General features: G+C 67.6%; 49 protein-coding genes, 2 tRNA genes and 6 pseudogenes (1 of these 57 only partly in view). 31 read left to right on the top strand and 26 right to left on the bottom strand.

Annotated features, from left to right (window positions below):
* From CLG85_RS05675 to CLG85_RS05640, 8 genes are all read right to left on the bottom strand, one after another.
* Positions 1–1,840: the 5' portion of a feruloyl-CoA synthase gene (locus CLG85_RS05675; protein ID WP_095884352.1), read on the bottom strand. Its footprint begins 35 nt before the window's first position; the window shows 1,840 of its 1,875 coding nt (coding positions 1–1,840); it begins with the start codon at positions 1,838–1,840; the stop codon falls past the left edge of the window.
* A 20-nt stretch (positions 1,841–1,860) separates the two neighbouring features.
* Positions 1,861–2,634, bottom strand: coding sequence for a crotonase/enoyl-CoA hydratase family protein (locus CLG85_RS05670; protein ID WP_095884351.1), 774 nt, complete (start codon positions 2,632–2,634; stop codon positions 1,861–1,863).
* A 32-nt stretch (positions 2,635–2,666) separates the two neighbouring features.
* Entirely contained in the window at positions 2,667–3,431 is a 765-nt protein-coding gene (locus tag CLG85_RS05665; RefSeq protein ID WP_260348551.1) for an SDR family NAD(P)-dependent oxidoreductase, read from the bottom strand.
* Positions 3,432–3,442: 11 nt separating this feature from the next.
* Complete coding sequence (locus tag CLG85_RS05660) at positions 3,443–4,723, bottom strand: TRAP transporter large permease (protein ID WP_260348550.1); 1,281 nt, start codon at positions 4,721–4,723, stop codon at positions 3,443–3,445.
* A complete protein-coding gene (locus CLG85_RS05655; RefSeq protein WP_095884183.1) occupies positions 4,723–5,259 on the bottom strand; it encodes a TRAP transporter small permease in 537 nt (178 codons plus the stop codon). Before CLG85_RS05655 ends, CLG85_RS05660 begins: the two co-directional genes overlap by 1 nt.
* Positions 5,260–5,334: 75 nt before the next feature.
* Positions 5,335–6,438 carry a C4-dicarboxylate TRAP transporter substrate-binding protein gene (locus CLG85_RS05650; RefSeq protein ID WP_224847412.1) on the bottom strand — a complete coding sequence of 368 codons (1,104 nt, stop codon included), beginning with the start codon at positions 6,436–6,438 and terminating at the stop codon, positions 5,335–5,337.
* Positions 6,439–6,496: 58 nt separating this feature from the next.
* Positions 6,497–6,970 carry a MarR family winged helix-turn-helix transcriptional regulator gene (locus CLG85_RS05645; protein ID WP_095883861.1) on the bottom strand — a complete coding sequence of 158 codons (474 nt, stop codon included), beginning with the start codon at positions 6,968–6,970 and terminating at the stop codon, positions 6,497–6,499.
* A 123-nt stretch (positions 6,971–7,093) separates the two neighbouring features.
* Complete coding sequence (locus CLG85_RS05640; protein ID WP_095883860.1) at positions 7,094–8,953, bottom strand: FAD-dependent monooxygenase; 1,860 nt, start codon at positions 8,951–8,953, stop codon at positions 7,094–7,096.
* A gap of 102 nt (positions 8,954–9,055) precedes the next feature.
* On the opposite strand from CLG85_RS05640, the gene CLG85_RS05635 reads away from it, so the two are divergent.
* Together CLG85_RS05635 and CLG85_RS05630 are read left to right on the top strand one after the other, a co-directional pair.
* A complete protein-coding gene (locus tag CLG85_RS05635) occupies positions 9,056–9,487 on the top strand; it encodes a MarR family winged helix-turn-helix transcriptional regulator (RefSeq protein ID WP_235865489.1) in 432 nt (143 codons plus the stop codon).
* Positions 9,488–9,621: 134 nt separating this feature from the next.
* Positions 9,622–10,494 (top strand): annotated as a pseudogene (locus tag CLG85_RS05630) (MBL fold metallo-hydrolase).
* A 45-nt stretch (positions 10,495–10,539) separates the two neighbouring features.
* Here CLG85_RS05630 and CLG85_RS05625 read toward each other — a convergent pair.
* The gene (locus CLG85_RS05625; RefSeq protein WP_095883859.1) at positions 10,540–11,031 is read right to left on the bottom strand and encodes a flavin reductase family protein; all 492 of its coding nucleotides are present in this window, start codon (positions 11,029–11,031) and stop codon (positions 10,540–10,542) included.
* 388 nt (positions 11,032–11,419) lie between these two features.
* On the opposite strand from CLG85_RS05625, the gene CLG85_RS05620 reads away from it, so the two are divergent.
* Entirely contained in the window at positions 11,420–12,025 is a 606-nt protein-coding gene (locus CLG85_RS05620) for a malonic semialdehyde reductase (RefSeq protein ID WP_095883858.1), read from the top strand.
* Between the two features lie 214 nt (positions 12,026–12,239).
* Positions 12,240–14,636 (top strand): phenylalanine--tRNA ligase subunit beta, encoded by a 2,397-nt coding sequence (pheT, locus tag CLG85_RS05615; protein WP_095883857.1) that lies wholly within the window; start codon positions 12,240–12,242, stop codon positions 14,634–14,636.
* A gap of 183 nt (positions 14,637–14,819) precedes the next feature.
* Here pheT and CLG85_RS05610 read toward each other — a convergent pair whose 3' ends face one another.
* The 3 genes from CLG85_RS05610 to CLG85_RS05600 form a co-directional block, all read right to left on the bottom strand.
* Positions 14,820–15,074, bottom strand: a complete 255-nt coding sequence (locus tag CLG85_RS05610) for an EF-hand domain-containing protein (protein ID WP_217989823.1) — start codon at positions 15,072–15,074, stop codon at positions 14,820–14,822.
* 62 nt (positions 15,075–15,136) lie between these two features.
* Positions 15,137–15,478, bottom strand: coding sequence for a carboxymuconolactone decarboxylase family protein (locus tag CLG85_RS05605; protein WP_095884481.1), 342 nt, complete (start codon positions 15,476–15,478; stop codon positions 15,137–15,139).
* Positions 15,479–15,636: 158 nt separating this feature from the next.
* Positions 15,637–17,325, bottom strand: coding sequence for an acyl-CoA dehydrogenase family protein (locus CLG85_RS05600; protein WP_260348548.1), 1,689 nt, complete (start codon positions 17,323–17,325; stop codon positions 15,637–15,639).
* A gap of 147 nt (positions 17,326–17,472) precedes the next feature.
* Between CLG85_RS05600 and CLG85_RS05595 the strand changes: the two genes are divergently transcribed.
* Positions 17,473–18,243, top strand: coding sequence for a sulfite exporter TauE/SafE family protein (locus CLG85_RS05595; protein ID WP_095883983.1), 771 nt, complete (start codon positions 17,473–17,475; stop codon positions 18,241–18,243).
* An 87-nt stretch (positions 18,244–18,330) separates the two neighbouring features.
* On the opposite strand, the gene CLG85_RS05590 is transcribed toward CLG85_RS05595, so the two are convergent.
* Positions 18,331–18,768, bottom strand: a complete 438-nt coding sequence (locus CLG85_RS05590; RefSeq protein WP_095883984.1) for a PPC domain-containing DNA-binding protein — start codon at positions 18,766–18,768, stop codon at positions 18,331–18,333.
* A gap of 168 nt (positions 18,769–18,936) precedes the next feature.
* Here CLG85_RS05590 and CLG85_RS05585 point away from each other — a divergent pair, with 168 nt between their 5' ends.
* The 9 genes and pseudogenes from CLG85_RS05585 to CLG85_RS05545 all read left to right on the top strand — a co-directional run bounded on the left by CLG85_RS05585 (position 18,937) and on the right by CLG85_RS05545 (position 24,854).
* Positions 18,937–19,128: a hypothetical protein gene (locus CLG85_RS05585; RefSeq protein ID WP_095883985.1), complete on the top strand. Its 192-nt coding sequence runs from the start codon at positions 18,937–18,939 to the stop codon at positions 19,126–19,128.
* 125 nt (positions 19,129–19,253) lie between these two features.
* Positions 19,254–19,329 (top strand) — tRNA-Trp (locus CLG85_RS05580).
* A gap of 256 nt (positions 19,330–19,585) precedes the next feature.
* Complete coding sequence (locus tag CLG85_RS05575; RefSeq protein ID WP_095883986.1) at positions 19,586–20,380, top strand: hypothetical protein; 795 nt, start codon at positions 19,586–19,588, stop codon at positions 20,378–20,380.
* 205 nt (positions 20,381–20,585) lie between these two features.
* Positions 20,586–21,422: a UDP-2,3-diacylglucosamine diphosphatase gene (locus CLG85_RS05570; protein WP_095883987.1), complete on the top strand. Its 837-nt coding sequence runs from the start codon at positions 20,586–20,588 to the stop codon at positions 21,420–21,422.
* Positions 21,422–22,568 (top strand): annotated as a pseudogene (locus CLG85_RS27665) (ceramide glucosyltransferase). Before CLG85_RS05570 ends, CLG85_RS27665 begins: the two are co-directional and overlap by 1 nt.
* A gap of 73 nt (positions 22,569–22,641) precedes the next feature.
* Positions 22,642–23,013 (top strand): annotated as a pseudogene (locus tag CLG85_RS05560) (DedA family protein); the annotation flags it as partial.
* A 165-nt stretch (positions 23,014–23,178) separates the two neighbouring features.
* Positions 23,179–23,880: a glycosyltransferase family 2 protein gene (locus CLG85_RS05555; protein ID WP_095883990.1), complete on the top strand. Its 702-nt coding sequence runs from the start codon at positions 23,179–23,181 to the stop codon at positions 23,878–23,880.
* A 61-nt stretch (positions 23,881–23,941) separates the two neighbouring features.
* On the top strand, positions 23,942–24,547 hold the full coding sequence (locus CLG85_RS05550) for a CDP-alcohol phosphatidyltransferase family protein (protein WP_260348546.1): 606 nt from the start codon (positions 23,942–23,944) through the stop codon (positions 24,545–24,547).
* A 103-nt stretch (positions 24,548–24,650) separates the two neighbouring features.
* Positions 24,651–24,854, top strand: coding sequence for a YgaP family membrane protein (locus CLG85_RS05545; protein ID WP_260348545.1), 204 nt, complete (start codon positions 24,651–24,653; stop codon positions 24,852–24,854).
* 105 nt (positions 24,855–24,959) lie between these two features.
* Here CLG85_RS05545 and CLG85_RS05540 read toward each other — a convergent pair whose 3' ends face one another.
* On the bottom strand, positions 24,960–25,166 hold the full coding sequence (locus tag CLG85_RS05540; protein ID WP_066104551.1) for a cold-shock protein: 207 nt from the start codon (positions 25,164–25,166) through the stop codon (positions 24,960–24,962).
* Between the two features lie 345 nt (positions 25,167–25,511).
* Between CLG85_RS05540 and CLG85_RS05535 the strand changes: the two genes are divergently transcribed.
* Complete coding sequence (locus CLG85_RS05535) at positions 25,512–25,988, top strand: DUF2938 domain-containing protein (protein WP_095883646.1); 477 nt, start codon at positions 25,512–25,514, stop codon at positions 25,986–25,988.
* Between the two features lie 266 nt (positions 25,989–26,254).
* Here CLG85_RS05535 and ettA read toward each other — a convergent pair whose 3' ends face one another.
* Positions 26,255–27,910 carry an energy-dependent translational throttle protein EttA gene (gene ettA, locus CLG85_RS05530; protein ID WP_095883647.1) on the bottom strand — a complete coding sequence of 552 codons (1,656 nt, stop codon included), beginning with the start codon at positions 27,908–27,910 and terminating at the stop codon, positions 26,255–26,257.
* 183 nt (positions 27,911–28,093) lie between these two features.
* On the opposite strand from ettA, the gene CLG85_RS05525 reads away from it, so the two are divergent.
* On the top strand, positions 28,094–28,702 hold the full coding sequence (locus CLG85_RS05525) for a nicotinate-nucleotide adenylyltransferase (protein ID WP_224847377.1): 609 nt from the start codon (positions 28,094–28,096) through the stop codon (positions 28,700–28,702).
* Positions 28,703–28,787: 85 nt separating this feature from the next.
* Positions 28,788–30,305: a D-alanyl-D-alanine carboxypeptidase/D-alanyl-D-alanine endopeptidase gene (dacB, locus tag CLG85_RS05520; protein ID WP_260348543.1), complete on the top strand. Its 1,518-nt coding sequence runs from the start codon at positions 28,788–28,790 to the stop codon at positions 30,303–30,305.
* A gap of 98 nt (positions 30,306–30,403) precedes the next feature.
* Here the strand turns inward: dacB and CLG85_RS05515 are convergent, their stop codons facing one another.
* Positions 30,404–30,829, bottom strand: coding sequence for a tellurite resistance TerB family protein (locus CLG85_RS05515; protein ID WP_092423805.1), 426 nt, complete (start codon positions 30,827–30,829; stop codon positions 30,404–30,406).
* 121 nt (positions 30,830–30,950) lie between these two features.
* Between CLG85_RS05515 and CLG85_RS05510 the strand changes: the two genes are divergently transcribed.
* Together CLG85_RS05510 and CLG85_RS05505 are read left to right on the top strand one after the other, a co-directional pair.
* Complete coding sequence (locus tag CLG85_RS05510) at positions 30,951–32,528, top strand: lysine--tRNA ligase (RefSeq protein WP_095882541.1); 1,578 nt, start codon at positions 30,951–30,953, stop codon at positions 32,526–32,528.
* Positions 32,529–32,717: 189 nt separating this feature from the next.
* Positions 32,718–35,006 carry a glycosyl hydrolase family 28-related protein gene (locus CLG85_RS05505; RefSeq protein ID WP_095882540.1) on the top strand — a complete coding sequence of 763 codons (2,289 nt, stop codon included), beginning with the start codon at positions 32,718–32,720 and terminating at the stop codon, positions 35,004–35,006.
* Between the two features lie 57 nt (positions 35,007–35,063).
* On the opposite strand, the gene CLG85_RS05500 is transcribed toward CLG85_RS05505, so the two are convergent.
* Positions 35,064–35,732, bottom strand: coding sequence for a hypothetical protein (locus CLG85_RS05500; protein WP_235865403.1), 669 nt, complete (start codon positions 35,730–35,732; stop codon positions 35,064–35,066).
* 186 nt (positions 35,733–35,918) lie between these two features.
* Between CLG85_RS05500 and parA the strand changes: the two are divergent.
* Positions 35,919–36,561, top strand: a pseudogene (gene parA, locus CLG85_RS05495) (ParA family partition ATPase).
* Positions 36,562–36,581: 20 nt separating this feature from the next.
* A complete protein-coding gene (locus tag CLG85_RS05490) occupies positions 36,582–37,433 on the top strand; it encodes a DUF6206 family protein (RefSeq protein WP_311734959.1) in 852 nt (283 codons plus the stop codon).
* Positions 37,434–37,793: 360 nt separating this feature from the next.
* Here CLG85_RS05490 and fsa read toward each other — a convergent pair whose 3' ends face one another.
* Complete coding sequence (gene fsa, locus CLG85_RS05485; protein WP_095883108.1) at positions 37,794–38,447, bottom strand: fructose-6-phosphate aldolase; 654 nt, start codon at positions 38,445–38,447, stop codon at positions 37,794–37,796.
* A gap of 104 nt (positions 38,448–38,551) precedes the next feature.
* On the opposite strand from fsa, the gene CLG85_RS05480 reads away from it, so the two are divergent.
* Entirely contained in the window at positions 38,552–40,741 is a 2,190-nt protein-coding gene (locus CLG85_RS05480) for a primosomal protein N' (RefSeq protein ID WP_260348542.1), read from the top strand.
* Between the two features lie 30 nt (positions 40,742–40,771).
* On the opposite strand, the gene CLG85_RS05475 is transcribed toward CLG85_RS05480, so the two are convergent.
* Complete coding sequence (locus tag CLG85_RS05475) at positions 40,772–41,230, bottom strand: Lrp/AsnC family transcriptional regulator (RefSeq protein ID WP_176476640.1); 459 nt, start codon at positions 41,228–41,230, stop codon at positions 40,772–40,774.
* A gap of 87 nt (positions 41,231–41,317) precedes the next feature.
* Between CLG85_RS05475 and CLG85_RS05470 the strand changes: the two genes are divergently transcribed.
* The 3 genes and pseudogenes from CLG85_RS05470 (at position 41,318) to CLG85_RS05460 (ending at position 45,536) form a co-directional block, all read left to right on the top strand.
* Complete coding sequence (locus CLG85_RS05470) at positions 41,318–42,445, top strand: type III PLP-dependent enzyme (protein ID WP_095882980.1); 1,128 nt, start codon at positions 41,318–41,320, stop codon at positions 42,443–42,445.
* 81 nt (positions 42,446–42,526) lie between these two features.
* A pseudogene (locus tag CLG85_RS05465) lies at positions 42,527–44,819 on the top strand (xanthine dehydrogenase family protein molybdopterin-binding subunit).
* A 264-nt stretch (positions 44,820–45,083) separates the two neighbouring features.
* A complete protein-coding gene (locus CLG85_RS05460) occupies positions 45,084–45,536 on the top strand; it encodes a CoA-binding protein (protein WP_095882978.1) in 453 nt (150 codons plus the stop codon).
* Positions 45,537–45,711: 175 nt separating this feature from the next.
* Here the strand turns inward: CLG85_RS05460 and CLG85_RS05455 are convergent, their stop codons facing one another.
* The 3 genes from CLG85_RS05455 to CLG85_RS05445 form a co-directional block, all read right to left on the bottom strand.
* Positions 45,712–46,026 carry a phosphoribosyl-ATP diphosphatase gene (locus CLG85_RS05455; protein ID WP_095882982.1) on the bottom strand — a complete coding sequence of 105 codons (315 nt, stop codon included), beginning with the start codon at positions 46,024–46,026 and terminating at the stop codon, positions 45,712–45,714.
* Between the two features lie 20 nt (positions 46,027–46,046).
* Positions 46,047–46,805 (bottom strand): imidazole glycerol phosphate synthase subunit HisF, encoded by a 759-nt coding sequence (gene hisF, locus CLG85_RS05450; protein WP_092423828.1) that lies wholly within the window; start codon positions 46,803–46,805, stop codon positions 46,047–46,049.
* A gap of 122 nt (positions 46,806–46,927) precedes the next feature.
* Positions 46,928–48,487: a bifunctional metallophosphatase/5'-nucleotidase gene (locus CLG85_RS05445; protein WP_095882977.1), complete on the bottom strand. Its 1,560-nt coding sequence runs from the start codon at positions 48,485–48,487 to the stop codon at positions 46,928–46,930.
* Positions 48,488–48,836: 349 nt separating this feature from the next.
* Here CLG85_RS05445 and CLG85_RS05440 point away from each other — a divergent pair, with 349 nt between their 5' ends.
* Genes CLG85_RS05440 through CLG85_RS05425 form a run of 4 tightly spaced genes read left to right on the top strand, consistent with a single transcriptional unit; the run spans position 48,837 to position 51,686 of the window.
* The gene (locus CLG85_RS05440; protein ID WP_095882976.1) at positions 48,837–49,178 is read left to right on the top strand and encodes a DUF952 domain-containing protein; all 342 of its coding nucleotides are present in this window, start codon (positions 48,837–48,839) and stop codon (positions 49,176–49,178) included.
* A complete protein-coding gene (locus tag CLG85_RS05435) occupies positions 49,178–50,236 on the top strand; it encodes a quinone-dependent dihydroorotate dehydrogenase (protein WP_095882981.1) in 1,059 nt (352 codons plus the stop codon). The genes CLG85_RS05440 and CLG85_RS05435 overlap by 1 nt, the downstream gene beginning before the upstream one ends.
* Positions 50,233–50,571: an arsenate reductase (glutaredoxin) gene (arsC, locus tag CLG85_RS05430; RefSeq protein WP_260348540.1), complete on the top strand. Its 339-nt coding sequence runs from the start codon at positions 50,233–50,235 to the stop codon at positions 50,569–50,571. Before CLG85_RS05435 ends, arsC begins: the two co-directional genes overlap by 4 nt.
* Positions 50,572–50,582: 11 nt before the next feature.
* Complete coding sequence (locus CLG85_RS05425) at positions 50,583–51,686, top strand: THUMP domain-containing class I SAM-dependent RNA methyltransferase (RefSeq protein WP_260348539.1); 1,104 nt, start codon at positions 50,583–50,585, stop codon at positions 51,684–51,686.
* Positions 51,687–51,762: 76 nt separating this feature from the next.
* Here CLG85_RS05425 and hisA read toward each other — a convergent pair whose 3' ends face one another.
* The 3 genes from hisA to hisB form a co-directional block, all read right to left on the bottom strand.
* Positions 51,763–52,485, bottom strand: a complete 723-nt coding sequence (gene hisA / locus CLG85_RS05420; protein WP_095882783.1) for a 1-(5-phosphoribosyl)-5-[(5-phosphoribosylamino)methylideneamino]imidazole-4-carboxamide isomerase — start codon at positions 52,483–52,485, stop codon at positions 51,763–51,765.
* A gap of 104 nt (positions 52,486–52,589) precedes the next feature.
* On the bottom strand, positions 52,590–53,225 hold the full coding sequence (hisH, locus tag CLG85_RS05415) for an imidazole glycerol phosphate synthase subunit HisH (protein ID WP_095882782.1): 636 nt from the start codon (positions 53,223–53,225) through the stop codon (positions 52,590–52,592).
* 96 nt (positions 53,226–53,321) lie between these two features.
* Positions 53,322–53,909, bottom strand: a complete 588-nt coding sequence (hisB, locus tag CLG85_RS05410) for an imidazoleglycerol-phosphate dehydratase HisB (RefSeq protein ID WP_095882781.1) — start codon at positions 53,907–53,909, stop codon at positions 53,322–53,324.
* 144 nt (positions 53,910–54,053) lie between these two features.
* Between hisB and CLG85_RS05405 the strand changes: the two genes are divergently transcribed.
* Positions 54,054–54,293, top strand: a complete 240-nt coding sequence (locus tag CLG85_RS05405; RefSeq protein ID WP_095882780.1) for an Lrp/AsnC ligand binding domain-containing protein — start codon at positions 54,054–54,056, stop codon at positions 54,291–54,293.
* A gap of 140 nt (positions 54,294–54,433) precedes the next feature.
* Here the strand turns inward: CLG85_RS05405 and CLG85_RS05400 are convergent.
* Positions 54,434–54,508 (bottom strand) — tRNA-Gly (locus CLG85_RS05400).
* Positions 54,509–54,703: 195 nt separating this feature from the next.
* On the opposite strand from CLG85_RS05400, the pseudogene CLG85_RS05395 reads away from it, so the two are divergent.
* Positions 54,704–55,002: pseudogene (locus tag CLG85_RS05395) on the top strand (DUF4405 domain-containing protein); the annotation flags it as partial.

Genomic DNA, 55,002 nt, shown 5'->3' with positions numbered 1-55,002 from the left:
AGAGCCGCTCGAGCAGGTCGGCGCGGCGGGTCAGGATCTTCTTGATGTTGAGCGAGCCCTTGTCGGTGACCTCGTGGTGCTCCAGCGAGGGCGGCTCGGCAAGCACCATCGCGCGGGTGATGCGCTTGGCCGAGCCCGTGACATGCGCGTTCATCTCGCGCAGGCGCAGCTCGATCTTGGTCATCAGCTCGGTGTCGGTGATGGCGCCCTGGGTGATCTCGCCCACCTTGGCGGCACCGGGGACGGGGAAGACGAAAAGCCCCACCTCGCCGCGGTCATGGCCGCAGATCACCACGTCCTGCGCGAGCCCGGCCAGCTCCTTCAGCGCGGCCATGCGCAGGTTGCCCGCCTGTACCCAGGTACCGGTGTCGAGCTTGAAGTCCTCCGAGACGCGCCCGTCGAAGACGAGGCCCCGGTTGGCATCTTCGGGATCCACGAAGCGCACCGCGTCGCCGGTGATGAAGAAGCCTTCCTCGTCGAAGGCCTCGGCGGTCTTCGCGGGGTCGTTGAAATAGCCCTGCATCACGTTGGGGCCCTTCACCCGGATCTCGCAGCGCATGTCCTCGTCGGGGATCAGCTTCACCTCGACGCCGGGAAGCGGCACGCCGATCACCCCCGAGCGACCGATGGGCTCGTGCACCATCAGGCAGGCAGGAGCGGTCTCGGTGAGGCCCCAGCTCGAGATCATCATCGGAAGGCCGCCGCGGGCGTGGATGCAGAATTGCTCGAGCGCTTCCCAGACATCCTGCGGCAGCGAGGCACCGGCATAGAACAGCAGCTGTTGGTCCTTGAAGAGGTGCTCCTGCAGGGCCGGATCATCCTTGATCGCATCGGCCAGCATGTTCCAGCCCACCGGCACGTTGAAGGCCAGCGTGCCGGGGCGGTCGGTGCGGTTCTTGAGCGTGGTGGCAAAGCCCTTGCCTGTGGGCTTGCCGCTGTCGATGGTCAGCGTGCCGCCATGCGCGAGCATCATGTTCACGTTGTGCGAGCCGCCGAAGACGTGGTTCCACGGCAGCCAGTCGGTGATGCGCGGCGCATGGTCCATGAGGAAGGGCAGGGCGACCTGCATCTGTACCTGGTTGACGCACATCATCCGATGGGTGGTCAGCACGCCCTTGGGGTCCGAGCTGGAGCCGGAGGTGAAGAGGATCTTCGCCAAGGTGTCCGGGCCGACGGTCGCGTGCACGGCGTCGAGCTCGGGGCTTTCCTCGGTGGCAAGAAGCTCGGCCATGGCGGTGACCGGACGCCCGGCCTCGCCGCGCGCGGCCACGACCTCGACGTCCGCGAGCTGCGGCAGGGCGAGGGCGGAGGCGTAGCGCGTGGCGTCATCGACGAAGGCGAGCTTGGGGGTCACCTTGTCGAGCACGTAGATCAGCCGGCCATGCGCCTCGGGAATCAGCGCGTATTGCTCGGCCAGTGGCACCACCGGCACGCCGATGTATTGAGCGGCCAGCGAAACCAGCAGGTGATCGAGCCCGTTGCCCGAGAGCATGGCGATGGTGTCGCCCTGTCCCAGCCCGCGCGCCAGCAGCGCTGAAGCGACGGCGCGCACCTGCTGCAGGAGCTCGAGATAGGTCACGTTGCGCCAGCCGGGGCCCTCGGTGGGGCGTTCGGAGACGGCGACGCGGTAGGGGGCTTCCTTCGCCCAGCGGTGCAGCCATGCGCCGGTGTTGGCGACGGCCTCGGGCAGCTCGTAGCTCGAGCGCAGCAGGATGGTGCCGTCCTCACGGTCTTCGCGCTCGACCTTGTGCGGCACAAAGCGGGTCAGCGTGTGGCGGCGGGCCCAGTCGGCGCGGGCCTCGTGGCCTGTCGGAGCGCGTTCGATGATGGTCATGTCCATGTGTCCTCCCTCCAGGCGCTTCAGCGGAACACGGGCGCGCGCTTCTCGAGGAAGGCGTTCAGCCCCTCTTCGGCGTCCGGGGTTGTCTGCACCAGCGCGGCACAGAGGCTCTCTGTAAACAGGCCATCGCTGCGCGACATGTCGTTGATCCGGCTCAGCGCCTGCACCATGAAATAGTTCGACATGGGCGCGTTCCCGGCGATCTGCTCCGCCAGCTTGCGGGCCAGCGGCAGCGCCTCGCCCGCCTCGACGCTGTAATGGGTCAGCCCCAGCCGCAGCCCGTCCTCGGCACCGTACTTGCGCCCGGTCAGCATCATCTCGACCATGCGATCCGCCCCGAGGATTCGGCCAACCCGCACCGAGGCGCCGCCTCCGACGAAGATGCCGCGTCGCCCCTCGGGCAGTTGAAAGATCACCGAGGGCTCGGCGATGCGCACATGGGTCGATGCCGCCAGTTCCAGCCCGCCGCCGATCACCGCGCCCTCCATGGCCGAGATCGTCACCTTGCCGCCGAACTGGATCATCTCCATCACCCGGTGCCAGTTGCGCGAATGGTAGACGCCGTCCTCGGCGCTGCGCGAGACATGCTCCGACAGGTCGAGCCCCGAGCAGAAGTGCCCGCCGGCACCGGTCAGGATCACCACGCGAACGTCCTTCGGCAGCGTCACGTAGGCATTCTCCAGCGCCGCGATCAGCCCGTCACTCATGGCATTGCGCTTGTCGGTGCGGATCATGGTGAGGGTGGCGATCTGGCCGTCCACCTCGGTGGTGAGATACTTGGCGTGGTCGGACATGGCAGTCTCCTTGGGGACGTCTTGGAGTAGGGTCATTTGGGGGCGAGACGGACGGCGCTGTCGAGGCGGATCACCTCGCCGTTCAGCAGCGGGTTCTCGATGATCTGCTGCACCAGAAGCGCGAACTCGTCGGGCTTGCCCATGCGCGAGGGGAAGGGCAGGCCGGCCTCCAGCGCGGCGCGTGCCTCGGGCGGCAGGCCGGCGCTCATGGCGGTCTCGAAAAGGCCGGGCGCGATGGTCATCACGCGGATGCCGAAGCGGGCCAGCTCGCGCGCTGCGGGCAGGGTGAGAGAGGCGATCCCGCCCTTGGAGGCGGCATAGGCGGCTTGGCCGATCTGCCCGTCCTGATAGGCGACAGACGCGGTGTTGAGGATGATCCCCCGCGCGCCGTCCGGATCCACTGGCTCCAGCGCCGACATGGCGCGCGCGGCGTGGCTGAGCACGATGTAGCTGCCGAGCGTGTTGATTTTCAGCGTGCGCTCGAAGGCCTCGATGGACAGCGATCCGTCGCGCGGCAGGATGCGGGTGGCGGTGCCGATCCCGGCGCAGTTGACCGCGATGCGCGGCGTGCCGAGCTTCTCGCTGACTTCGGTGAAGGCGGCTTCCACGGCGGCGGCGTCCGAGACGTCGACCGCCACGGCCAGCCCACCGATTTCGCCCGCGACGCGCTGGGCGGCCTCGGGGGAGAGGTCCAGCACCGCAACCTTTGCCCCCGCTGCCGCCAGCCGCCGCGCGGTGGCCTCGCCGAGGCCGCTTCCGGCGCCGGTGACGAGGGCGATGGTTCCGTTGATATTCATGGTCGAAATCCTCAGAAGAAGCCGCGCACGGCGAGCATGCCGCCGACCAGCACCAGGTCGGCAAGGATGAAGGGCACGATCCCCGCGAAGACCTGCTCCAGCCGCACGTAGTCTCGGGCGACGGAGTGGATGACGAAGACGTTGAGCCCCACCGGCGGCGTGATCATGCCGATCTCCAGCAGCTTGGCGACCAGCAGGCCGAACCACAGCTTGTCGACGCCATGCTGGGCGAGGATCGGCAGGAACAGCGGCAGGGTCAGCAGCAGCGCCCCGATCGGCTCGAGGAACATCCCGAGGATCAGGTAGATCACCACGATCACCAGCAGCAGCGCGAAGGTGCCGAGGCCGAGCCCCTCGACGAACGTCCCCATCTGCATCGACAGGCCCGACATGGCGACGAGCCGGGTGAAGAGGTTGGCGCCGATGGCGATGATGAAGAGCGCGCCCGAGGAGAGCAGCGTGTCGACGATGCTTTCCTTGAAGTCGGCCCAGCTCAGCGAGCGGCGGGCGACGCCGAGGAGCAGCGCGACGAAGCTGCCGAAGGCCCCCGCCTCGGTGGCGGTGAAGAAGCCGGTGAAGAGCCCGCCGAACACCGCGCCGATGAGCAGCAGCACCGGCCAGATCTCGGCGGTCTTCTTCCAGCGGTCGCCCATGGTGTAGGGCTCGGCGCGGGGCAGGCTGGCCGGGTTGCGAAGCCAGACGATCAGCACGGCGCAAATGTAGAAGGCCAGCGAGGCAAGGCCGACGAAGAGCCCGCCGAGGAACAGGTCGTTGATCGAGGTCTCGGCCTGGATGCCGAAGAGGATCAGGATGATCGACGGCGGGATCAGCGCGCCGATGGTGCCGCCTGCGGCGACAGCGCCGGTGGCGATGCGCAGATCGTACTTCTGCCGCGCCATCTCGGGCACCGCGATGCGGCCGATGGCGGCCGAGCAGGCGACCGACGAGCCCGAGACCGCGGCGAAGCCCGAGGCGCCTGCCAGCGAGGCGATCGCCAGCCCGCCGGGCAACCAGCCCCACCAGACCCGCGCCGCCTCGAAGAGGCCGCGGGTGAGGCCCGAATGATAGGCGATGTAGCCCATCAGCAGGAACATCGGGATCGAGCTGAGGGTCCAGCTCGCCGAGGTGGTGTAGGGGATGGTCGAGATCATCGAGAGCGCCGGGCGGATGCCCGCAACCGCCCAGATGCCGACGAAGGAGACGAGGATCAGGCTTGCGGCGATGGGCACGCGCAGGCCGATCAGGATGAGCAGGGCGGCAAGGGCGAGAATGCCGATGGTGACGGGATCCATCAGATGTCCTCCAGATCTTCGAGGGCGCCGACGGGGTCGTGGTCATGCTCGCCGAAGCGGCCGGTCATCACTTCGAAGATGCGGATCGCCATGATCAGCAGGGCCAGCCCGAAGGAGATCGGCAGGATCCAGTAGCTCGGCCAGGTGACGAAGCGCAGCGTGCCGGCCTCGATGTAGGCGCCGCGGGCCATCTGCCGCATCGCCTCGAGCCCGGAGCCATAGGTGAGCACAGCCAGCACCGCGGCGAAGATGCCGAAGCCCAGCAGTTGCACCAGTTTCAGCGGCGTGCCGGTGAGGGTCTGGGTGAAGACGGTCGCCTCGATGTGGCGGCGCTTCAGTTCGGTCAGGGCCAGCGGCAGCACGCTCACGGCGACCATGTAGTATTTGCCGACGAGATCGGCGGTGGCGGGGAAGCCCGCGCCGAGAAAGGCGCGCATGAAGACGTCCACCACGACCTGCAGCATCATCGCCAGCAGCACGAGGCCGCCCAATACCATACTGATCCGCGCCACGGCGGTCTCAATCGGAGCAAGCATCCGATCCTCCGGGGGATGAGGGGAAAGTCGGGAATGGCGCGCGCCGTCGGGAGGCTCGGCGCGCGCCGGTCAGGCTCAGCTGCCGTAGGAGGTCAGGTCGATCTTCGACCAGATTTCCTCGGTCCGCAGTGCGCCCAGCTCTTCGGGAGTCATGCCGGGGGTGACCAGCTCTTCCCACTTGTCGATCAGCGCCTTGTAGCGGTCGATCTTGGCCTGTGCATCGCTCACGCCCCGGCCCTCGAGGATCGAGGCGGCATTGGCGAGACGGTCGGCGTTGAACGTGTCGCGGGCGTCGATCAGGTCCTGGTCGGGCTCGATGAACTCGACCATGTCACCGGCGCGTACCTCTTCGATCTGGCGGTCGAAGGCGGCCATGCCGGTGGCGATGCCGTATTGCGCCGCGGTGGCCAGCGCCATGCGGTCCTCGGCATCCATGCGATCCCAGAGCATCGCGCTCGCGGTGGTGATCGCGGCACCGTTGAACACGCCCTGCTCGATCTCGGTCACGTAGTCGACCACGTCGCCGAGGCGGTTGGCAATGATCTCGTGCGGCGAGGAGAAGGTGGCGTCGATCACGCCCTGGCTCAGGCTCTCGAAGAGTTCGGACGAGGGCATCTGCGCCGGTGCGCCGCCGACACTTTCGATGAAGGCCGCGTAGAAGGGCGAGCCCGAGCGGACCTTGAGGCCCTTCATGTCGCCCAGCGTCTTCACCGGCTTGGTCGACAGCAGGTCATAGAGCGGCGTGGTGTCCGAGCCGAGGTAGATCTGCCCGTTGCGTGTGAACTCGGCCTGGCAGGGCGCGCAGGTGGCGATGTATTCGGTCACCGCCGAGCTGACCACGGCGGCGCTGGAGCCCAGCATCGACAGTTCCGAGACCAGCACGCTCTCGGGGTACTCGGCGACGAAATAAGGCATCAGCAGCGCGCCGAACTCGGTCACCCCGTCGCGCAGCCCGGTCGACATCTCGTTGGGCGCGACCAGCCCCGAGGGGGTGTCCTGGCCGGTCCAGCGCCCGTCGGTCAGCTCCTCGAGCTTCTTGAAGAGCGTCGGGTAGACGTCCTTGGCGACGGCATGGTTGGGGCCGAAGCCGCTGGTGGCGCGAATGGTGTCGGCCGAGGCGCTGACCGCCAGCGCCGAAATCGAGCAAGCGAGCAGACCCGCCGCAAGACGCATTTTCATGGTTATCCTCCCTGTGAAAGTTCGCGGCCGGCCTCCTCTAGCCGCCCGCGTCATTCGCTCAGCGCGTATTGTCCTCGAGCCGCTGCAGAACGGCCATGAGATGCGCGCGGTCCTTGTCGTCGAGCCGGCCGATGATCTGGTCTTCGGCCGTTCTCACCTTTTCTGCGGCGCGGTCGCGCAGGCGGCGTCCGCGCAGCGTGGCCGTCAGCGCGTAGCGCCGGCGGTCGGTGGGAACCTTCTTGCGGGTCACGAGGCCGCGCTGTTCCAGCTCGTCGATGATCACGACGAGGTTCGAGCGCTCCATCTGCAAGGCGTCCGCAAGCTCCGACTGCACGATCCCTGCGTTGTCGGTGATGATCGACAGGCACGAAAAGCTGACCACCCGCAGGTCATCCTCGGCCAGCGCACGCTGGGCCTCGGGCTGAATCTGCATGTAGGCGCGTTTGAGCCGGTATCCGATCAGGTCGCCAAGCACCGTGTCCTCCACAGTCGGCCCGCCACGGTCTTCGGAAAGGTCGTCAGTCTGCGGCATGGGGTTCCTCCTGACTAGAACGGTATGGAGGATAATAGTTATAGTCAATAACTATTATTTTGGCGCACGCCTTGGGGCTTTACCGGCCGCCGCGGGGACGGCGGCCCGAGGGCTTCCATGAGGTTACGCGGGGAGCAGGAAGCCGTTGAAGAATTTGGAAATTTCGTTCACCGCATCGAGCGGAAGAACCTGCGCGACATATTGGTCCGGTCGTAGGATAAGCAGCGCGCCGCGGGTCCGGTCGATGCCGCGAAGGTTGAAAATATCCGGTCCGTTCGGCGCCGGGCAGAAGACCTTTTCGTAGTCGGTCAGCCTGTGCTTGCCCTTCTTCGGCAGCAGCGCGGCGGGCAGTGTCTCGAGTCGCATCTCGCGGTGCGGCGTCTGGAACACTGCGCGCAGGTCGATGAGGCTGTCCGGAACCGCGCCTCTCGGAGTGAATCCCGCGATCACCGGGGCCAATGCGTCGCAGAGCTGCGCGATGGCGCCGCCGGGCTGCCCGCTGTCGCCCGCGGGGGCGAAGGCCAGCACCCGCCAGCACCCGTCCGCCTTGAAGGCATGGCCGAGCTGCATTGGCTTGGCGTCCGCCAGCCGCACCACCGGCGCAGAATGAAAGCGCTTGCCGACCACTTGCCCTGCTGCCAGTGCCTGATGCTCGGTGCCGCCGGTGATCAGCGAGGCATCGTATTGCGTTTCGACCCCGGCGGTGTAGCGTCCGTGCTGCTTGAAATAGCGCTGGAACTGCGCGGCCTCGGCGGCATCCTTCGGCTTGGCGCTGAACAGCCGCGCCATGTCGCGGTCGAAGTCGATCAGCTCCTTGGCCTTGGCGCGGCGTTCCTCGGAGTATGTGTCGAGCAGGGCAGGGGCGGCACGCCCGCGCAGCACGGCGGCGAGTTTCCAGCCGAGGTTGAAGGTGTCGGCCATGCTGACGTTCATGCCCTGACCGGCCTTGGGGCTGTGGGTGTGGCAGGCATCGCCGGCGATGAAGATGCGCGGGCTGCGGCTGCCACGCGCGCCTTCGGGCACGTCGTCGAAGGCATCGCAGACCCGCTGGCCGATCTCGTAGGCGGACCACCAGGCGACCTCCTTCACGTCGAGCGCATAGGGCGCGAGGATCGCCTGCGCCTTGGCGATCAGCATCTCGGCGCTGACTTCGCGGTCGGCGGCGCGCTCATCGCCGTGCAGCTCGTCCAACTCGATATACATGCGGACCATGAAGCCGCCCTCGCGGGGGATGATCAGCACGCTGCCCTGATCGGCGGACTGGATCGCCGCCTTGAGGCGGATGTCGGGGAAATCGGTGACCGGGAGCACGTCCATCACGCCCCAGAGCTGCCGCGCCGACTCGCCCTTCAGCGCGTGGCCCATGGAGGCGCGCACCGTGCTGCGCGCGCCATCGCAGCCGACAACGTAGCGGGCGCGGAGGGTCTCGGTGCCCGTCCCGTCGAGGCAGTTGAACGTTGCCCGCATCGGGTAGTCGGCATCGCCGCTCTCGGTCAGCTCCACCAGTTCGCGGTTGTAATCCGGGGTCAGGCGACGCGGCGAATTGCGCATGATCTCGAGGTAGAAGTCATGCACCCGCGCCTGGTTGAGGATCACGTGCGGCATCTCGGACAGGTCGTCCTCGACGTCCTGTATGCGGTCGGCGCGATGCAGGGCGCCGTCGCTGCCGGGGCGCCAGAAGGCGACCTCGTTGACCCAGTAGCCCTCTTTCGTGACCCTCTCGGCGAAGCCGAAGGCCTCGAACATCTCGACCGAGCGGCAGGCGATGCCATCGGCCTGTCCGACCTCTAGCGGGCCCGGCTTGCGCTCGGTGATGCGCACTGAGATCTCGGGGAAAGCCGAAAGCTGCGCGGCCAGCGTCAGGCCCGCAGGGCCGCAGCCGACGATCAGCACGTCGACGTCCTGCGCCTTCTGATCCGCCCCGGGCAGGGCGGCGGCAATGGCGGGATCCCCGCTGCGAAATCCGTTCAGGTGAAACTGCATGGCCTGGTCCTCCCAAGGTAGTAAGTGTACGTATTATATTCCTCTGGTGCGGCGTGGAGTCAATATGGTAAGTATACGTATCATATTTTGGAGCCTAACCCCATGACGTCACGCGACGATCTGGGCCAGATGCCCGGCCACCTGATCCGCAAATTGAACCAGCGCTCGACCGCGGTCTTCACAGAGCGGATGAAATCGGCGCCGGTGGAGCTGACCTCGGTGCAATACGCCGCGCTCGACGTGCTGGCGCGCGAGCCGGGGATCGACCAGGCCCGGCTGGCGTCGCTCATCGCCTATGATCGGGCGACGATCGGCGAGGTGGTGAAGCGGCTCGAGAAGAAGGGGCTGGTGGCGCGGCAGGTGAACGAGGAGGACCGGCGCGCCCGCACCCTGCGCCTGACTGGCGAGGGCGAGGTCGCCCTCGCGCGGGTTGCCCCGATTGTCGCGGCGCTGCAGGCAGAGATCCTCGCCAATCTCACCCAAGCGGAGCAGGCGCAGTTCCTCGCGCTCGCGCGCAAGGCTGTGGGGGCCTGACGGGGGGGGCTGACGGGGGCCGCGCGAGAAAATTCCGGCCTGGGGGGTGACTTCACGACCCGGCAACATACATTCGTCATGATGAATATGATTTGGCCGCGCGCCCACGTCCGCCTGAGTGCAAGGAGACAAAGATGACCTTGAGCCCCGTCGTGAAGACCTTCTGGGATGAACCCACCGGTAGCTGGCAATACGTCTTCCATGATCCGCAGACGATGAAGGGCGCCATCGTCGATCCGGTGCATGACTTCGACCCGCTCGCCGGCGCCACGCGCACGAAAAAACGCCGATGCGATCCTCTCCTACGTGCAGGAGGCCGGGATCGAGATCACCCATATCCTCGACACCCACCCCCACGCCGACCACTTCTCGGCCGCGCCCTACATCAAGTCGAAGATCGGCGGCACCACCGCCATCGGCGAGCACGTGAAGAAGGTGCAGAAGCTCTGGCAGGAGATCTACAACCTGCCTGAGCTGCCGACCGACGGCACGCAATGGGACGTGCTCTTCGCCGACGGCGACACCTTCATGGTCGGCGAAATCCCGGTTGAGGTGATCTTCAGCCCGGGCCACACGCTGGCCTCGATCACCTATGTCGCCGGCGATGCGGCCTTCGTGCATGACACCTTCATGATGCCCGACAGCGGCACCTCGCGAGCGGATTTCCCCGGCGGCAGCTCGGCGGATCTCTACGCGAGCTGATGAAGATCCTCTCGCTGCCGAATGAGACACGTCTCTACGTCGGCCACGACTACGCTCCCGAGGGGCGCGAGGCGCAATGCTGCGCGACCGTGGCCGAGCACAAGGCGAAGAACATCCACCTCAAGGATGCGCCCACCGAGGCCGAATACCGCGCGGTGCGCGACAAGCGCGACGCGACATTGCCGCTGCCGAAGCTGATGTTGGCGGCGCTGCAGGTGAACATCCGTGGCGGGCGGCTGCCGGCGGCCGAGGACAATGGCCGCAGCTACCTCAAGATCCCGCTGAACCACTTCGAGCCACGGTAAGGCCCTGCCGCCGGGCGCGCGGCGATATCCGCCGCGCTGCCCGTCTCAGGCGTCAGCGGCGCCGGGCAGGCTCACGAATTTCCCTTCATGGTAGAGCAGCGGATCCGAGGGGCTGCCCCAGTCGGTCACCGCAACCACCTCCCCGATAAAGATCGTGTGGGTGCCGAAGCTGCTCTTCTGCGCCGGGCGGCAGTCGAAGCTCACCTGCGCGCCGCGGAGGGCGGGGGCACCGGTCTCCAGCTCGGACCACTCGCCCATCTCGAAGCGGGTCTCGCGGTCCTTTGGGGTGGCGAAGCGCATCGCCACGTCCTGCTGGTCGCGCGACAGCACGTTGACGCAGAAAGCCCTTGCCTCGCTCAGGTGCTCGTGGATCGAGGCCGAGGCGTTGACGCAGATCAGCAGGCTCGGCGGCTCGGCGCTGAGCGAGGTGACAGCGGTGGCGATCAGCCCGTGCCGTGCATTGCCGGCCTCGCAGGTGACCAGCGAAACGCCGGCGGCAAGGCGGCGCATGCCGGATTTGAAGTCGTTGGGGTCCATTCAGTCGTCCTTTCCTTCGGTCACGGCGGGCCGGGAGGAAGCCAGCGCCGGGGCAATCCGGGGAGGCGCCGCGCAATGCGGGCCGGGTGGCGGCGGGACCTGGACTGCTGGACCATGAATGCAGGGCGGCGGCCTCGCCGTCCAGAGCCCTTCGCGCCCCGGAATGCCCGCACCGGCTCTGCGTGCCACGCAAGCGCCTTTTCTTCCGCCTGCCACCGCGCGTGCCTGCAAGCGCCCGGATTTTGGGCGCAATGCCCGGCACATGGCGCCCCTAGCCGCCTCCTTTCCGGGACGCCAGCCCGACGCCCTTGCAACCCTGCGCCGGGCAGGGGAAGCCATCGAGGTGGATCCCGCATGACGCCCGACCGACGACTGAAAGGCACGACAGATGAAAGATCTCCTCCCCACCGGCGCGCTCGACGCCGAGGCTCTCGACACTCTCTTCTTCGAGGCCCGCAGCCAGAACGCCTGGCAGGACAAGGACATCCCCGAGGAGATCCTCGAGCAGCTCTACGACCTGGTGAAGATGGGTCCGACCTCGGCCAACTGCTCGCCGGCGCGCTTTGTCTTCATCCGCAGCCAGGAGGCCAAGGAGAAGCTCGCCCCCGCCATGTCGAGCGGCAACCGCGACAAGACCATGTCGGCCCCGGTCACCGTCATCGTCTGCCAGGACATGGCATTCTACGACAAGCTCGGCGAGCTCTTCCCCCATGTCGACGCCAAGCCCTGGTTCACCGGCTCCGAGGCGATGATCGCCGAGACCGCCTTCCGCAATTCCTCGCTGCAGGGCGGCTACCTGATCATGGCGGCCCGCGCGCTCGGCCTCGACTGCGGCCCGATGTCGGGCTTCGATGCCAAGCTCGTCGAGGAGGCCTTCCTCGTCGGCACCGGCTGGAAGGTGAACTTCATGGTCAACCTCGGCTACGGCGAGCCCTCGAAGGTCTTTGGCCGCCTGCCGCGCCTCAAGATGGAAGACGCCTGCAAGGTTCTCTGAGCCATCCTCCGGCCGTGGCGGCCCGTCGTCGCCACGGTCCGGCGCCGGGCTTTCTTCTAGGTCCAAATATCCCGGGGTGAATTGGCCGCAGGCCAAGAGGGGCAGCGCCCCTGCTTTCGTCCCGGCCAGGGGACCGCACCCGGCCAACCCCCTTTCCCCTCCCGCCTCATTCCGCTAAGGACCGGACCCAAGCGAAACCAAGCCGGGCCGAGAGATGAAATTCACGCTTTCCTGGTTGAAAGACCACCTCGACACCTCCGCCACGGTGGAGGAAATCACCGAGGCACTGACCGATCTGGGGCTGGAAGTCGAAGGGGTCGAGAACCCCGCCGACCGCCTGTCGGCCTTTACCATTGGCAAGGTGCTCAAGGCCGAGAAACACCCCGACGCCGACAAGCTGCGCGTCTGCACGGTGATGACCGACGAGGGTGAGAGCCAGATCATCTGCGGCGCACCCAACGCGCGCGAGGGGATCACCGTCGTCGTGGCCAAGCCCGGCACCTATGTGCCCGGCATCGACACCACCATCCAGGTCGGCAAGATCCGCGGCATCGAGAGCTTCGGCATGATGTGCTCCGAGCGCGAGATGGAGCTGTCGGAAGAGCATGACGGCATCATCGAGCTGCCCTCGGGCGAGGTCGGCGAGCGGTTCATCGACTGGCTGGCGGCAAACGATCCGGCCAAGGTCGACCCGGTGATCGAGATCGCGATCACCCCGAACCGGCCCGACGCGCTCGGCGTGCATGGCATCGCCCGCGATCTCGCGGCGCGTGGTCTCGGCACCCTGAAGGCGCTGCCCGAGGTGAAAGTGCCCGGCTCCTTCGCCTCGCCGATCAAGGTCACCATCGACGCAGACACGCTGGACGACTGCCCGGTGTTCTATGGTCGGGTCATCCGCGGCGTGAAGAACGGCCCCTCGCCTGAGTGGCTTCAGGACCGGCTGAAGGCCATCGGCCTGCGCCCGATCAGCTTCCTTGTCGACGTGACCAACTATTTCACCTTCGACCGCAACCGCCCGCTGCACGTCTTCGACGCGGCCAAGGTCTCGGGCGACCTGCGCGTGCACCGTGCCAAGGGCGGCGAGACCATCGAGGCGCTGGACGAGCGCATCTACACGCTCGAGCCGGGCATGGTGGTGATCTCGGCCGGTGACACTGTCGAAAGCCTCGGCGGCGTGATGGGCGGTGAGTCCACGGGTGTTACGGATGAGACCGTGGATGTCTTCCTCGAGGCGGCGTATTTCCAGACGGTCCGCACCGCCTACACGGGCCGCGCGCTGAAGATCAATTCCGACGCCCGTTACCGCTTCGAGCGCGGCATCGACCCGTCCTCGGCATCCCCGGGCATCGAGGCTGCCACCGCGATGATCCTCGAGATCGCCGGCGGCGAGGCTTCGGAAGTTGTCGTCGCGGGCACCACCCCTGACGTGAGCCGCGCCTACAAGCTCGACACCGACCGGGTGATCAGCCTCGTCGGCATGGAAATCCCGGCAGATGAGCAGCGCGCCACGCTGACCGCGCTCGGCTTCACCTTCGACGGCGACATGGCGAACGTGCCGAGCTGGCGTCCCGACGTGATGGGCGAGGCCGATCTGGTGGAAGAGGTGGCCCGTATCGCCTCGCTCACCAAGCTGCAGGGCCAGCCGATGCGCCGCGCCCAGCCGGGCGTGCCGAAGCCGATCCTCTCGCCGCTGCAGAAGCGCGAGCAGGTCGCCCGGCGCACCACGGCGGAGCTCGGCTACAACGAGTGCGTGACCTACAGCTTCATCGATCAGGCTTCGGCCGAGATCTTTGGCGGCGGTACCGATGCGACCATGCTGGCGAACCCGATCAGCTCCGAGATGAGCCACATGCGGCCCTCGCTGCTGCCGGGCCTGCTGCAGGCGGCGGCGCGCAACCAGGCGCGCGGCTTTGCCGACATGGCTCTGTTTGAATGCGGCCCGGCCTTCGCCGGCGGTGAGCCGGGTGAGCAGGCGACGCAGGTTTCGGGCATCCTCGTCGGCCGCACCGGTCCCAAGGACGTGCACGGAGCCTCGCGCCCGGTGGATGTGTTTGATGCCAAGGCCGATGCCGAGGCGATCCTCGCGGCGATGGGCGCGCCCGCCAAGATGCAGATCCTGCGCGGCGCCGAGGAATGGTGGCACCCGGGTCGTCACGGCAAGCTCTGCCTCGGCCCGAAAAAGGTGCTGGGCGTCTTTGGCGAGCTGCACCCCAAGGTGCTGCAGGCGATGGACGTGAAGGGCCCGGTCGTGGCCTTCACCCTCTACCCGCAGGACATCCCGCTGCCGCGCAGCACCGGCTCGGCGCGTCCGGCGCTGAAGCTGAACGACCTGCAGGCGGTCGAGCGTGACTTCGCCTTCGTGGTCAATGCCGATGTGGCGGCGCTGGATCTGGTCAACGCCGCGGCCGGTGCCGACAAGGCGCTGATCGAGGATGTCCGCGTGTTCGACGAGTTCATCGGCGGCAGCCTCGGCGAGGGCAAGAAGTCGCTCGCCATCACCGTGCGCCTGCAGCCGAGCGACGCGACGCTGAAGGAAAAGGACATCGAGGAAGTGGCAGCCAAGATCGTCGCCAAGGTCGAGAAGGCCACCGGCGGCACGCTGCGCGGCTGAACTCGGGTTCGGGAATGAGAAAGGCCCCGGCGGAGCGATCCGCCGGGGCCTTTTTCCTGTCCGTGTGCCGGGCCGCGCCTCAGCCGCGCCAGAACCGCAGCACCTTGATGCGCAGCACACGCATCAGATCCCGCCAGCCGCGGCCGCGCCGTTGGGCAGACGCGCCCCCGCGCAGCGGCACGCTCAGTTCCCCGGGCGCTTCGGCGGCGTCAACTCGTCGCCGCTCAGCACGCCATCGCCGTTGCGGTCCATCCGGGCGAACATGGCGCGGGAGTTGGCGTCGAACTCGGCCTTGGTGACCTTGCCGTCGCCATTGGCATCCATCTGCTTGATCATGTCGCCGGGGCCGCGTCCGGCTCCGGCAGCGCCCTGCGGCTGGGCCGCAAGCGCGGTGGCGGAGAGGAGGAGGGCGGCTGCTGCTGCGATGAGGGGCTTCATGGGGCGTCCTTTTTTGCCTGTGTCCCTCTGATACGCAGGCCGAACGCCGCTCCGTCGCGGCATCAGCCCTCGGTCACGAACTCGTCATAGGCGGCCAGCGCCTTGGCGGCATACATCAGGCCCGGCCCGCCGCCCATCTGGACCGCCATGCCGCAGACATCGGCGATCTCCTCGCGGGTGGCCCCAAGCCGGACCAGCGCGCTGACGTGGCTCAGGATGCAGGCGTCGCAGCGGATCGCGATGCCGATGCCGAGCGCCACGTATTCCTTTTCCTTGTGGTTCAGCGCGGCCTCGGCCGAGGCGGCCTTTTCCATCTCGACGAAACCGGCGAAGGTTTCGGGGATGGCCTTGCGCAGCTCGCGCAGCTCCTTGCGCTTGTCGGCGAGTTGTTCCTTGAAAGACATATCTCTCTCCTTGAATGTAACTGCGCCCTGATGACCACGCGCGGCGGGCGGCAGCCTTGATCCAGATCAGACAAGAGGAGGGTAGCGGGATTGCGTGCCCCGCAGAACGCAAAAGGCCCCGCGGGACGGGGCCTTGGCGCCTGACAGCGGCGGGGCGCTCAGCCGAGAAGCCGCCGGGCGATCACCTGCGCCTGAATCTCGGCCGCACCCTCGAAGATGTTGAGGATGCGCGCGTCGCAGAGAATGCGGCTGATCGTGTATTCCAGCGCGAACCCGTTGCCGCCGTGGATCTGCAGCGCGTTGTCGGCATTGGCCCAGGCGACGCGGGCGCCGAGCAGCTTGGCCATCCCGGCCTCGAGGTCGCAGCGAATGCCCTCGTCCTTTTCGCGGGCCGAGAAATAGGTGAGCTGGCGGGCGATCATGATTTCGACGGCCATCATCGCCAGCTTGCCCGACACGCGCGGGAAGGCGATCAGCGGTTTGTCGAACTGCTTGCGCTCCTGTGCGTAGCGCATGCCGACGTCGAGCGCCGATTGCGCCACGCCGATGGCGCGGGCGGCGGTCTGGATGCGGGCGCTCTCGAAGGTCTCCATGAGCTGCTTGAACCCCTTGCCCTCCTCGCCGCCGAGCAGGTTCTCGCCCTTTACCTTGAAGCCGTCGAAGCCCAGCTCGAACTCCTTCATGCCGCGATAGCCGAGCACCTCGATCTCGCCGCCGGTCATGCCGGGGGTGGGGAAGGGGGTCTCCTCGTCGCCGGGGGTCTTCTCGGCGAGGAACATCGACAGGCCCTTGTAGTCGGAGCTGCCGGGATCGGTGCGCGCGAGCAGGGTCATCACGTGGGCGCGCGCGGCATGGGTGATCCAGGTCTTGTTTCCGGTGATCACGTAATCGCCGCTCTCGTCCTTCACCGCGCGGGTGCGCAGCGAGCCGAGATCGGAGCCGGTGTTGGGCTCGGTGAAGACCGCTGTCGGGAGCTTTTCGCCGCTGGCGATCTGGGGCAGCCAGGTCGCTTTCTGCTCGTCGGTGCCGCCGGCGAGGATCAGCTCTGCGGCAATCTCGGAGCGCGTGCCGAGGGAGCCGACGCCGATGTAGCCGCGCGAGAGTTCCTCGGAGACGACGCACATCGACGCCTTGCTGAGGCCGAAGCCGCCGAACTCCTCGGGGATGGTGAGGCCGAAGACACCCATCTCGGCCAGTTCCTCGATCACCTCCATCGGGATGTAATCGTCCTTGAGGTGCCACTCGTGGGCAAAGGGCTCGACCTTCTCGACGGCGTAGCGGCGGAACTGCTCGCGGATCATCTCAAGCTCGTCGTCGAGGCCGGTGCGGCCGACGGTGATCTCGGCGCTGCGCTCTTGCATGAGCGTGACGAGGCGGCTGCGGGCGGCCTGGGAGTTGCCGCTGTCGGCGAGCGCGCCGGCGGCGCCCTCGCGCAGCGGCGCGGCAGCGGAGGCGGGCAGGCCAAGGTCGGTGAGGCGCACCATCTCGCCCTGGTTCATCTGGATGCCGCCGGAGATCTGGCTGATGTACTCGCCAAAAGCGATCTGCAGAAGCAGCTGCTCGACCTCGCCGAAAGTACCCTCGGCCACCAGCCGCTCGGCCCAGCCGTGCATCTGGCGCAGGGACTCGGCGTAGGTGGCAAGCCAGGCGAGGCCATGGGCGGCGAACTGGTGCACCTCGATCAGCCTGCCCGAGATGCGGCCGTCTTCCTCGACCCGCGCGCGGACGGCGGCACGGGCCGCGTCGAAGATCTGCTCGATCGGGGCAACCGCCGCGCCGGTCAGCTCCAGAAGATTTGCAAGCACGACGGGCTGTTCAACCACGCCACCCTGTCCGTCATGAGCCATGAATCATCTCCTCCTGCTGCCAGGACTGGAGATACCGATTTCGCAACCGCAGCGCAACAAAAATACCGAATTCGAGTTTATATGATTGCTAATATTACCTCGCCGAATGTGGCTGCTGGGGCGATCCCTGCGTGATATGAGGCACTTATGGACGCGCTCTTCTCCCTCGTATCGCCGCCGATGCTGGCGCTCGCCTTCGCCGTTGCAGCACTGGCGGGCATGGTCAAGGGCATGGTCGGTTTCGCCATGCCGATGATCATGATCTCGGGGCTGGGCTCGGTGGTCTCGCCCGAGCTGGCGCTGGCCGGGCTGATCCTGCCGACGCTGGCCACCAACGCCTTCCAGGCCTTCGGCGAGGGGCCGCGCGCAGCCTGGGAGACGGTGAAGCGCTTCAAGCTCCTCCTGATCGTCGCCTTCGTCATGCTGGCGCTCTCGGCGCAGCTGGTGCGGGTGCTGCCGGTGCAAGTGCTGCTGGCGATGATCGGCGGGCCGGTCTTCCTCTTCTGCCTGATGCAGCTGGCCGGCTGGCGGCCCAACCTGCCGAGCGGGCCAACGCCGAGGATCGAGGCCTCGGTCGGCGCGGTGGCAGGGTTCGTCGGCGGCCTGTCGGGTGTCTGGGGACCCCCCTTCGTGGCCTACCTGACGGCGATCGGCACGGAAAAGCGCGACCAGATCAGGGTGCAGGGCGTGGCCTACGGGTTGGGGGCGATCTCGCTCACCGGGGCGCATACGCTGTCGGGGGTGCTGAACGCGCAGACCTTGCCCTTTTCGGTGGCGATGCTGGTCCCGGCGATGGGCGGCATGTGGCTGGGACGCCGCGTCCACGACCGCATCGACCAGGCGATGTTCCGCAAGCTGACGCTGATCGTGCTGCTGGTGGCGGCGCTGAACCTGCTGCGACGGGCGTTCTTCGGCTGAGGCCCCTTCAGCAGGGGGCTCTGCCCCCGCCCGCCTGCGGCGGTCTCCCCCGGGATATTTCCGCCTAGAAGAAACGGCCCGCGCGGGTCAGTCGAAGAGCAGTTCGGGATAACCGGTGCGCGGATCGACCATCCGGCGGAAATGCACCGGGGCGAGGCCGATCACCACCTCGGCGGTGGTGCGCACCAGCGAGCCCTCGAGCAGGTGGCCGCCGAGCATCGCGCCGCTGGAATCCGACACGGCAATATGCAGGTGGGGGCCATGCTCCGAGAAGGTGCCCGAGAGCGAGACGATCTCCAGCGTGACCTCCAGCGACAAGGGGGTGTCGAGACCGGCCGGGCGCAGGCTGACCTTCGACAGGCTGCCGACGCAGGCGACAACAAACCCCGCATGCTCGCGCTCGGCGGCAAAGGCGTGATCGAGCGCCCGGCGCAGGTCGTGACCCGGCAGCAGGCGCAGGGCGAGGAAGCGCGTGGCAGCGCCGGGCCAGGTGGATTTGAGGGCGGGGTCCAGCTTGGGGTGCATAGCGCTCAGAATGCCACAGCGCGGGCGACTCCCCCAAGTGCTTTGCGTCGCGGGGTGCGCCCGGCGAGCCGATCCGCAGCGATGGTCGGGCGCGGGCCGCGTTTCTGGGGTGACCCGGGGCCGGGCCTGCTGCTAGGAAAGAGCACCCTTCGAGGCAGGAGCCCCCCCGTGTTCGATTTTTCGCACCCCTTCTTTCGGCCGCTTTGGCTGCGCGTGGCGATCACCCTCGTCTGCCTCGGCTGGGGGCTGCTGGAGACGCAGATCGGATCGCCTGCCTGGGCGGTGGTCTTTCTTGGTCTGGGCGCGATCTGCGGCTACAAGCTGCTGCTGACCTACCGACCTCCCGAAGGCGGCGAGTGATGCATCGGAGCCGCGCTCGGCAGGGCTTTTCCCGGAGCATTCGAGCAGGGCGCAAGAGAAGCGGAAAAACGCGCTGAAACCCGGTTGACCATGCCTTCAGAACCTTCTAGTTAGCGCAGCACCACAGGGGTATAGCTCAGCTGGTAGAGCGACGGTCTCCAAAACCGTAGGTCGCGGGTTCGAACCCTGCTGCCCCTGCCAAGCACCTTGTCCAAGGTGCACCTCCTTCCTCACAGTTTCACTCGACGATACCGCGGCGCGCCGCTTCGTGCGGCAGATGTTCGGCGTGTCTTGCGATGCATTTCGGGCAGCGCGGGCGTGGCGGAATTGTCCGGTTTCCGCCGGGTCAACCCCATGCGCGGAAAAGTTGTTTCGCAGTCCGGGCAATTTCGCCTAGGCTTCTCGGCAGTATGATCCCGAACCCTTTTTCCGCATGACATTTTATTGGAGCGCTCCCATGATCCAAGTCGCCCGCGCTGCCGTGGCCGGTGTAGCCGCAGCGCTTCTCGCATCTCCGTCGCTGGCCCAGTCCGATTCGACGGACCTGCAGAAGCAGCTCTCGAACCCTGTGGCCTCGCTGATCTCGGTGCCCTTCCAGTTCAACTTCGATGACAACATCGGCCCCAAGGGCAAGGGTGAGCGCTGGACGATGAACATCCAGCCGGTCATTCCCTTCGACCTCGGCGGCGGCTGGAACCTGATCTCGCGGACCATCGTGCCCGTCGTGTCGCAATACAACCTGCCCTCGCAGGGCCAGGATGATTGGGGGCTCGGCGACGTCACGCAGAGCTTCTTCTTCTCGCCCGCGCCGACCGCCGGCGGGCTGATCTGGGGGGTTGGCCCGGCCTTCCTCTTCCCGACCGCCACCGAGGACAATCTCGGGCTCGACACTTTCGCAGCTGGCGTGACCGGTGTGATGCTCAAGCAAAGCGGGCCCTGGACGATGGGGGTGCTGGCCAACCATCTCTGGGACTGGGACGGGCCCGCGGAAATCGACGCGACTTTCACGCAGCCCTTCCTCGCTTATGCCTATGACAACGGCTGGACCGCCACGTTGCAGGCGGAATGGACACATGACTGGGTGAGCGATACCGATTCCGCCCCGGTCGGGCTGATCGGCTCCAAGCTTTCAAATATCGGCGGAACGCCCGTGAGCTGGTTCGGCGGCGTGCGCTACTACGCCGATTCCACGCCAAACGGGCCGGATGGCTGGGGCGCGCGTTTCGGCGTGACGCTGCTTTTCCCCAAGTGAGCACAGGCGTCCTGCCGGGGGTCAGGCGCCGGCAGGGCGGCGGGCCCGGGGCGGCGTGAGGATGCCCAACCGGTCGAAAAATAACAGAATATTGGGGTCGGGCAGGAACCAGTGGCGACATCTGTGCGTTCTCGCCGGTGGAGCGTCACACGCACGATACATCGATTCGCCATAAGGCGGGCGAACAGTGAAGGAACTTGCCCGGATGCCGACATTTTCCGATGGCCGGAGCGCCCGCACCCCCTATCGCAGCCTGTTCATCTCCGATCTGCACCTGGGCGCGCGCGCCTGCCGCGCTGGCCCGATCCTCGACTTCCTCCGGGGGGTCGAGGCCGAGACCATCTACCTCGTCGGCGACATCTTCGATCTCTGGCACGGCGGGCGGCTGCATTGGGCGGCGGCGCATGACGCGATCATGGCCGAGCTCAGGGCGCGGGCGAAGGCGGGGACGCGGATCGTCTACCTGCCGGGCAACCACGATGCGACGATGCGCGACCCGGGTGCGGCGATCGAGGGCTGGGAGCTGCGCGAGGCGGTGATCCACAGGGCGGCGGACGGGCGGCGCTACCTCGTGCTGCACGGCGATCAATGCGATCCGCGCATCCTGCGCTGGCATTTCATGACCCGTCTCGGCAGCCGGGCGGACGCGCTTCTGCGCCAGTTCGACGGGCACTTGCGCCGCCGGGCAGGTCTGACCGAATGGGAGCAGAGCTTCGTCGACCGGCTGCTCTCGGCGGCCAACACCCTGCTGGCCATGGGCGACCGCTTCGAGCGCAAGCTGACCAAGCTGGCGGGGGCGGCCGGGGCCGTGGGGGTGATCTGCGGCCATTCGCACAAGCCGGGCCTGCGACAGCACAATGGCGTGGTCTACGGCAATTGCGGCGACTGGATCGACAGCCTGACCGCGCTCGCCGAGGATTTCGACGGCAAGATGCGCCTGCTCAGCTACGAGCGCGTGCCCATGCCTGCGGCGCTGCCGCGCCCGGCGCGCCCTGCCGAGGGCAAGGCCGAGGCGGGCACCCTGGCCGAGGGGGCGATGTGATGGTGCTTGCCTGCCTGCTGCTCGTCCTCGTGCCCCTGGCCATCCACCTTGCCAGCGCGGCGCTGGCCGGATGGCGCTATGTCACACCCGGCCCGACGCCCGCCGAGGGGGAGAAACCCTTCCTGTCGCTGATCCGCCCGGTCTGCGGGCTCGATGCCTTCGACGAGGAGACGCTGCGCTCGTCCTTCCGGCAGGCCTACCCGGCCTATGAGGTGATCTTCTGCGCCGCCCGCGAGATGGATCCGGCGGTGCCGCTGCTGCGCAGGCTGATCGCCGAGCATCCACATGTGCCCGCGCAGCTGCTGATCGGCGAGACGCTGCTCACCGGCAACCCCAAGCTCAACAACCTCTTCAAGGGCCTCGCCGCGGCGCAGAGCGACGGGCTGGTGATGACCGACAGCAACCTGCTGCTGGACCGCGACTACCTGACCCGTCTCGTGGCCACCTGGCGCGCGGACACCGGCCTCGTCTCGGCGCCCCCGGTGGGCAGCCGCCCCGGCAACTTCTGGGGGGGCCGTGGAATGCGCCTTCCTCAACAGTTCGCAGGGGCGCTGGCAGCTTGCGGCGGACAGCCTCGGGCTCGGCTTCGCACAGGGCAAGACGCTGTTCTGGAAACGCTCGGTGCTAGAGGCCGGTGGCGGGCTCGAGGCACTGGGGCGCAACCTTGCTGAAGATGTGGCCTCGACCAAGCTGGTGCGCGCGCAGGGGCTGAAGGTGCGGTTGGCGCGGCGGCTCTTCGCGCAGCCGATCGGCAGGCGGCAGGCGCGCGCGGTCTGGGACCGGCAGCTGCGCTGGTCACGGGTGCGGCGCGACGGCTTCCCGGGGCTTTTCATGGGCGAGATCGTGCAGGGCCCGCTGCTGCCGTTGATCGGCGTCGCGGAGCTCGCCGCTGCAGGCGTGGCGAGCCTCTGGACGCTGCCGATGCTCCTGGTGCTGTGGTATGCTGCGGAATGGGCGCTCTGCCGCGTGGCGGGCTGGCCCGCCGGGCCGCGGGACATCGCCGCCATGCTTGTGCGCGACCTCTTGCTCCCGGCGATCTGGGTGGCCACATGGGCAGGGCGCGGCATCTCTTGGCGCGGAACGGATATGGCCCCAGCCATGGCGTCTGGCAGCGCGGCGGAGACGGCCGCGAGGGTCGCGGAGTAGAAACTTGATCGGACTGGAAACGGTAACTGCGCTCATCGCCAAGGAAGGCCTGGCGATCCTCGCCCCCATAGCCATGCTCGAGGGGCCGATCGTCACGGTGATCGCCGCCTGGCTGGCGAGCCGGGGCCTCTTGGACATCTGGAGTGTCACACTGGTGGTGATCGCCGCCGACATCGCGGGAGACATGCTCTACTATGCCATCGGGCGCTGGGGGCTGAACCGGCTGCCGCAGGGCTGGCTGATGAAGATGGGGCTGAACCGCGCCCGGCTCTCGGCGCTGGCCGGGCATTTCCACCACAAGGGTGGCCGTACGCTGGTGATCGGCAAGATCACCCATAGCGCCGGGGCGCCGATCCTGGTGGCGGCGGGGCTGGCACGGATGTCCATCTGGCGCTTCCTCTGGGTCAACACGCTGGCCACCATCCCCAAGAGCCTGTTCTTCGTCGCACTTGGCTACACGCTGGGCTCGGCCTACAGCCAGATCGACAACTGGATCGCCCGCGCCTCGCTGGTGCTGCTGGGCGGGTTGGTGGTCTTCGGCATGGGCTGGGTGCTGCGCCGGGGCGTGAAGACGGGCTGGAAGGCGGGCCTCAAGCTGGGGGGGCAGACCGTGACGACCTGCGCGCTCAGCTGCATCATCCCCGCCTACAACGAGGCACCGCGGATCAGCGCGGTGCTGGCGGCGGTGCTGGATCACCCGCTGATCGGCGAAGTGGTGGTGGTCGACGACGGCTCGTCCGACGGTACCGCGGAAGTGGCCGAAACGGCAGGGCAGGGGCATGCCAAGCTGCGCGTGCTGCGCCAGCCGGAGAACGGCGGCAAGACCCGCGCGGTGGCGCGTGGCATCGCCGAAGCGCGGGGTGTCCACGTGCTGCTTCTGGACAGCGATCTCATCGGGCTGGGGGAGGGGCATCTCTCGGCTCTCGCCGCGCCGGTGCTCGAGGGGCGCGCCGATGCCGCCATGAGCCTGCGCCGCAATGCGCCGCTTCTGTGGCGGGCCATCGGTATCGACTACATCTCGGGCGAGCGGGTGATGCCCCGTGCCGTTCTGGCCGCGCAGATGGAGGCGCTGCACGCCTTGCCGCGCTTCGGGCTCGAGGTTTTCATGAACCGGCTGTGGATCGAGGCCGGTCTGCGCGTCGCCGTGGTACGGTGGCCCGAGGTGGAGAGCCCGTGGAAACATGATAAACGCGGCGGCTGGATCGCGGGGCTGCGCGCGGATGCGGCGATGATGGGCGATATCTTCCGCACCGTGCGCCCCGACGAAGCCCTGCGGCAGGTGCTGGAGCTGCGGGGGCTCCGGGTCTCCTGACCCAGCTGCGCTGAGCAGAGCCGCTTGAACGCCGCGCCTTGCCGGTCCAAGACTTGCCGCCATGATCGACGCTTACCTCCTGCCATTGCAGCGCCGCCTGCTGCATCCCGTCGCCCATGCGCTGCACAGCCGGGGCATCAAGGCCGACTGGGTCACGCTGGCAGGCTTTGCCTGCGGCCTCGCGGGGGCAGGGGCAGCGGCCTGCGGCGCCTTCGGGTTGGCGCTGGCCGGGCTGGCGGCGAACCGGCTGGCCGACGGGCTCGATGGCGAGATTGCCCGCCGCGCCGGGCCGACCGATCGCGGCGCCTTTCTCGATATCGCGCTCGACTTCCTGTTTTACGCGCTCTTCCCGCTTGGCTTCGCGCTGGCCGATCCGCAGGCCAACGCGCTGGCCGCCACGGCGCTGACCGCCAGCTTCATCGGCACCGGCTCTTCCTTCCTTGCCTTCTCGCTGATCGCCGAGCGGCGCAAGATGGTGGCGGCGGACTACCCGAGCAAGGGCATCTACTACCTTGGCGGGCTGACAGAGGGGGCAGAGACCATCGCGCTCTTCGTGGCGGTCTGCCTTTTCCCCGCAGCCTTCGCGCCGCTCGCATGGCTCTTCGCGGCGGCCTGCGCGGTGACCACGGCGACGCGGCTGCTCGCCGGCTGGCGGTTGTTCCGCTGACACGCCATTAACATTCAGAATATTGAATTTATCCCCGAAGGCGCCTACATTGCTTTCAACAGGGGGCCGCAGGGGCGCCCGGAGGTCTGAAGGAGTGCAGGACATGACACTGGACCGTGCCGTAATGCTGTTTGCCGGGGCGATGGTGCTGCTGAGCGTGGCGCTCACCGTCTGGGTGTCGCCCTATTGGGTCTGGTTCACCGTCTTCATCGGGGTGAATCTGATGCAGTCGGCGGTCACCGGCTTCTGCCCGGCGGCGATCGTCTTCCGCAAGCTGGGTGTCAAGGCGGGCCACGCCTTCTCCTGAACGGGCACGGCCGCGCGGAGAGGGCCAGGCAGCCAAGCAAAAGGGGCGGTCCCAGACGGGCCGCCCCTTCGCTTTGCGGGAGAAGTCCCCCGCGAAATCCGGTGCTCAGGCGAGCTGGATGTTCACGGCGCTTTCGCGGCCGTCGCGACCAGCTTGCAGCTCGTAGGTCACCTTCTGGTTGTCAGCGAGGCCGGTGAGGCCCGAACGCTCGACTGCAGAGATGTGGACGAAAACGTCCTTGGAGCCGCCATCGGGAGCGATGAAGCCATAACCCTTGGTGGTGTTGAACCACTTCACGGTACCAGTTGCCATGGGATAAACCCCTTCCTGTCTATGCTGCCCACGGAACTGTGGCAGCCCGGCGTAGAAACGTCTGTATCGATAGACTGCGTGCCGGGTAGGAACTGGGTCGTCGAATAGAAGCCTAAGCGGTCAGTAAAATGCCATGTTGAACCCCGAAAATCAAGGGGATTCGGGTTTGGGGGCGGGTCTCCGCCGCTGCCAGTGCCCAATAGTCACTATTGGCATCAAGGGTTTGCCGCTCGGCCGCTGCGGCCACACGGCAGGCTGGGTGCGGATCAGCACGGCTGGCAGCGCTTCGCCCCTTGTGGTTCGGCTTCCCTTGCGGCAAGCCTGTCGCGTCGAGGGAGTGATGTGATGCAGCAGGTGTTTGTCGGAATTGCCATGGGGCTTGGGGGCACCGTCGCCATGGATCTCTGGGCGCTGCTCCTGCATCTCGTGCTGGGAACCCCGAGGCCCGCATGGCGCAACCAGGGGCGTTGGCTGGTCCGCGCGCTCGGCGGGAACGTCTTTCACGACGACATCACCGCCACGCCACCGATCCCGAATGAGAGCGCCATCGGCTGGAGCTTCCACTACGCGGTGGGCATCGCCTATGGGGTGATCTTCGTGATCCTGGCCGGGGAGGGCTGGCTGGAGGAGCCGGGCTTCGCGCCGCTCTGGCTCTTCGCGCTGGTCACCATCGGGGCGGGATGGTTCCTGATGCACCCGGGCATGGGATTGGGCTGGGCCCTGTCGAAAACGCCCACCCCATGGAAGGGGCGGGCGCTGGGTCTGCTGGCCCACACGGTGTTCGGCCTGGGCATGTGGGCGGTGGCGCTGCTCGCCACCTGAGCGTCAGATCATCGCCCAGTCGGTGAAGCGGAACTCTGGTTGGGGCTGGGGGTCCGGCTGCTTGCGGGCCGTCTGCTGCGATGCCTGTGCGGACTGCGTGCTCATGTCAAATTCTCAGACTGATTGCTGTTTGCCCGGGAGCTTGCGATTCATCATCTCTCCCGTGGCGGGGCAGGTAATCCGTCGCCCGGGAAAACGAAAGACCCCACGCACGGTGACGTGCGTGGGGCTGATCGGGTTGTGAAGTCAGAGTGGCGGAAACCGGCTCAGCGCGCGAATTTCTTGAACTTCACGCGGGTCGGCTCGAGCGCCGCTGCGCCGAGGCGGCGCTTCTTGTCTTCCTCGTAGTCCTCGAAGTTGCCTTCGAACCATTCCACATGCGCCTCGCCCTCGAAGGCCAGGATGTGCGTGCAGATACGGTCGAGGAAGAAGCGGTCGTGCGAGATCACCACGGCGCAGCCGGCGAAGTCGACAAGCGCGTCCTCGAGCGCGCGGAGGGTCTCCACGTCGAGGTCGTTGGTCGGTTCATCGAGCAGCAGGACGTTGCCGCCCTCCTTCAGCAGGCGGGCCATGTGCACGCGGTTGCGTTCACCGCCCGAGAGCAGGCCGACCTTCTTCTGCTGGTCGCCGCCCTTGAAGTTGAAGGCGCCGCAATAGGCGCGGCTGTTGATCTGCGCGTCACCCAGCTGGATGATCTCGGCACCGCCCGAGATCGCTTCCCAGACCGTGGCGTCGCTGGCGAGATCGTCGCGCGACTGGTCGACATACGACAGCTTGACCGTGTCACCGTAGGTGACCGAGCCCTCGTCCGGCTGTTCCTGCCCGGTGAGCATCTTGAACAGCGTCGACTTGCCGGCGCCGTTTGGGCCAATGACTCCGACGATGCCGCCCGGCGGCAGCGAGAAGTCGAGATCCTCGATCAGCAGCTTGTCGCCCATGGCCTTCTTCAGACCCTCGACCTCGATCACCTTGCTGCCAAGGCGCGGGCCGTTGGGGATGATGATCTGGGCCTTGCCGACCTTCTCGCGCTCGGACTGGCCTGCCATTTCCTCGTAGGCCGCGATACGCGCCTTCGACTTGGCCTGGCGGGCCTTGGCGCCCTGGCGCATCCACTCGAGTTCGCGCTCGAGGGTCTTCTGCTTGGCCTTGTCCTCGCGGGCCTCGTGCTCGAGCCGCTTGGCCTTCTGTTCCAGCCAGCTCGAGTAGTTGCCCTCGTAGGGGATGCCGCGGCCGCGATCGAGTTCGAGGATCCAGCCGGTGATGTCATCGAGGAAGTAACGGTCGTGCGTGACGCAGAGGATCGTGCCCTTGTAGTCGATGAGGTGGTTCTGCAGCCAGGCGATGGTCTCGGCGTCGAGGTGGTTGGTCGGTTCGTCGAGCAGCAGCATGTCCGGCGCTTCAAGCAGCAGCTTGCAGAGCGCGACGCGGCGCTTCTCACCGCCCGAGAGGGTGGTGACATCCGCGTCATCCGGCGGGCACCGCAGCGCTTCCATGGCGACGTCGATCTGGCTGTCGAGATCCCACAGGTTCTGCGAATCGATCTCGTCCTGCAGCTGCGCCATCTCGTCGGCGGTCTCGTCGCTGTAGTTCATCGCCAGTTCATTGAACCGGTCGAGCTTGGCCTTCTTGGCCGCGACGCCGAGCATAACGTTGCCGCGCACGTCGAGCGACGAGTCGAGCACGGGCTCCTGCGGCAGGTAGCCGACCTTGGCGCCCTCGGCGGCCCAGGCCTCGCCCGAGAAGTCCTTGTCGATGCCCGCCATGATGCGGAGCAGGGTCGATTTACCGGCGCCGTTGACGCCGACGACACCGATTTTCACCCCGGGCAGAAAGCTGAGACGGATGTTCTCGAAGCATTTCTTGCCGCCGGGATAGGTCTTGGAGACGCCGTCCATGTGGTAGACGTACTGATAGCTGGCCATCGGTTCCTCCGGTGAAAAAGCTTTGCGGGCGTGTATGGCACCGCAAGGGGGGGAAAGCAAATGCCTTGTTTTCCGGGATCACGGGTCCTGACCCTGGCCATGGATGACGGGGTGCAAAAATGCGGTTGATCCCCGTCCAAAATCCTGTGTCTTTGGGCATTCATTCCTGAAGGAAGGGGCGGGATGCTCTGGACTGCGCATCAGACCGGGTTTCATCTGGCACCCGGGCAGAGGATCGGATTGCTCGGCGGCTCGTTCGACCCGCCGCATGAAGGCCATGTCCGCATCACCCTCGAGGCGCTGAAACGCTTCCGGCTCGACCGGGTCCTCTGGCTGGTCAGCCCCGGCAACCCGCTGAAAGCAAAGGGTCCCGCGCCGCTCGAGGCGCGCATCTCCGCGGCGCGCGAACTGATGCAGCACCCGCGGGTCAGCATCAGCGGCTTCGAGGCGCTGGCCGGCACCCGTCACACCGCCCGCACGCTGGCGCTGCTGCAGAAGGGTCACCCCGGCGTGCGCTTCGTCTGGTTGATGGGGGCGGACAACCTCGCGCAGCTGCACCGCTGGGAGGATTGGCAGGAGATCATGCGCCGCGTGCCCGTCGGCGTGCTGGCGCGGCCCGGCAGCCGGCTTGCCGCGCAGGGGTCGGTGGCGGCCTCGGTCTTCCGCCATGCCCGCCTGCCGAGCAGCGCCGCGCCGCTGCTGCCGCTGAGCACGCCGCCAAGCTGGTGTTTTGTCAACCTGCCGATGTCCGACCTCAGCTCGACCGCCCTCCGGGCGCAGGGGCGGCGATGAGCGGTTGGGGAACCGGCGGAAATGTGAAGCGCCACGAGAGCCTGCACGCTTGCTGCGCTCTGTGCGCATCGGTTAGATCGGCGGAATGAACCGCGGACTCTCTCGTCGTCACTTCCTGCTCTCCCTTGCTGCAACGGGGCTCGCCTCGGCTGCCGCCCCGGCTTTCGCGGAGGCGCCCGAGCGCTCGCTGAGGCCGCTGGGCCGTGGCGACAACGTCGCCGTGCGCAGCCTCGACACACCCGAGGAGCTGATCGCCAAGGCGCGGCTCGGCGACGGGGTGGTCGGCTACGCGGTGCTCAGCGCCGCCACCGGCAAGCTGCTTGAAAGCCACCGTGGCACGCTCGGCCTGCCACCGGCCAGCGTCGCCAAGTCGCTGACCGCCTCTTACGGGCTCGACGTGCTGGGCCCGGACTACCGTTTCTCGACCGAGCTCTGGACGACCGGCGCCATCGTCGGCGGCGAGCTGAAGGGCGATCTGGTGCTGGTCGGGGGCGGCGATCCGACGCTGGACACCGACGGGCTTGCCAAGCTGGCGCGCAACCTCGAGGAAGTGGGGATCAGGTCGATCACCGGGCGCTTCATCGTCGACGGCGGCGTGCTGCCCTATTCTCCGGTCATCGACACCGAGCAGCCCGTGCATGTCGCCTACAACCCGGCGGTCGCGGGGATCAACCTCAACTACAACCGCGTCAGCTTCGAATGGGAGAAGGCCGGCGACGGCTACGAGGTCAGCATGGACGCCCCCTCTATGGCGGGGCGGCAGGCGGTGCGCATGGCGCATATGGCGGTCGCCGACCGCAATGGGCCGATCTACACCTATGACGATCTCAACGGCCGCGACGAGTGGAGCGTGGCGAAACATGCGCTCGGCAAGGGCGGCTCGCGCTGGCTGCCGGTGCGCAAGCCCGAGCTCTACGTGGGCGAGGTCTTCCAGGCGCTGGCCGGCTCGAAGGGGCTGCAGCTGCCCGAGCCGGTGATCGAGCACGGGGTCGAGACGGTGGATTTCATCGGGCGCGTCGAGAGCGAGCCGCTCCACGTCGTGCTCAAGGACATGCTGAAGTATTCCACGAACCTCACTGCCGAGCTGGTGGGGCTGACGGCCACGCGTAAGCGGCTTGGCCATGCGCTGTCGATCAAGCATTCGGCGGAAGAGATGAATACCTGGGCGCGCGAGAGCATGGGGCTAACCCACGTGGCGATGGTCGATCATTCCGGCCTTGGCGGCGACAGCCGCGTCGCGGCGGCGGATGTGGCCTCGGCGGTGCTGCAGGCCGAGCGGCGGCTGAAGCTGAAGCCGCTGATGAAGCCGATCACCGTGCTCGACAATCGCGGCCGCCCGGTGAAAAATACCTCGCTCGAAGTGCACGCCAAGACCGGGACGCTCAACTTCGTCAGCGGTCTGGCGGGCTACGTCGACCTGCCGAGCGGCGAGGGTCTGGTCTTTGCGATTTTCTGCGGGGACGTGCCGCGCCGCGACGCAATCCCGATCGAGGAGCGCGAGCGCCCGCCGGGCATGATGGAATGGAACACCCGCGCCAAGATGCTGCAACAGGACCTGATCCGGCGCTGGGGCGAGCTGTTCCCCGAAGGCAAGGGGGGGTGAGGCCGTGGCGCTCTCCGGGGTGACCCCGGCCACGCAGACCTCGTCGGGCGCCATGGCCTTCACGGAAACCGCGGAGCCCTGACGCCCGAGGGCCGGTGTCAGGCGCGTAGGTGGCGCGCCCGAGCACCGCGCTCGATGGCGGCGGCATGCAGCCGGTCGATGTCGAGCTCGTAGCGGATTTCCTCGAGCAGCCGCAGCTCTTCCTCGCGCAGCGTGCCATCGGCGGCGGCCACATCGCAGGCCAGCGCATAGGCGGTCTCGTTCAGCCGCTCGGGCAGGTTGTCGCGCAGCAGGCCGAAAAGCGCGTCGAGCCCGTCTTCCTGTTCGAAGAGGTCGAACACGAGGTCGGTGATCACCCGCATGCGGTCGATGTCATAATCGCTGAAGATCGGCAGCATGTTCACGGCGGATTCGATCTTCACCAGCTCGGCGGTGCGCATGTTCTCGTCCGAGGCCGAGACGGCGATCATCAGAGCGACAAGGCAGTCTTGCGGTGTCATCGGGTGCGGGGCGGCGTCGGGCACTGGAATACTCCGGAAAAATCATGCTACGGGCAATTTATTGACCCCGTGCCCTGCCTGCAATAGGAGGCTGGCGCACTGCCCCGTGATCGTGGGCGTTTCTTCCCCTAAGGAGTGTTTCCTCATGTCCGAACTGCGCGACGCAGCAATGAGCTCGAAGGCCTGGCCCTTTGAAGAGGCGCGCCGGGTGCTGAAACGCTACGAGAAGACGCCGCCCGAGAAGGGATACGTGCTGTTCGAGACCGGCTACGGCCCGTCGGGCCTGCCGCATATCGGCACCTTCGGAGAGGTTGCGCGCACCACGATGATCCGCCGTGCCTTCGAGGTGATCTCGGACATCCCGACCCGGCTGATCTGCTTCTCGGATGACATGGACGGCATGCGCAAGGTGCCCGAGAACGTGCCGAACCAGGAGCTGCTGCAGGAGAACCTGCAACGCCCGCTGACCTCGGTGCCGGACCCCTTCGAGGAGTTCGAGAGCTTCGGCCACCACAACAACGCCATGCTGCGCCGCTTCCTCGACACCTTCGGGTTCGAGTACGAATTCTATTCGGCCACGGATTTCTACAAATCCGGCCAGTTCGACGAAATCCTGCTGCGCTGCTGTGAGAAATACGATGATCTGATGAAGATCATGCTCAAATCGCTGCGCGAGGAGCGGGCCTCGACCTATTCGATCTTCCTGCCGATCCACCCCGAGAGCGGCCGCGTGCTCTACGTGCCGGTGAAGCATGTCGATGCCGCCGAGGGCACCATCACCTTCGACGATGACGACGGCAAGGAATGGACGCTGCCGGTGACCGGCGGCAACGTGAAGCTGCAGTGGAAGCCCGACTTCGGCGCCCGCTGGGCGGCGCTCGGCGTCGATTTCGAGATGTACGGCAAGGATCACTCGACCAACACGCCGATCTATGACGGCATCTGCCGCACGCTCGGCGTGCGCGCGCCCGAGCACTTCACTTACGAACTCTTCCTCGACGAGAACGGCGAGAAGATCTCGAAGTCCAAGGGCAACGGCCTGTCGATCGACGAGTGGCTGACCTATGCCTCCTCCGAGTCGCTGTCCTACTTCATGTTCCAGAAGCCGAAGACCGCGAAGCGGCTCTGGTGGGACGTGATCCCCAAGGCGATGGACGAGTACCACCAGCAGCTCCGCGCCTACCCGACGCAGGATGTGAAGGCGCAGCTCGCGAACCCGGTGTGGCACATCCACGGCGGCGACGTGCCCGAATCGAAGATGGTTGTGCCCTTCTCGATGCTGCTCAACCTCGCCTCGGCCGCCGGTGCCGAGGACAAGGAGGCGATGTGGGGCTTCATCCGCCGCTACGCGCCGGACGCCGCGCCGAAGACCCACCCGGACCTCGACGCGGCAGCGGGCTTTGCGGTGCGCTACTTCAATGATTTCGTGAAGCCGACGAAGCAGTTCCGCGCCCCCACCGACCAGGAGCGGGCGGCGATGGAAGACCTCGCGGCCCAACTCGAGGGTTACGACGGCGCGGTCGACGACGAGGCGCTGCAGACGCTGGTCTTCTCGGTTGGCAAGGCGCATGGCTTCGAGAACCTGCGCGAATGGTTCCAGGCACTTTACGAAGTGCTGCTGGGCCAGAGCCAAGGGCCGCGCTTCGGCGGGTTCATCGCGCTCTACGGCGTCGCCGAGACCGCCGCGCTGATCCGCAAGGGGCTCGCCGGCGAGCTGGGCTGAAGTCGCTGAAATACTGAGATGAAAGGGCCTTCCCGAGAGATCGGGGAGGCCCTCTTTCTTTGTGCCGAAGGGCGCTGTTGCGCTGGCCGCGCGCGGTGCTGCCGGGGCCTCTTAACCTCTGCCCGTCAGCCTCTGGACCCGTGGGATCGGCACGACCCCGCGAGGCGATACAGAGCAGAGGTGCAAGCCATGAACATTGCGGTGACCGACGGGGTGGTGCTGACCCCCACGCCATTTTCCGAAGGGCTGGGTGTCTGGTCGCGGGGCGACGGGCGGCCCGGATCGGACACCTATGCCTCCTATGCCTCGGCGGCCTTCGTCCCGGCGGATGCGGACTTCGGCGGCTGTCTCGAGCTGCAGAAGGCCGAGGCCACACAGAAGCTGCGCTACATGGGGCAGACGCCGATCCTGCCGGGCGTCTACCTGAGGATCACCGCGCGGCTGAAGGCGGTCTCGGGGAATCTGCCCTCGGTACGCATCGCCGGCTGGGCGGGGACCGGCAGTGACGTCGAGGTGACCGGTCTGCCGATGCTTGGGACCTCGGTCGCGCTGACCAGTTACGGCGAGGTGGCCGAGGTCTCGGCCATCGTCGGCAGCGGATCGCGGGGCGGCGTCGATCTCGTCTGGGGCACCGAGCCGACCTACGGTCACTTCGGGCTCGACCTGACCGGGCTCAGCGGCGGGGTGGTGCGGATCGACGATCTGCGGATCGAGGATGTGACCGGGCACTTCCTGCGCGGCATGATGGCCAGCGTCGACGTGCGCGACTATGGCGCTCTCGGCGACGGCAACACCGATGACAGCGCCGCCTTCGAGGCTGCCGACGCCGTGGCCGATGGGCGGCAGATCGTGGTGCCCGCCGGGACCTACCGGCTCGCCAACTCGGTCACGCTGGAGAACCCCGTGCGCTTCGAGGGGCAGCTGAGCATGCCGGCCTCGGCGATCCTGTCGCTGACCCGGGATTTCCACTTCCCCGCCTATCTCGCGGCCTTCGGCGGCGACGAGGCGCAGGCGCTGGCCAAGGGGCTGCAGTCGCTGCTGAACAACGCAGACCACGAGAGCTTCGATCTCTGCGGGCGGCGCGTGTCGCTCACCCAGCCGCTCGACGTGCGCGCGGCGGTGGACAACCGTGACACCTATTCGCAGCGCCGGGTTCTGCGCAACGGCCAGCTCCGCGCCGAGGCGGGCAGCGGCTGGGATGCGGCCAGCGTCACCGGCACGGCGACCTATGCCGCCTCGAACCCCTGGCAGCTGACCAACGTGTCGAACATCGCAAATATCGAGGTCGGCAGCCTTGTCACCGGCGCCGGGGTGGGGCGCGAGATCTACGTGAAGGACAAGAACGTCGGCGCCGCGACGATCACCCTGTCGCAGCCGCTCTCGGACGCCGTCGGCACGCAGGGCTACACCTTCACCCGCTTCCGCTACCTGCTCGATTTCTCGGGCTTCACCAAGCTCGAGAAATTCGAGATCGAAGGTGTGGAGTTCCAATGCTCGGAGCTGGCGAGCGGCATCCTGCTGCCGCCCGCGGGCACGGTGAACGTCATCCGCAGCTGCGTCTTCAACCGCCCCGGCCACCGCGGCATCACCTCGCCCGGCGACGGCTGCCAGGGCTTGCTGGTCGATCACACCCAGTTCCTCAGCGCCGAGGGCGATCTTGCGACCCAGAACCGCCAGTCGGTGGCGATCAACACCAACGCCAACGATGTGAAGATCCGCAACAACCGCGCCTCGCAGTTCCGCCATTTCGCGGTGGTCTCGGGGGCGCATGCGGTGATCTCGGGCAATCATTTCTTTCAGGGTGATGACAGCGGCGCGGGCATCCGGTCGGCGGGGATCGTGCTCTGCCTGCGTGCCTGCAACACCACGATCACCGGCAATTACATCGACAACTGTTTCATCGAGTGGACCAACGAGCGCGAGCCGGAGCCCGACTTCACCGGCGGCTTCGGCTTCGCCGGGCTGTCCGTCACCGGCAATGTCATGCTGTGCTCTGACGTTGCCGAGTGGTTCTCCTTCTTGGTGGTGAAGCCCTATGGCTCGGGCCACATGGTCAACGGTCTGAACCTGTCGGGGAACCTCTTCCGCTGCGTCGGCGGGACGATCGTGCGGGTGGACCGGGTCGACACGTCCTTTGCGCCGCTGAACCTCGAGGCCATGCGGCGGGTCTTCGTCGGCTCGAACACCTTCCACAACGTCGAGCTGCAGACCGAGAACCCGCTGCAGGTGGCCCATGCGCAGAACAGCCATGCGAGCACTTGGGTTGTGGAGACCGGCAACCGGCTGCCCTTTGGCGGGCAGACGCGCGAGGTGCAGAGCCTCGTGTTGCGCTCGCGCCCGCGCAATGCCGGCAATGTCAGCATGTTCGTCACCCCCTATACGGCCACCGAGGGCGGCAGCGCCAAGGACGAGGTGCATGTGGTCTGGCCCGAGCCGATGCGGGGCGACCTGACGATGATGGTGCGGATGGATTACTGAACCGCGCCGCCATGCAGAGGGGGAGGCCGGTGCCGCGGGGCGCCGGCCTCTCGCCGTTCAGAACTCGCTCCAGAGGCCCATAAAAAGCCCTGAGCTGTCATCACCGGTCAGCCCCTGGCTGGCGCCGATCTCGATCTGCAGGCGCCTGCGCAGCGGCAGCACCACCGAGGAGGCGAGGCGGGCGAAGGGCGAGTCACCCTGCGGCGCGCCGCTCTGGAGTTGCAGGATGAGCCGGGTCTTTTTCGGCAGGCGCACCCCCAGCGTGAGGTCGAGCTTGTAGTCGGTTCCCTCGGCCTCGCGAATCTCGGCCAGCAGATCGGCGTTGAGCCAGCCCTGCTCAAGCCCGACGCCCACCGAGAGCCCCGGCCGCAGTGCCCGCACCCCCTCGATCTGGCCAAGACCCAGTTCGCCGGCAATGCGCAGCGGGCCGGTGCCGAGCAGGGCAAAGCGCACGAAGCCCACCGCCTTGCCGCCTCCAGAGATCGAGCGCCCGAGATCGGTGCCGAAGGTCAGCCGGCGGCTGGCGCCGTATTCGAGATAGAAAGTGTCATAGCGCAACTCGGCGCGCGGCCAGTTCTGAACGGTCTGCTCCTGCGCCCAGGAAAGCCGGGTGGTCGTGCTGGCAAAGCCGCGCCCTGTCGGCTGCAGCCAGGCACCGGCCCCAAGCGGCGTGGCGCCGGTGCCGAGAAGCGTGCAGATCAGGGCATGCATGAGCAAGTGCCGCATCGGGAGCCTCCTGGGCAGGCAGCTTGTCCGATCCACCCTTAAGAGCGGGTGAATCCCGGCGCGGGTGGCTTCCGGCAGAGCGTCTCCCCCCGCGTCATCTGGCCACTGGACGGGGTGCCGTCTTCGGCTATGCTGCAGGTGCGAAAGGGTCCGGCACGGGCCGTTGGATCGCACAGGGGGGCATTCATGACCGGATCGGTGATCACCGTCGCGCAGCAGAAGGGTGGCTCGGGCAAGACCACGCTCTCGGCCAATCTCGCCATCGGTTTCCTTGCGCAGGGCAAGTCTGTCGCGCTGGTCGACATCGACCCGCAGGGCAGCCTCGGGCGCTGGTTCATGACCCGGCTGGAGCGCGATCCCGGCGCGCTCGGGACTCTGGAGTTTGCCACCTCCTCGGCCTGGGGGGGTGACGTATGAGTGCCGCAAGCTCGCGGCGAGCCATGACGTGGTGATCGTCGACACCCCGCCCAAGGCCGACAGCGACCTGCGCCCGGCGCTGCGCGCCGCCGACCTGGTGGTGGTGCCGGTCTCGATGAGCCACCTCGACCTCTGGGCCACCGAGGGGGTGCTCGACCTTGCGCGGCGGGAGAACCGCGCGGCGCTGGTGGTGCTCAACCGGACCCGGCCCGGCACGCGGCTCTCGGGCGAGATCGCCGAGGCGGTGCAGGCCATGGAGGTGCCCATCGCCGCCGCGCAGCTCGCCAACCGGGTGGGCTACGCCGAGGCCTTCGGGCGCGGCCAGAGCGCCGCCGAGGGCCGCAAGACCCCGGCCCGCGCCGAGATCGCCGCGCTGACGGCAGAGGTGGCGGAGGCGCTGGCAAACGGGTAAAGCGGGCGCCAACAGGAGACATGACCCAGATGACCGACCACGCCGCGCTCGCCGAGACCATCCGCCGCCACCAGCAGGGGCAGGGCCAGCCGATTTCGCGGCTGGGGTATTTCTGCGCCCCCTTCCGCCCGGCGGACGGGCCGTTCGCGGACAAGGTGGTGAAGGTCTACCGCGGGCTGCCCGACGGCGCCGCGCTGGAACGTTTGGCGCGGGCGCATGACCAATATGTCGCGGCGCTGGAGCAGACCGGCGTGCCGCTGCCGAAGACCGAGTTCCTGCTGATGGAAACCGGGCAGGGCCGGGTGCCGGTGATCCTGCAGGAGGCGCTGCCCGAGGCCTCTCTGATGCGCCCGCGCATGCAGCGCGAGGACCTCGCCTCGACGCTGGCGATGATGGAGAGCGCCGGGCAAGTGATCGCGCGATTCTGGAACAACGCGGACCAGATCGAGGGCCGCGTCGGCTTCCACCCCTCGATCCGCAACTTCGCGGTGGTGGACGGCCAGGCGGTCTTCTTCGACACCTTCCCGCCGCTGATCGGCTATTCTCGCGACGAGATGGGCGAGCTCCTGCTGCAGTTCTCCGAAAAGCGCCTGATGCGCTGGGTCGGCCCGCTGCTGAAAGCAAAGGTCACCGGCATCCAGGACGAATGGTACTCGGCGCCCGAAACGCTGGTTGGCCTCGTCGGCTCGGCCTGCCGGCTGCGCCCCGAGCACGCCGACGCCTATCTCGACTGGGGCCGCGACTTCGCGCCGCGCGCCATGCCGCGCTTCGCCGAGGAAGCGCTTGAGGGGCTGTCGCAGCCGCCGCGGCTGCCGGGCTACTGGACCGGCTTCCGCAAGCTGCTGGGCCTGCAGGGCGAGCCCAACCTCTGAGCGCCGCGCCGGCCCCGCTGCCGGATGCGCGTATTTGGAAAGAGAAGAAGGGCGGGCCGCGTCTTCCCGGCGGTGCTAACCTTGAATTAACCATTCTGGGTGCAGATTCGACGGGCGGTACAGGCTGGCGAGCCGATGACCGCAAGAGGAGAAGCCCCGCGCCCGGTCCGCCAAAGTCCCTCCAAGACGAGTGCCGCCGGGGCGGGGTGGACCGCCCTGCTTCTTCTCTTTTCAAATACGCAAACTGCGGCAGAGACGCCTGGCCCGGCGAGGGGCAAGAGCGCCCGCAAAGACCAAGAGCGCCTGCAAAGAAAAGGCCCGCCTCCAAGGAGGCGGGCCTTTCTGTCCTGGTCAGCCGAATCAGACGATCTTGATGCCGGCCTTCTCGGCGTCCGCGAGGAAGGCGGCGAGGCCCTTGTCGGTCAGCACGTGGTTGGCCATCGCCTTGATCACCGACGGCGGCGCGGTGCAGACGTCGGCGCCGATCTTGGCGCATTCGGACATGTGGTTGGCCGAGCGGATCGAGGCGGCGAGCACCTGGGTCTCGTAGCCGTAGTTGTCGTAGATCGCGCGGATGTCGGCGATCAGCTGCAGCCCGTCGAGGTTCAGATCATCGAGACGGCCGATGAACGGCGAGATGAAGGTCGCGCCGGCCTTTGCCGCCAGCAGCGCCTGGTTGGCCGAGAAGCAGAGCGTCACGTTGACCATGTTGCCCTCTTCCGAGAGCACCTTGCAGGCCTTGAGCCCGTCCCAGGTCAGCGGCACCTTCACGGCGATGTTCGGCGCGATCTCGGCCAGCTTGCGGCCTTCCTCGATCATCGCGTCGGCGTCGGTTGCGACCACTTCGGCCGAGACCGGGCCCGGGACCAGGTCGCAGATTTCCTTGGTGACCTCGAGGATGTCACGGCCGGACTTGGCGATCAGCGAGGGATTGGTGGTGACGCCATCCACCATGCCGAGCTCGTGAAGCTCGCGGATTGCGTCCACATCGGCGGTGTCGACAAAGAATTTCATCTCGGTAAGCCCTCCAGGCTTGGCTTGGCATTCGCTCGCGCCTGTCTTACCTCATGCAGGGAAGGGCTGAAACCCTTGAAAACAAGCTCACGGACCGGCCCCGCATGGATGATTTCTACGACGAAGGCACGCTGATCTCGGTGCTGACCACGCAGCCGCTCGACCGGCTGCTGGACTACAAGGCACCGGCGGGCGGCTGCGCGCAGGGCGCCTATGTCGAGGTGCCGCTGGGGCCGCGCAAGGTGCTGGGCGTGGTCTGGGGGCCGGGGCAGGGCGGCTTTGATCCGGCCAAGGTCCGCGCCGCCTTCCGGGTGCTCGACGCGCCGCCGATGCGCGCCGAGCTGCGTGAGTTCCTCGAGCGCTCCGCCGATTACACGCTGACGCCGCGCACCGCCATGCTGCGCCTTGCCACCCGCGCACCGGGGCTCGGTGACGGGCCGGCGATGCGCAAGATCTACCGCAAGGGCGACAGCGAGCCCGACCGCATGACCGATGCGCGCCGCCGGGTGCTCGATGTGCTGGAGGAGATGGGCGGGCTGTCGCTGACGCTCAAGGAACTGGCCGACGCCGCCGGGGTGACCTCCTCGGTGGTCAAGGGGCTGGCCAAGATGGGGGCGGTGCGCGAGGAGGAGGCGCCGCGCGATACGCCCTTTGCCCGGCTTGATCCCGACTACCGCGGCAAGGCCCTGACCGAGGATCAGGCCAGCGCCGCCGATGTGCTGCGCGAAGGCGTGCGATCCGGCAAATACGGCACGGTGCTGTTGAAGGGCGTCACCGGTTCGGGAAAGACCGAGGTCTACCTCGAGGCGGTGGCCGAGGCCCTGCGCAAGGGCCGGCAGGCGCTGGTTCTGCTGCCCGAGATCGCGCTGACCTCGGAGTTCCTCACCCGAGTCGAGGCCCGTTTCGGTGCAAGGCCGGCCGAGTGGCACTCGGGTGTCACGGTGACCGAGCGGCGACGGGTCTGGCGGCAGGTGGCCGAGGGCGGCGCGCAGCTGGTGGTGGGGGCGCGCTCGGCGCTCTTCCTGCCGTTCCGCGATCTTGGCCTGACGGTCGTCGACGAGGAACACGACACGTCCTACAAGCAGGAGGAAGGCGTGCTCTACAACGCCCGCGACATGGCGGTGCTGCGCGCCTCCATCTGCTCGGGGCGGGTGGTGCTGGCCTCGGCGACGCCCTCGCTCGAGAGCTGGGCCAACGCCGATGCAGGCAAGTACCAGCGGCTCGATCTCGTGTCGCGCTTCGGACCGGCGGTGATGCCGCAGATGCGGGCGCTCGACATGCGCGGCGAGGATCTGCCGGGCAGCCGCTGGATCTCGCCCTCGTTGCAGGCGGCGGTGAAGCGGCGGATCGCGCAGGGCGAGCAGTCGCTGCTGTTCCTCAACCGGCGCGGCTATGCGCCGGTCACCATCTGCCGGGCCTGCGGCCACCAGATCGCCTGCCCGCATTGCGACGCGCGCATGGTCGAGCACCGCTTCCAGCAGCGGCTGATCTGCCACCAGTGCGGCGAGAGCACGCCGAAGCCGGAGAAATGCCCCTCCTGCGAGGTCGAGGGCAAGCTCGCGGCGGTGGGGCCGGGGGTCGAGCGGCTGGCCGAGGAGGCAGCCGAGGTCTTTCCCGATGCGCGGCTGGCGGTGCTGTCGTCGGACCTCTTCGGCTCGGCGCGGCAGCTCAAGGCCGAGATCGAGAAGATCGCCATGGGCGGCGCCGACATCGTCATCGGCACGCAGCTGGTGGCCAAGGGGCACAACTTTCCCAACCTCACGCTGGTGGGGGTGATCGATGCCGACCTCGGGCTGCAGGGCTCGGACCTGCGGGCGGCAGAGCGGACGTTCCAGCTGATGCGGCAGGTCGCGGGACGCGCGGGCCGGGCCGAGAAGCCGGGCACCGCGCTTCTGCAGACCTTCCAGCCCGAGCATCCGGTGATCCGCGCGATCCTTTCGGGCGACGAGGAGGGCTTCTGGAAGGCCGAGGCCGACGAGCGCCGCGCCGCCGGGATGCCGCCCTATGGGAGGCTGGCGGGGGTGATCCTGTCGTCGACCGAAGTGCAGGAGGTCTTCGACCTGGGCGCCGCCATGGCGCGGCAGGACGGTCCCTTGCGGCGGGTGGGGGCCCAGGTCTACGGACCCGCGCCGGCGCCCATCGCCCGGGTGCGCGGGCGGCACCGGGTGCGGCTGCTGGTCAAGGCGCCGAAGGGCGTGGCGCTGCAGGCGGCGCTGGCGGAATGGGCGGCGCAGTTCCGGCTCAAGGGCGAGCTGCGTATGGCCATCGATATCGACCCGCAGAGCTTTTTCTGAAGTCAGGGCAATGGGAGATGGGCGGGCGCGCTAGCCCGCCCGGTTCAGCTTCGTGCTGAGGTGAATGAGGCTCTCCGAGCTCTTCACCCCGCGCGCCTCGGCGATCTTGTCGAGCGTGGCGTCGAGCTCCTCGGTGCTGCGCGCGCTCACCTGCACCAGCAGGTCGACCCTTCCTGAAGTCGTATGCGCCGCTTCGACCGCGGGCATCTGGCGCAGCCGGGCGAACACCTCGGGCTGGCTGCGCGGCTCGATGCACACCAGCACGGTGGCCCGGATCGGCGCCTTCAATGCGGCGCCGCGGCGCAGGGTGAAGCCGGCGATGATGCCGCGTGCCAGCAGCCGGTCGATGCGCGCCTGCACCGTGGTCCGCGCCAGCCCCAGCTTGCGGGCGAGGTCGGCGACCGGCAGCCGTGCATCCGCCTCGAGCAGCGCGATGAGCTGCCGGTCGGTTTCGTCGATCTGAATGGTCTTGTTGTCGATCTGTCGCATCATGCCCTGCATTCTGTGCCATATGCCACGCGGGTCCGAGCGTTTTCTGCGCCATGCTGGAAAGAAAAGCGACAGGAGGCAGCGCCCATGCGGATCGATCCGACCCTCTCCCCGACGCCGGAAGCCTGGCTCGCGGCCAATGCGCCGGACGAGCCGGTGTTCCTCTTCCATCCGGCGCGTCTGATGGAGGTGGCCCGCGAGTTCCTGACCGGCTTTCCGGGTCTCGTGACCTATGCGGTCAAGGCCAATCCCGCGCCCGAAATGATCCGCGCGCTGCACGCTGCCGGCATCAGAGCCTTCGACGTGGCCTCGCCTGCCGAGATGGCGCTGGTCCGGGCCGAAGCCCCGGGGGCAGCGTTGCACTACCATAACCCGGTGCGCTCGGCGGCGGAGGTCGCGGCGGGGCTGGAGGCGGGCTGCGTCTCGTGGTCGGTGGACCGGATGGCGGAACTGGAAAAGCTGGCGGGCCTGCCGCGCGGCACCGAGATCGCCGTGCGGCTCAAATTGCCGGTGGCGGGGGCGGCCTATGACTTCGGCACCAAGTTCGGCGCCACGCCCGAGCAGGCCGTGCAGTTGCTGCGGCGGGTCGAGGCCTTGGGGTTCACCGCCTCGATCACCTTCCACCCGGGCACGCAATGCACCAGCCCCGCGCCTTGGGGACGCTACATCAACGAGGCTGCCGCGGTGGCGCGCTCCGCCGGGGTCACGCTGCATCGGCTCAACGTCGGTGGCGGCTTCCCGGCGCACCGCGATGCCGACCGGCCCGACCTGCAGGCGATCTTCGATACCATCTGCGAGGCGGCGCAGGGCGCCTTCGACAACCCGCCGCACCTGGTCTGCGAGCCGGGGCGCGCGCTGGCCGCCGAGGCGTTGACGCTGGCCACGCGGGTCAAGGGCGTGCACGAGGAGGCGGTTTTCCTCAACGACGGGGTCTACGGCGGGCTTGCCGAATGGCGCGATATCGCACCGATGGACCGGGTCCGCGCGGTCAGCCGCAGCGGCGGCCCACTGCAAGGCGAGCGGACCCGCCGCGTGGTCTTCGGCCCGACCTGCGACAGCATCGACCGGCTGCCCGAATTGCTGCCGTTGCCATGCGACCTGACGGAAGGCGACTACCTGCTCTTCGAGGGCATGGGTGCCTATTCCCGGGCGCTCGTCACCGGGTTCAACGGCTACGGCGTGCGCAGAGTCGTGGAAATCGAAAATCAGGGCTGAGATCACAGTCCCGGGCGCTGGACTCTGCGGCTGCGGCCTCTACAGTCGCGGCAAATACGCAGCCGCGGGAGGACCAGCCAGATGGAAAAATTCGGCAAAAGCCAGTCGTTCAAGCGCAGCGAGGACGTGCGCTTCCTCACCGGGCATGGTCGGTACGTCGATGATATCGCTCCGGAAGGGGCGCTGCATGCCTATGTGCTGCGCTCGCCCGTCGCCCATGCCGAGATCGCCAAGCTCGACGTGTCGGACGCGCGCGAGATGCCGGGGGTGCACATGGTGGCGACGGTCGAGGATCTGATCGCCGCGGGCATGGACATCTCGATGGGCGGCACGGTGATCAAGAACCGCGACGGCAGCAAGGCCGCCGATCCGCTGCGCCCGATCCTTGCCAAGGACCGGGTGCGCCACGTCGGCGAGCCGGTGGCGCTGATCGTCGCCGAGACGATGATCGAGGCCAAGGACGCCGCCGAGGCCATCGTCTTCGATTTTGACGAACTGCCGGTGCACATGGCGCTGGAGGCGGGTGGCGAAGCGATCCACCCCGAGGCGCCGGGCAACCGCGCCTTCGACTACGGGCTCGGCAACGAGGCCGAGACCGAGGCGGCCTTTGCCGCCGCCGCCAAGGTGGTCAGCCTCGAGGTCGGCGACAACCGCGTCATCGTCAACGCCATGGAGCCGCGCGGCGCCTACGCCGAGTGGGACGGCGAGAAGCTTCATGTCGCCTTCAACGGGCAGGGTGTCTGGGGGCTGAAGTCCGAGCTGGCGCAGGCCTTCGACCTGCCGGTCGAGCAGATCCGCGTCACCAACCCCGACGTCGGCGGCGGCTTCGGCATGAAGGCGCCGGGCTATCCGGAGTATTTCGCCATCGCCTTTGCCGCGAAGCAGCTCGGCCGTTCGGTGCGCTGGATGTCGGACCGCACCGAGGCGATGCTCTCGGACCACGCCGGGCGCGATCTGGTGACTCTGGCCGAACTGGCCTTCGATGAAGACAACCGCATCCTCGGCTACCGCAACCACACCCGCTGCAACCTCGGCGCCTACAACTCGAACTTCGGGCAGGCGATCCAGACCGCGCTCTATGCCAAGGTGCTGACCGGCACCTATGACATCAAGGCGGCCTACATGCGGGTCGAGGGCTTCTATACCAACACCACGCAGGTCGACGCCTATCGTGGCGCCGGCCGTCCCGAGGCGATCTACACGCTCGAGCGCATCATGGACCGTGCCGCGCGCGAGCTTGGGGTCGATCCGAGCGAGCTGCGGCGGATCAACTTCGTGCAGGAGTTCCCCTACAAGACGGTGACCGGCGAGAATTACGACGTGGGCGATTTCTCCCGCGTGCTGGCCCATGCCGAGGCGGATGCCGACATCGCGGGCTACCCGGCGCGCAAGGCGGCCTCGGAGGCGCAGGGCAAGCTGCGGGGGCTCGGTCTCTGCTACTACATCGAAAGCATCCTCGGCGATCCGGCCGAGGACGTGAAGGTGGAATTCACCGAGGATGGCGGTGCGACCATCTACGTCGGCACCCAGTCGAACGGGCAGGGGCACGAGACAGTGTTTGCCAAGTTCCTAGCCGACCAGACCGGCATCCCGGTCGAGAAGATCGGCTTCGTGCAGGGTGACAGCGACCGCATCCCGCGCGGCGGTGGCACGGGGGGGCTCGCGCTCGGTGACCACGCAGGCGACGGTGACGCTGACCGCCGTGCGCGACATGATCGCGGGCTTCTCGGAGTTCCTCGCCAGCGAGATGGGCGTCGATCCCGACGAGGTGCGCTTCGACGACGAGCAGTTCCGCGCGGATGGCTCGAACCTGCACCCGACCATGCTCGAGGCCGCTGCGCTGGCGCGCGAGAAGGGCCGTGAGGACCTGCTGAGCTGGTCCGCCCGCACCGCCATCGACGCCCGCTCCTACCCCAACGGCGCGCATTTCTGCGAGGTCGAGATCGACCCCGAGACCGGCGTCACACGGGTGGTGAAATACACGGTGGTCGACGATTTCGGCAACCTCATCAACCCGATGCTGGCCGAGGGCCAGGTGCATGGCGGGGTGGTGCAGGGGCTGGGCCAGGCGCTGACCGAACACACGGTCTACGACGAGGACGGCCAGCTCCTGACCGCGACCTTCATGGATTACGCCATGCCGCGTGCCAAGGATGCGCCCTGGATCGCCTTCGACGTCGAGCCGGTGCCCTCGACCGGCAACCCCATGGGGATGAAGGGCTGCGGCGAGGCGGGCACCGTCGGCTCGATGGCCGCTGTGTCAAATGCTGTGCAGGACGCGCTCTGGGATAAAGGGATTCGCCAGGCCGACATGCCCTTCACCCCGCACAGGGTGTGGCAGATGCTGGCCCATGAGGCGATCGCCGCGGAATGACGCGCCAGCACGTGATGGACGGAAGGTCAAGAATTTTTCATCACATGATCGCGAGGGGCCTTCAATCTGTGGCATTTTCGCCTATCTCTGGTTCAGAGGCGCGGAACTGGAACCTCCGCGACCCCTTCACTGTCCCTCGTTCCGTAACTTGCGTCCGGGTATTACCCGGACGCTTTTTCTTTTGTTCCCTCTTTTCCCGGGACGCCGCGTCCCGCGCGCGCGTCGCGGCTTCCTCTTCCCGCGGCGCTGTGACAGGCTGAGCACATGAGCTATTCCGACACCTTCCTCAAAGACATCCTGACCCGGACACGGGTCATCGCCGTGGTCGGCATCTCGACCAACCCGGTGCGGCCGAGCCACTACGTCTCGCGTTTCCTGTCCCAGCGCGGCTACCGGATCATCCCGGTCAACCCGGCGCATGTCGGCCAGACGCTCTTCGGCGAGGAGTTCCGCGCCGGGCTCTCGGAGATCGACGCACCGGTGGACATGGTCGACATCTTCCGCCGCCACGAGGCGGTGCCGTCGGTGGTGGGTGCAGCGCTCTCGCACCTGCCCCAGTTTCGCACCATCTGGATGCAGCTCGGTGTCGCGCATGCCGAGGCGGCCGCAAAGGCCGGGGCCAGTGGCGTCGACGTCGTACAGGACCGCTGCACCAAGATCGAATACGAGCGCCTGCTGGGCGCCGGCGTGCCGCTCGCCGAGGTGATCGGCGGCTAGCGTCGGAAAAGGGGGGGCTCCGCCCCCGCCGCGCTGCGCGCGTCTCCCCCGGGATATTTTTGCCCAGAAGAAATGCGGAAGAGGGCCTGCGGGGGCGCAGCGCCCTTCTTCTCTTTTCAAATACGCCGGGGGTGAGCCGCGCAGCGGCGAGGGGGCAGCGCCCCCTCTCTCGGTCTCAGCCCTTGGGACGGGCGGCCTTTTCGGCGATGCCGGATTGGCCCTGGCGGCGCTCCAGCTCGGCCATGACCTCCGACAGCGGCAGCTCGCGGGCGCGCAGCATCACGAGGAAATGGAAGAGCACGTCTGCGGCCTCGGAGGCGAGCTTCTCGCGGTCGCCCTTGACCGCCTCGATGATCGCCTCGATGGCCTCTTCGCCGAATTTCTCGGCGCATTTCTCCGGGCCCTTGGCGAGCAGCTTTGCGGTCCAGCTCTCGTCGGGCGAGGCGGCGGCGCGGGCGGCGATCACCTCTTCGAGTTTTTCGAGCGTCATCTCGGTCATGTCGGAGCCTCTCAGAGCCGCACCGGCACGCCGGCGGCGGCCATATGCGCCTTGGCCTCGGCGATGGTGTAGGTGCCGAAGTGGAAGATCGAGGCGGCGAGCACCGCCGAGGCATGGCCCTCGGTCACGCCCTCGACCAGGTGGTCGAGCGTGCCGACACCGCCCGAGGCGATCACCGGGATCGGCACCGCGTCGGCGATGGCGCGGGTCAGCGGCAGGTTGAACCCCGCCTTGGTGCCGTCGCGGTCCATCGAGGTCAGCAGGATTTCCCCCGCGCCCTTTCGTGCCATGGTGATGGCGAACTCGACCGCATCGATGCCGGTGGGGCGGCGGCCGCCGTGGGTGAAGATCTCCCAGCGGCCCGGCTCCACGGTCTTGGCGTCGATGGCGCAGACGATACACTGGCTGCCGAAGTGATCGGCGGCCTCGGCCACCACGTCGGGATTGGCCACGGCGGCGGAGTTGAACGAGACCTTGTCGGCCCCGGCGAGCAGCAGCGCCCGCACGTCGGCGACGGTGCGCACGCCGCCGCCCACGGTGAGCGGGATGAAGCATTGCTCGGCGGTGCGGGTCACCACGTCGAACATCGTGCCGCGGTTTTCATGCGTGGCGTGGATGTCGAGGAAGCAGATCTCGTCGGCTCCGGCGGCGTCATAGGCTCGGGCAGCGTCCACCGGGTCGCCCGCATCGCGCAGGTCGACGAAGTTGACGCCCTTGACCACGCGGCCATCGGCCACGTCGAGGCAGGGGATGATGCGCGTCTTAAGCATGGGGCCCTGATAGTGCGGAATTTCCCCGGGGGGGAAGAGGATGTTGCGGCGGTGGCCTGGGGTGTGAAAAGGGGGCGCGCCGTTCCCGGCGCGCCCCCGCGTCCTGTCGCCCTTGGGACGGATCACTCGGAAATGGTGATCCGGCCGTCGGTGTAGGGCGTGTAGGGGGTGCCCGCCGCGATGAACTCGGCGGCCACGTCGGCGAGGTCGGGGCCGAAATCATAGGCCTGCTTGGCGGTGATGAACATCTTGTAGCCGTCGCCGCCGTTGCGCACGAAGTTGTTCGACACCACGCCGTAGGTCTTGGCCTCGTCGAGCGCGGCGTCTCCGACCATCACGTCGGAGATCCGGCTGCCCACTTCGGCCGAGGGGGTGACGGTGAAGCTCATCCCCGCGACCTGCGGGAAGCGGCCGCCGCCTTCCTCCATCTCGCTGACGCCGTTCTCCAGCGCCTCCTTGATCACCGCGCCGGTGACCTGGAAGGTCGAGAGCGTATTCTGGAAGGGCAGCACGGTCAGCACCTCGCCCATGGTCACCTCGCCGGCGTCGATCGAGGCGCGCAGCCCGCCGCCGTTGGTGATCGCGATCTCGACGCCCTGGTCCTTGACCCGGTCGAGCATGGCGTCGGCCACGAGGTTGCCCATCGGGCATTCCTCGGCGCGGCACATGTCGCGGCTGCCGTTGATCTCGTCGGTCGACTCGCCGATCACCTTGTTGCGGATCTCGTCGAGCGGCTTGGCGGCCTCGGCGATGCGCTCCTTGGTGGCGGCATCCTCGGTCACCGCGGCGTCCATGATCAGCGGCGCGCCCGATGCGTCGGTGATCGCGCCCGCGTCGTCGAAGGTCACCTTCAGCTCGCCGAGGAACTTGCCGTAGGCATAGGCCGAGACGATGGCGGTGTCCTTGACCATGGTCGGGTAGGGGCCCTCGGCGCCGTCCATGTCGCCGAGCAGCGTGTTGGAATGGCCGCCGACGATCACATCGACGCCGGTGGTCTCTTCGGCGACCTTCAGGTCGACGTTGTAGCCCGAGTGCGAGAGCACGACGATCTTGTTGACGCCCTGCTCGGTCAGCTTGTCGACCTCGGCCTGCACGGCGCCGACCGGATCGGTGAAGACCACGTTCTTGCCCGGGCTCGACAGCTCGTCGGTGTCGACCGGAGTGAGGCCGATGAGCCCGATCTTCTCGCCGTCCTTCTCGATGATGGTCGACTTCTGGATCTCGCCCTTGAGCAGCGTCTCGCCGGAGAGGTCGGCGTTGGACATCAGCACCGGGAACTCGACCGAGTCGACGAAGCCGCGAAGCACCTCGGGGCCGTCGTCGAACTCGTGGTTGCCCACGGTCATTGCGTCGTACCCCATCTGGTTCATCATCTCGGCGGCGAGCTTGCCCTTGTAGTAGGTGTAGAAGAGCGAGCCCTGGAACTGGTCGCCGCCGTCCACCAGCAGGTAGTTGCCGGCGCGGTCCTTCGCCTCGGTGATCGCGGTCTGCAGGCGGGGCGAGCCGCCGAAGCACTTGCCCTCGGTGTTGTCTTCCTCGCCGCAGGTGGAATCGTACTTGCTGATCGGCTCGAAGCGCGAGTGGAAGTCATTGGTGTGAAGGATGGTGATCGTGTAGTCCGCGCTGGCTGCGCCGGCGGTCAGGGCGAGCGCGGCGGCGCTGGTCAGAAGACGAAGCGACATGGGAATCCTCTCTGTCGGGTTTTTTCTTATCTTCCGATCCTGCAACGGGTTTTACGGGCTGTCAAAACACGTTGGGCGAAAATTCGGCACATTGCCCGGCGATGGGTCAGAACACTGGCAAGTGTCTGTGGATCATCGCCTATTCTGACCGCGTGGCACCTGAACCGAAGCCGCGCGCTCGTACCCTGTCTGCGGGCAGCTGCCGATGCCGGTCATCGTCCTCGCGGTGCTCCGCTGGGCCGTCCGGCTTATCCGGGGACCAGTGGAGGGCCGTCCTGAGCACGGTTTCGCTCAATGTGGGTTGACTGCGGGGATTGACCGGGACGGGGTTCCGCGTCATCAGCGCCTCATGCTGATCTACAAAATCCTCCGGGCCGACGAATGGGCGGCGCTGCAGGCGCAGGGCGAGACCGCCGGCGCCCCGATCGACGTGGCCGATGGCTACATCCACTTCTCCACCGCCGAGCAGGTGCGCGAGACGGCGGCGAAGCATTTCGCCGGCGTCGAGGGGCTGCAGCTCCTCTGCTACGAGGTCGAGGATTTCGGCGACCGGATCACGTGGGAGCCCTCGCGCGGCGGGGCGCTCTTCCCGCATCTCTATTCCGCGCTGCCGCTCGCCGGGCTACTATGGTCGCAGCCGCTGTTGCTGGGCGAGGGCGGGGCGCATCAGTTTCCGGACGATCTGGCATGATGAGATTTCTCGAGAAGGCGGGCCTGCCGCTCTTGCACAAGGTCGACCCCGAGCAGGCGCACGGGCTGGCGATCATGGCGCTGAAGATGGGGCTTGCCCCGGCGCCGGGGATGATCACCTCGGACCGGCTGCGCTGCGAACTTGCCGGGCTGGCGCTGCCCAACCCGATCGGGCTGGCGGCGGGCTTTGACAAGAACGCCTCGGCGCTGCAGGGGCTGTCGCGCGCGGGCTTCGGCTTCGTCGAGGTTGGCGCGGTGACGCCGCGCCCGCAGCCTGGCAACCCAAAGCCGCGGCTCTTCCGCCTGACCGAGGATCGGGCGGCGATCAACCGCTTCGGTTTCAACAACGAGGGCATGGAGGTGGTCGCGCAACGGCTGGTCCAGCGCCCGAGCGGCATGGTGCTGGGGCTCAATCTCGGCGCCAACAAGGACAGCGAGGACCGCGCGGCGGATTTCGCCAAGGTGCTGTCACGCTGCGGCGAGCACCTCGATTTCGCCACCGTCAACGTCAGCTCGCCCAACACCGAGCGGCTGCGCGACCTGCAGGGCAAGGACGCGCTGGCGGCGCTGCTGGGCGGCGTGATGGACGCGCGGGCGCATCTCGATGACCGCATCCCGGTGTTCCTCAAGATCGCGCCGGATCTCGATGAGCAGGGTCTTAAGGACGTTGCCGAGGTCGCCATGGCCTCCAAGGTCGACGCGGTGATCGCTACCAACACCACGCTCTCGCGCGAGGGGCTTTCCTCGCCCTTCTCGTCGGAGGCGGGCGGCATGTCGGGCCAGCCGTTGTTCGAGAAATCCACCCGCGTGCTGGCGAAGCTCTCGGAGCTTACGGGCGGCCAGATGCCGCTGGTCGGCGTCGGCGGCATCGGCTCGGCAGAGCAGGCCTACCAGAAGATCCGCGCCGGCGCCTCGGCGGTGCAGGTCTACACCGCGCTGGTCTTCGGCGGGCTGTCTCTGGTGCAGGACATCGCCGAAGGGCTGGACGCGCTGCTGGCCCGGGACGGCTTTGCCTCGGTCGAGGAGGCCGTGGGCACCGGGCGCGGGGATTGGACATGATCCTCTGGCACAACCCCCGCTGCAGCAAGTCGCGCGAGGCGCTGGCGCTGCTGGAGGAGAAGGGCGCCCGGCCCAAGGTCCGGCGCTATCTCGAGGATGCGCCCACCTACGACGAGCTGAAGGCAGCGCAGGCTGCGCTCGGTGTTTCGGCGATCGAGATGGTGCGCACCAAGGAAGCCGAATTCAAGGCGGCGGGGCTGAGCCGCGACAGCGACGACGAGGCGCTGCTGCGCGCCCTCGCCGAGACGCCCAAGCTGATCGAGCGCCCGGTGGCCTTTGCGGGGAGCCGCGCGGTGATCGGTCGCCCGCCCGAGCGTGTGCTCGAGCTGCTCTGACGGGACATGTGATGGACAAGACCTTCGAGATTTTCCTGGCCTGCGCGCCGGGGCTGGAGCCCGTGCTGGTGGCCGAGGCCAAGTCGCTCGGCTTCGGCCCGCTGAAGCCCGAGCAGGGCGGCGTGTCGTTCCAGGGCGGCTGGCCCGAGGTGGCGCGCGCCAACCTCGAGCTGCGCGGCGCGGCGCGGGTGCTGGCCCGCATCGGCGGCTTCCCGGCGGTGCACCTCGCGCAGCTCGACAAGCGCTCGCGCAAGTTTCCTTGGGGAGACATCCTGCGGCCCGACGTGCCGGTGAAGGTCGAGGCGCTGAGCCGCAAGTCGAAGATCTACCACGCCGGCGCTGCCAAGCAGCGGATCGAGCGGGCCATCACCGAAGAGCTGGGCGCGCCGCTGGCCGACGACGGCGTGCGCATCCTCGCCCGGATCGAGGACAATATCGTCTCCTTCTCCGTCGACACCTCCGGCCAGCCGCTGCACCGGCGCGGGCTCAAGCAGGCAGTCAGCAAGGCACCGATGCGCGAGACGCTGGCCTCGCTCTTCCTGCGCGCCTGCGGCTATGATGGGGTCGAGCCGGTGCTCGATCCCATGTGCGGCTCGGGCACCTTCCCGATCGAGGCCGCCGAGATCGCCGCCGGCTTGCTGCCCGGCCGGGCGCGCGCCTTCGATTTCGAGCGGCTGGCGGTCTTCGCGCCCGCCGACCTGAAGGGGCTGAAACGGCAGGAGCCGCTGCGCGCGCCGACCTCGCTCTACTACGGCTCGGACCGCGACGCGGGGGCGATCCGCTTCGCCTCCGAGAACGCCGAGCGGGCCGGGGTCACCGACTGGACCCGTTTCGAGTGCCGCCCGGTGAGCGAGCTGGAGCGCCCCGATGGACCGCCGGGCCTTGTCATGGTGAACCCGCCCTACGGCGCGCGGATCGGCGAGAAGGGCCCGCTGCACGCGCTGCACGCCTCGCTGGGGTCCGTGCTGAAGGAGAGGTTCCAGGGCTGGCGCGTGGGGATCATCACCACCGAGCCCGGGCTGGCCAAGGCGACCGGCCTGCGCTTCCTGCCCACCGGCGCGCCGGTGGCGCATGGCAGCCTCAAGGTGAAGCTCTACCGGACCGAGCCGCTCTGATCCGCGCGGATATGGGACAGATACGCAAAAGGGCCGCCCTCGGGGGCGGTCCTTTGTCATTCGGCTTGGCGCGCGTTCAGCCCTTGAGGGCCGCCAGCGCCTCTTTCAGCTCGATCGCGCCATCGTAAAGCGCCCGGCCCGAAATCGCGCCGTCCAGCTGCGCGCCGCAGTCGCGCAGCGCGATGAGATCCGCCAGTTTCGACACGCCGCCCGAGGCGATCACCGGAATCGACACGGCGCGCGCCATGGCGGCGGTATACTCGATGTTCGGCCCCTGCATGGCACCGTCGCGGTTGATGTCGGTGTAGATGATCGCCGCCACGCCGTCGTCCTCGAAACTGCGCGCCAGATCCACCGCGTCGACGTCGGTCACCTCGGCCCAGCCCTTGGTCGCCACGCGGCCGTCGCGCGCGTCGATGCCGACGGCGACCTTGCCGGGGAACGCCTTGGCCGCCTCGCGCACCAGCTCGGGCTTCTCGACCGCCACGGTGCCGAGGATGACCCGCGCGAGGCCCTTGTCGAGCCAGCGCTCGATGGTCGCCATGTCGCGGATACCGCCGCCGAGCTGCGCGGGAACCTTGGTGCGTTCGAGGATCGCCTCGACCGCAGCGGCGTTCACCGGCTCGCCGGCGAAGGCGCCGTTGAGATCCACGAGGTGCAGCCAGTCGCAGCCCGCCTCGACGAACTCCATCGCCTGCGCGGCGGGATCGTCGTTGAAGACCGTGGCCTTCTCCATGTCGCCGCGTAGCAGGCGCACGGCCTTGCCGTCCTTGAGGTCGATGGCGGGGTAGAGGATCATGGCGCGGCTCCGCATAGTCAGTGACGGCTCCCTATAGACGCGCGGGGGCGCGCTTTGCAATGCGCGCGCTGCCCCGGCGTGAGGGGGCAACACGAGCGCCGCCCTTACGGGGCCCAGGTGAGGAAGTTGCCGATCATCTTCAGCCCGGTGTCGGCGCTCTTCTCGGGGTGGAACTGGAAGCCCAGCATGTTGCCTTGCCCCACCACCGCGGTGACCGTGCCGCCGTAATCGACATGAGCCAGCCGGTGGTCGGGGGTGAGCATTCGCATCTGGTAGGAATGCACGAAATAGGCGTGATCGCCGCTCTTGATCCCGTCGAGCACCGGGTGTGCGCGGTCGATGACCAGCTCGTTCCAGCCCATGTGCGGCACTTTGAGCGCGGTGTCGGAGGGCAGGATCTTCTCGACCTCGCCATCGACCCATCCGAGGCCCGGGGTCTCTGCGTATTCAAAGCCGACGCGGGCCATGAGCTGCATGCCCACGCAGATGCCGAGGAAGGGCCGGCCCTTCGCCGTCACCGCTTCGACCATGGCGTCGAAACAGCCCGAGAGCCGCAGTGCCTTGGCGCAGGCCGGGAAGGCCCCGTCGCCGGGCAGCACCAGCCGGTCAGCTCGTGCCACCACCTCGGGGGCGTCGGTCACCACGACCTCGCCGGCATCCATCTCGCGCGCCATGCGCTGAAAGGCCTTCTCGGCGGAATGCAGGTTGCCGCTTTCGTAATCGATGATCGCCGTCAGCATCTCGCCTCCTGTCCGGGCGGCGGGTCCGCCCCTGCTTCTTCTAGGGTCAAATATCCCGGGGAGCGCGAGGGGCAGCGCCCCTCACTTCGGGCGCCGTCAGAGCGCGCCCTTGGTCGAGGGGATAGCGTCCCCCTTGCGCGGGTCGGGCTCCACCGCCTCGCGCAGCGCGCGGGCCACGGCCTTGAAGGCCGCCTCGACGATATGGTGCGAGTTCACCCCGTCGATCGCCTCGATGTGCAGCGTGATCCCGCCATGGGTCGCCAGCGCCTGGAAGAACTCGCGCACCAATTCGCAATCGAAGCTGCCGATCTTCTCGGTCGGCAGCTGCACCTTCCACACCAGGAAGGGGCGCGCCGAGAGGTCCAGCGCCGCGCGCACCAGCGCGTCGTCCATCGGCAGCAGGCAGGAGCCGTAGCGGCGGATGCCGCGCTTGTCGCCGAGCGCCTTGGCCAGCGCCTGGCCGATGGCGATGCCGGTGTCCTCGACGGTGTGGTGGTCGTCGATGTGCAGATCGCCCTCGGCGCGCACCACCATGTCGATCAGCGAATGACGTGCCAGCTGGTCCAGCATGTGGTCGAAGAACCCCACGCCGGTCTTCATGTCGTAGCTGCCCGTGCCGTCGAGATCGAGGCTGACCTCGATCTTCGTCTCGGCGGTGCTGCGGCTCACCTCGGCCTTGCGCATGGACCATACTCCTCGATGTCTCGCAGGGGCTTATAGGGCGGGGCAGGGCGCAGGCCAAGCCCCGCGCGTGCGCAAGGTGCCAGCCGCGCTTGCGGCGGCGGGGGTGCTGTGACAGCTTGCGCGCACATCATTGAGAGGCCCGCCATGACCACCTGCGTCTTCGTCCAGATCCGCTGCAAGCCCGGCGCCACCTACCAGGTGGCTGACCAGATCGCGCTCCGGGAGATCCATTCCGAGCTCTATTCGACGTCGGGCGAATGGGACCTGCTGCTCAAGCTCTACATTCCCGAGGGCGCCGACGTGGGGCATTTCATCAACGAGAACCTGCTCACGGTTCCGGGAATCGAGCGCACGCTGACCACTCTGACCTTCAAGGCGTTCTGAGCCGGCAGGGGCGGCCTCCGGGTCGCCCGTTGTCCGCGGTGGGCTCCGCGCCGCAGTGCGGACGCGAAATATCCGGCGTCGCATTGCCGCGGCCAGATTATCTCGTCTCTTGTAAGGAATTCCCGGAGGAAAGTGGTGAATGGAGCGGGCGAGGCGATTCGAACGCCCGACCCTTACCTTGGCAAGGTAATGCTCTACCCCTGAGCTACGCCCGCTTCCTTGTTGGTGTGGGCGATTTAGAGTTTCCCGCGGACCTCCGCAAGAGGAAAAGCGACCTTTTTCCGGGAAATTTCTCGGGCGGCGAAAAAACTCAATGAGACGCGACGGAAACTCCGCCGCCGCGCGTGACATCCCCGGAGCCGCAGGGGAGGCGCGGCGCCCGACTCGTCACATGCGGAGCCAGCCACGCCATGAAATCTCTTCTGAATCGCTACGCCACACCCTTCATCACCGGGCTTTTCCTCGTCTCCCTGATCTCGGGAATCGCGCTTTTCTTCCATTGGAACTCCGGATGGTTCCACGGCATGCACGAATGGCTCAGCATGGTGCTGATCCTGCCCTTCGTGTTGCACCTGTGGAAAAACTGGCGCCCGATGACCAGCTACATGCGCAAGCCGGCCTTCGCGCTGGCAATGGTCGGCGTCGCTGGCCCTGGCGGCGGCCTTCGTGGTGCCGAGCCTGGGTGCCAGCCCGGCGCCGCGCCGCGGCC

It is taken from the genome of Alloyangia mangrovi (assembly GCF_002300555.2).
In the GTDB taxonomy this organism is placed as follows: Bacteria; Pseudomonadota; Alphaproteobacteria; order Rhodobacterales; family Rhodobacteraceae; genus Salipiger; species Salipiger mangrovi.
This window is presented reverse-complemented; position numbering and strand designations above follow the sequence as displayed.

Excerpts from the sequence above, each read along its gene's own strand:
- CLG85_RS05660 (WP_260348550.1), bottom strand. The coding sequence starts at position 4,723 with ATGGATCCCGTCACCATCGGCATTCTCGCCCTTGCCGCCCTGCTCATC.
- CLG85_RS05525 (WP_224847377.1), top strand. The coding sequence starts at position 28,094 with ATGCTCTGGACTGCGCATCAGACCGGGTTTCATCTGGCACCCGGGCAG.
- CLG85_RS05435 (WP_095882981.1), top strand. The coding sequence starts at position 49,178 with ATGAGATTTCTCGAGAAGGCGGGCCTGCCGCTCTTGCACAAGGTCGAC.
- CLG85_RS05575 (WP_095883986.1), top strand. The coding sequence starts at position 19,586 with ATGATCCAAGTCGCCCGCGCTGCCGTGGCCGGTGTAGCCGCAGCGCTT.
- arsC (WP_260348540.1), top strand. The coding sequence starts at position 50,233 with ATGATCCTCTGGCACAACCCCCGCTGCAGCAAGTCGCGCGAGGCGCTG.
- fsa (WP_095883108.1), bottom strand. The coding sequence starts at position 38,447 with ATGAAATTCTTTGTCGACACCGCCGATGTGGACGCAATCCGCGAGCTT.
- CLG85_RS05610 (WP_217989823.1), bottom strand. The coding sequence starts at position 15,074 with ATGAAGCCCCTCATCGCAGCAGCAGCCGCCCTCCTCCTCTCCGCCACC.
- CLG85_RS05470 (WP_095882980.1), top strand. The coding sequence starts at position 41,318 with ATGCGGATCGATCCGACCCTCTCCCCGACGCCGGAAGCCTGGCTCGCG.
- hisB (WP_095882781.1), bottom strand. The coding sequence starts at position 53,909 with ATGCGCAAGGCCGAGGTGAGCCGCAGCACCGCCGAGACGAAGATCGAG.
- CLG85_RS05480 (WP_260348542.1), top strand. The coding sequence starts at position 38,552 with ATGGATGATTTCTACGACGAAGGCACGCTGATCTCGGTGCTGACCACG.
- CLG85_RS05540 (WP_066104551.1), bottom strand. The coding sequence starts at position 25,166 with ATGGCAACTGGTACCGTGAAGTGGTTCAACACCACCAAGGGTTATGGC.
- CLG85_RS05445 (WP_095882977.1), bottom strand. The coding sequence starts at position 48,487 with ATGTCGCTTCGTCTTCTGACCAGCGCCGCCGCGCTCGCCCTGACCGCC.
- pheT (WP_095883857.1), top strand. The coding sequence starts at position 12,240 with ATGAAATTCACGCTTTCCTGGTTGAAAGACCACCTCGACACCTCCGCC.
- CLG85_RS05405 (WP_095882780.1), top strand. The coding sequence starts at position 54,054 with ATGACCACCTGCGTCTTCGTCCAGATCCGCTGCAAGCCCGGCGCCACC.
- CLG85_RS05460 (WP_095882978.1), top strand. The coding sequence starts at position 45,084 with ATGAGCTATTCCGACACCTTCCTCAAAGACATCCTGACCCGGACACGG.
- CLG85_RS05570 (WP_095883987.1), top strand. The coding sequence starts at position 20,586 with ATGCCGACATTTTCCGATGGCCGGAGCGCCCGCACCCCCTATCGCAGC.
- CLG85_RS05620 (WP_095883858.1), top strand. The coding sequence starts at position 11,420 with ATGAAAGATCTCCTCCCCACCGGCGCGCTCGACGCCGAGGCTCTCGAC.
- CLG85_RS05595 (WP_095883983.1), top strand. The coding sequence starts at position 17,473 with ATGGACGCGCTCTTCTCCCTCGTATCGCCGCCGATGCTGGCGCTCGCC.
- CLG85_RS05500 (WP_235865403.1), bottom strand. The coding sequence starts at position 35,732 with ATGCGGCACTTGCTCATGCATGCCCTGATCTGCACGCTTCTCGGCACC.
- CLG85_RS05635 (WP_235865489.1), top strand. The coding sequence starts at position 9,056 with ATGACGTCACGCGACGATCTGGGCCAGATGCCCGGCCACCTGATCCGC.
- CLG85_RS05490 (WP_311734959.1), top strand. The coding sequence starts at position 36,582 with ATGACCCAGATGACCGACCACGCCGCGCTCGCCGAGACCATCCGCCGC.
- ettA (WP_095883647.1), bottom strand. The coding sequence starts at position 27,910 with ATGGCCAGCTATCAGTACGTCTACCACATGGACGGCGTCTCCAAGACC.
- CLG85_RS05655 (WP_095884183.1), bottom strand. The coding sequence starts at position 5,259 with ATGCTTGCTCCGATTGAGACCGCCGTGGCGCGGATCAGTATGGTATTG.
- CLG85_RS05425 (WP_260348539.1), top strand. The coding sequence starts at position 50,583 with ATGGACAAGACCTTCGAGATTTTCCTGGCCTGCGCGCCGGGGCTGGAG.
- CLG85_RS05455 (WP_095882982.1), bottom strand. The coding sequence starts at position 46,026 with ATGACGCTCGAAAAACTCGAAGAGGTGATCGCCGCCCGCGCCGCCGCC.
- CLG85_RS05645 (WP_095883861.1), bottom strand. The coding sequence starts at position 6,970 with ATGCCGCAGACTGACGACCTTTCCGAAGACCGTGGCGGGCCGACTGTG.
- dacB (WP_260348543.1), top strand. The coding sequence starts at position 28,788 with ATGAACCGCGGACTCTCTCGTCGTCACTTCCTGCTCTCCCTTGCTGCA.
- CLG85_RS05505 (WP_095882540.1), top strand. The coding sequence starts at position 32,718 with ATGAACATTGCGGTGACCGACGGGGTGGTGCTGACCCCCACGCCATTT.
- hisH (WP_095882782.1), bottom strand. The coding sequence starts at position 53,225 with ATGCTGACGGCGATCATCGATTACGAAAGCGGCAACCTGCATTCCGCC.
- CLG85_RS05590 (WP_095883984.1), bottom strand. The coding sequence starts at position 18,768 with ATGCACCCCAAGCTGGACCCCGCCCTCAAATCCACCTGGCCCGGCGCT.
- CLG85_RS05545 (WP_260348545.1), top strand. The coding sequence starts at position 24,651 with ATGACACTGGACCGTGCCGTAATGCTGTTTGCCGGGGCGATGGTGCTG.
- CLG85_RS05650 (WP_224847412.1), bottom strand. The coding sequence starts at position 6,438 with ATGAAAATGCGTCTTGCGGCGGGTCTGCTCGCTTGCTCGATTTCGGCG.
- CLG85_RS05475 (WP_176476640.1), bottom strand. The coding sequence starts at position 41,230 with ATGCGACAGATCGACAACAAGACCATTCAGATCGACGAAACCGACCGG.
- CLG85_RS05440 (WP_095882976.1), top strand. The coding sequence starts at position 48,837 with ATGCTGATCTACAAAATCCTCCGGGCCGACGAATGGGCGGCGCTGCAG.
- CLG85_RS05625 (WP_095883859.1), bottom strand. The coding sequence starts at position 11,031 with ATGGACCCCAACGACTTCAAATCCGGCATGCGCCGCCTTGCCGCCGGC.
- CLG85_RS05550 (WP_260348546.1), top strand. The coding sequence starts at position 23,942 with ATGATCGACGCTTACCTCCTGCCATTGCAGCGCCGCCTGCTGCATCCC.
- hisF (WP_092423828.1), bottom strand. The coding sequence starts at position 46,805 with ATGCTTAAGACGCGCATCATCCCCTGCCTCGACGTGGCCGATGGCCGC.
- CLG85_RS05600 (WP_260348548.1), bottom strand. The coding sequence starts at position 17,325 with ATGGCTCATGACGGACAGGGTGGCGTGGTTGAACAGCCCGTCGTGCTT.
- CLG85_RS05605 (WP_095884481.1), bottom strand. The coding sequence starts at position 15,478 with ATGTCTTTCAAGGAACAACTCGCCGACAAGCGCAAGGAGCTGCGCGAG.
- CLG85_RS05640 (WP_095883860.1), bottom strand. The coding sequence starts at position 8,953 with ATGCAGTTTCACCTGAACGGATTTCGCAGCGGGGATCCCGCCATTGCC.
- CLG85_RS05510 (WP_095882541.1), top strand. The coding sequence starts at position 30,951 with ATGTCCGAACTGCGCGACGCAGCAATGAGCTCGAAGGCCTGGCCCTTT.
- CLG85_RS05535 (WP_095883646.1), top strand. The coding sequence starts at position 25,512 with ATGCAGCAGGTGTTTGTCGGAATTGCCATGGGGCTTGGGGGCACCGTC.
- CLG85_RS05665 (WP_260348551.1), bottom strand. The coding sequence starts at position 3,431 with ATGAATATCAACGGAACCATCGCCCTCGTCACCGGCGCCGGAAGCGGC.
- CLG85_RS05670 (WP_095884351.1), bottom strand. The coding sequence starts at position 2,634 with ATGTCCGACCACGCCAAGTATCTCACCACCGAGGTGGACGGCCAGATC.
- hisA (WP_095882783.1), bottom strand. The coding sequence starts at position 52,485 with ATGATCCTCTACCCCGCCATCGACCTCAAGGACGGCAAGGCCGTGCGC.